Here is a 49,195-nt window from a genome sequence, read left to right as displayed (position 1 = left end):
CGGGCGCTGACGCCGCAGTCGGTCAACCTGATCCTGAAAAGTCGCTGCAAACAGGCCGGCCTCGATCCGGCACTATTTTCCGCCCATGGACTTCGGTCCGGCTATCTGACCGAGGCGGCCAACCGCGGTGTTTCCCTGCCGGAAGCGATGCAGCAGTCACTGCACAAATCGGTCACCCAAGCGGCGAGCTACTACAACAACGCGGAACGAAAGAATGGACGAGCGGCCCGGCTAATCGTCTAACCGTGACGACGTACCGAAGAGTGCATCGGCTCGCCTCTCAAACGGCTGCCATTCTTCCGGTTCCGCTTCCGCCTCCGATCTATCGTGCCGGTCAGCACCCGATGCTGCCCTGCCCCAGGCTTCAGCACGCTGCATCAGCGACGCCATCTCTCCCCTCAAGCGATGCGAGCGTTGCAGGTCGGCGGCGTGCTCGGCGTTCTGGCGGGGATCGTAGAATACGGCGATCGCCTCGCCGACTGCCTGTCGTGCCGCCTCCAATTGTCCTTTCAGGCTCTCCAGCTCGGCTTTGGCCGCAAAATACTGTTTCATCACCGCGACAAGTTCGCGGTCACTGGCGCTGATTTCCACGATCCCTCCTCCTTGGTTCCTCTTTGCGGGAACTGATCGATAAGAATGGCAAAATCGCGATAAAGTTCCTGCGGAAACGACAAAAGCAAAGTCGGTCACGCAGGCGGCGAGCTACTACAAGACGCACTGCGCAGTTACGGTCCGAAGAGGCGACGATCCCAGTAAACCGGCTGATAAAGGCTGATCCGAATTTCAGGGAACTCCGAATGAGCTGGATTTATCAAAATATTGCGGTCGAGCCGGGCGACAACACTGGGGACCAACAAGATTACGCTCGTCCTTTCGAGACACCATTGCTCGCCAAACCCCTTGCTCACTGTCGGCGGCATCGCGTCCCAGCCTGGGAGGCCCGGCGGCGAAAAGACCTCATAGGTCAAGCCGCGCGGCATTGTGATTTCCACGTAGTGCTGGGTTGGCGGCAATCGACCGCTGCCATGCACCAGCTTTTCGAGCACCGCCGTTGAGTAGTGCTCGCTGCTGTAAATGATCGGGCTTGCCGGCGTGTTCCAGCGCCCCGGGGCTATGGTTGAGCCGGTTGCGTCGAATATGGGATAGGTCCCTTTCGCGTCGCCTATTCGCCGTGCCGACAGCGTGCAATCAGGAATCTGGGCGCTCACGCAGCGCTGCCGTATTTCAGGCTTGCGAGGGTTTCCAGGACGAGTTTGGCGCCGATCTCGCTCTGAATGACCACAGCAATCGGACGTTTGTTCTCGAGCATGGGGTGGGGCCGAAACAGGAATTTACGGGCTTCCTCATCGCTTTGCCAAACATCCAGTGACAGATTCCACACCCTGGCGACACGCGCGACACGCATCCCTTCGTCCGGTGAGAGCCGAAGCGTCGCCTTTCGGCGTTCATAATAGGTCGCCTTCGGCGCCAAGTGATACTTGAAGTGGCTGTCATTTGGAGCCAGAAGGTGGACCACGCGCTCCAATGCCGCGACAGGCAACCCGCCCTCTCCGGAGATCGAATCGGCGGGAAGAAAAGCTTTAGTATGCCGTCCCGGCCGGACCGCTGCTATAACGAGCAGCGATCCGAAAGCTTTGGTGGCTGTAGCGCAATCGCGCTGTTTCTTCGTTGGATGGTGTGCTGTTTGGTCTCGCCTGACGCAGTTATGCTGTAATTCGGACAGGCCGGCAACCGGCCGCCGGACGGCTCAGTTGACGCCGCTTGTTTGCGCCAAGTCGGCCAAACGCTCCTTGCAGATCGCCTCCACCAGATGGTGAAGCCGTTCGGCTCGCTCAATGAGCCATGCAAGAGCTTCCTCGGTGATCTCGAAATGCTTGGAGTAACGCGCCTTCACATAAGCTTCGTTGAGTATGTTGTACCAGGCGGTGAAGCGATGCTGGTCACGCGGCCAGGCTTCGACGAGCTCGCGTTCCTTGTCCTCCGCCAATCCGCGAAGGAATTTCAAATTATGCGATGGTGGACTGTAATTGGTGAGAGTGAGAAGGAGCGTCGAATAAGCCGTTTCAATGGATTGATGCAGCTGGAACGCCGCTAATCGAAGATTTCCTTTTTCGACTAGGAATCTTGCCGTGTCCATAAAATCCTTTGCGTCGGAAAATCGCCTTTCAAAATGCTCTGTTCCGACCCGCAGGGCGTCGGCGGAGGTCAGCGGCTTCGGCTCGGCCAATGGCCGGTCGTCGAGCTCATAGAGCACAATGCCTTCGCGTAGGATGTCGACGAAGAAATACTGCCCGTCGGCCAGGAAGTTGTTCACCTCGCGGGCGCCATGGACGATCAGTCCAACCGGCGTCGAAACTGCCTTGTCCCACATCAGCCGGTCGGTCGCCTTGTCCCAGTATTGCGGTTCGGCAAGCTTCTTCGAATTGACAATCACGAGGATATCGTAGTCGGAGCGATAGCCTTTCATAGTATGCGGCTCGTCGACAAAGGTGCCGCGGGCATAGGAGCCGAACAGGATGATCTTCAGGATCCGACCGCGCTTCTTGAAGCCCGCTGAACTTCCTTCGAGCGCATCGGCGAACTCCTCGTGAATGATCTCCACGACCCGGGCAAGCTCGCGCTGTTTTTTCTCCGGCAGATGTTCGAGGCTCGTTCTCATGTCCAACCGATAGGACAAAGATGACTCGCCGTCTACTGCGGGAATTATGAGTGGCGGCCGCGCCGCGGGCGTCGCCGCGGAGCTCATTTTCTTGCTGAATGCGCGACCTTCCCTCCCGCCACCGGCGCACATGAACAGCGATGGAAGCATTCCTCCGCCGGACGCAAGCAGAATCCGGCCCGCTTCCGGTCGCCGATCACGAGCCACTGGTCAAACCGGGACGTGATCGCCAATCGCTACCGCGACGTGCGTATCGATACGGACGGGCTCGTTATCGACGAAGGTGATATCGTTACCGCGGCGGCATGATAACCTGGATCAATCTCGGCCTGAAGCTGGTCGGCCGGTCGCTCGGCACCGCTGTCATGCTTGCGAAAGCGCGCTTCATGCTGGTCGACCCCCGGCGCGCGCGAACAGAGCTACTACAGCGTCCTGGCCCCCCAAGCCCGACCACGTGGACCCGGGTCATTCTGAAGATCCGGCACCCGCAGCAGCACAAAGGCCGTCACGCTGCAGACGATGCCCGGTCGCGCCGGCCCTGGAGGAGAACACATATTCCTGCGGCGCTTCCCGGAGGCGACGGGGCTCAATCCAACGGAATATCGCCAAAGGTTGAGGATCGGAAGTCGCGAGAGCGTCTCGCCCAGGTATATCGCCTGCGCCTTCCGGTGGTCGACCGAACCCGCCACGCGGGGACGTGATCCTCATTCGGAAGACTCGGCGGCGCCGCAAAACGCATCTGGCGGTTATCCGGCGGTGTATTCGATGTGCGACCGCGCGTTAATACGGAAATTGCGAAGAGATGAGATAATGTAGAATTATACGAAAATATATTATTAATATAACTCCTCGTTCATCCGATAAACTGAAGAAGCCCCGATAAAAGATCGGAGCCTCTTCAGTTCAACGGAGATCATGGAGGCGACGCAATAAAGCACCGGCACCGCAATACGTCTTCAGAACATCGCCAAGGCAGGGGAACTACAAGGAAATGCTTGAAGGTGTGCCCGCGCAATTAGGAGATTACACAATTGCTCAGACAAGGCAATCAAAAATAAGCGATGACTAATAAGTCATACTAAAGTCGAATCCAAAGAGCGCCCGCCTGCCATTCACCATCGTCGGCACAGGACCGCATCATGCCGGCTGCCGCATGTTCACGGACAAGGCGACCTTTGATAGATTGACGCCGGCGGAGATGGTAACGCCCGGTTTGAATGCGCCCCGCCAGCCGTCGACACACCGAGGAGACGTGATAATTCGGCTTTCCATTGCCTGCGGCCTGATCGCGATAACAGTCGCCATCCAGGCATTATTCATGTCCGCCGGACTGCATGCCTTGCGCCGGATCGACGAGAGGCGGAAATTCTTTGCGTATCGCCACCCGACCGTGGTGACGGTTGCCTGGGTAATATACTTGATATTTCCCATTATAATCGATGTCTGCCTGTGGGCGGCGTTCTATTATGTCGCGGAAGCTTTACCGAGCTTCGAAGAAGCCTTTTACTTCTCGACCGTTACGTTCACCACGGTTGGATACGGCGATATTGTTCTTGGCAGGGATTGGCGCCAGATTGCGACGTTCGAGGCGGTCAATGGCTGGATCATCTTTGGCTGGGCGACGGCGCTCATGATGGCAGTGATCCAGCGCCTTTATTTTCGGGAGCCGGAACCTGGCCGCCACCGCGACTAGAGCGCGTCGCATTCAATTGGGGCCATGCGACGCGCTTTAGGTCTTTATTTTTCATGCAGCCGTTATCCGGAAACGCTGACACTTTCGGGCGACATGCAGTAGATCGGCGCTGGACCCACGGCATCGGCCCGCGGTTCCGCCTCCCATCACGACGCCACGGGTGGCAGGAGAAACAGCGTCATTCCGAATATGGCATAGGTCGCCAACGCCATGACACCCATGTACCAAGCCGCGCGTCCGCCGTTGGAAAGAAGGGTGGCGGCCATCGTCGCGACCAGCATCATCGCGACCGCGCCCGGCCAGAACTGCAGGGACATCGGTTCGGGACCGACGAAGTAGCTGACGAGCACCAGTACAGGGGCAACAAAAAGCGCGATCTGCGCGGCGCTGCCGAGCGCAATGCCAACGCTGAGATCGAGGCGATTGGCACGCGCCGCGGAGAAGGCCGTCGTCATCTCTGCGGCGCCGCCCACCAGGGCGACGATGATGAAGCCGACGAAGGCAGGCGTCATCCCCAGATGCTCTGCGGCGATCTGCACCGAATCGACGAAGATCTCGCTGACGAGAGCGACCAATAGCGTAACAGCAACCAGGACGACGATCGCTACGGAAAGCGGCCATGGTTTCTGCTCTTCGTCCTCATGACCGACGCTCGCAAAGAGCTCCCGGTGTGTCCTCAGCGAAAACAGCATGCCCATGCCGTAAACGGCGATCAGAAGTATCGCCAGTCCGAGGCTCAGCTTCTGGGAGAAGGCGGCGGCCGGAGCTCGATCCACTTCGCTGATCACAGAGGGAACCAGAATGGCAATCGTCGCCAGGAACAGCAGACAAGCCTGGAAGCGCGCGTTCACCCTGTTGAATTCCTGCAGGTGATGCTTGAAGCCGCCGAGGAGGAAGGCGCCGCCCAACATGAAGAGCGTGTTGGTGACGATCGCGCCAGCAAGGGAAGCCTTGACCAGCAGATATTGACCCGCCTGCAGGGCCGCGAGCGAAATCACGAGCTCGGTCAGGTTCCGAGAGTGGCGTTAAGCAGGCCTCCCACCGTATCGCCGGTTTTTCGCCGCCACCGCTTCGGTCGCGCGGCTCAACAGCGCGGCGAGTGGTATGATCGCTGCGACCGACAGGAAAAACAGCCACGTGTGCGCCTGTGGCGCCGTCTGCTCTAAAAAGATGACGACAGGCACGAACACGATGAGCGCCAGCAGAGGCGTTCGCCGAAGCTCCGCCAAGGCGGCCTTGCCGATTGCAGCGCCTGGCAGGCCCCCAGAGCTTCCGCCTTTCAAATTGCTCATCACATCGCCCTCCGGAGTCCGGGTGTGTCAGCCGCCGTTCGTCGCTTCGCACTACAGCGCTGCGCGGCCAAACGGACGCGCAAAGATTGCCGTAGAGCTTCGAATTCTGCATGGCGTCCTGGGCGCGCTTCGCCGTTCATTGACCAGTGGGGCGCTCTAACTCTTTGAAGGCGATCCCAAAGAAGATCGTTGCGCATCCCTCCTGGAACCGCGCTAATTGGTGGCCGCTCCGGCATGCGCGCCGCTTTCGAGCGTCTCGTCCAGATGCGGCCGCTTCTTGGGCGGCAGCGCTGGCTGCTCAAGCACTTTCACAGGCGCGCTGATCGTCGCGGCCGCGACCGTGCCGACATTCTTGGCGGTACCGGCAACGACGGCAGTGATGCTGTCGCCCAAGGTGACCTCGGAATCCGTCAGCGTCTGGCCATTGACAATGCGCTGGCCGATCAGTTGCACGATTTGCGGGCTTTCAGCGAACTTGCCATGGTGCAGACTATCCTCGGATTGAACCTTGGTGAGGTCGATCGCGGTGATGCCCGCCCTTTCGAGCTGCGTGCGGTAAGGTTCGGCCGTCGGATCGATCGCGCCGAGCCGCGAGATGTCGCCCGATATGAAGCTCGATACAGCGAGCGCCCGGTCATCCTGCGACACGAAGATCGTGAACTTCGGCCGCCGCTCACCCAGTTCCACGAACTGCTTGGCGAAGACATCGAGATCGATGTCGGGCGATGCGAGGATCACGTTCTTGATCTTGGGCGCGATGCCGCCGTCGCGAATGCCCATCTGCCTGAGCGACTCCATCGTCAGCCAAGTCCCCATCGAATGGGCGAGAATGGTGACTTCGTTGACATCCGGGGCGTTCGCCAAGGAGCGCAGAGCATCCTCCAGGGCCGTTCTCGAATAGTTGGTGCTTTCCTTGTCGTAGTTGTAGTCGAACACACGGGCGCGCGACGGCCAGGTGAACAGCATCGGCGTCGCCTCAGCGCCGGAATCATGCACGATCTGCGCCAGCCGGAAGACAGAATCCTCGTAGGTATTGTTAAAACCGTGTACGAACAGGAGGATGTTCCCATCGACAGTATGCTCGCGGAACCACGCGCGCGCTTCTTCGCGCGATGGCAGTTCGCGCACACGCGTCACGGCGAAATCGGTTTCCGGATTGGGAGGCAGGCGGCGCGGCCATTGCACGGTGCCAGGCTTGCGTTTCGAATCCGGCGGGATCGACACCGCGACGTCCGTCAGGGAAAGTGCTGCGTTCCGTTCGCCGGAAAAGAGGGTCGCAGGATTCCCGGAAGGCTGTCGCGTCGTCGCGACGAGCATATCGACTTGCGATGTCTTGGCCGGCGCCGTCAGCGCGACAGGCGTCATCACGCCTTTTGGATGACCTCCGCATCCGACCAGTACGGCAACCGCCACAAGCGCGCTGCTGGCCGCGCGCCCAATCTTTCCAAGGCTGCGGCGACGCGCGCGGAGACCCCTCATTTGAGGCATCGGTATTCCCCTCTGACACCGCTACCAGACCCCGCGCCAGTTGACCGCGGCCGCGCAACGAATTGATGACGTCCCACGATATATCCGCACTTCAGCGTGTTGCGGAAGCCGGAATCGACTTTCCGCGCAGAACGAATTCTTCCTGACAAGGCGCAAATCACCCGATCGGATCGTTGGATACGGCAGAACCGCCGCCGTTTCGTTGCCGTCGCTCGCCGTTTCGCCAGCTCTTGGCTCTCTACACCACAGCAGGAAAATTCCCCACGCGCAGGCTGCTGCCGCAGCGCCGGCAGGCAGCCCGCCCGAACGATCGATATATTTTGCCGTCATAAAGTCAGTCGGCAACCACGGTCCATTTGTCGTCCGGATCGAAGCGGTCGATGAAGGGTACGATCGCTCCCGTGCTTGGGCCCAGGTCCCGCTCGTAGACGATGCCCTGCTGGTTGACGAGGAAAGTCTTGACGCCGGTCTCGGCATAGGTGACCGGCCAAGCGATCAGACCGAAGCCAGCGATCATGTTGCCGTTGATGGTGTAGTCGTATTTGCCGCCAGCGATGTTGTCGCCCTGTGACGTCAGGATGCGGAAGCGATAGCCGAAATAGCCCTCGCCGGCCTTCGCCTTTTCGAGCGCCGCTTCGCTGATCGCGTCGCCAACCGGGCTTGTCTCCTCGCCCTGATCGGCCGGCCAGTAGAGGCCGTCGGTCTGGCCCGGGCTGCTGATGAGCTTCTGGGCATATTCGAGCACGCCGTCGGCGTCGCGGTCCTGTGCGGCATAGTCCTTCTGCGCCTCGACATAGGCGCGCACCGTCTCGATCGCCTCGAGCTCGTTCTCGCCGACGCGACGGTTGACGATCTCCTCCAGCCCGACATAGGTGTCGAACGCCCATTTTCCGTCCTCGCCCTTGGTGAGCGGGAACGGCAGTGGCCAGAGGCGATCGCCGATTTCGAGAACCTTGCGTCCTTCGAGATCGCGAACGACGACATTGCGGGCCGCCCCCTCGCGAATGAGCGCGAAGGTTTCCATGATCCCTTCGCCCGTCCTGAGCTTGGCCGCATCGAGGCCCAGCAGCTTCGCCAGGCCAACGAAATCATTCGCGGCGAGCGTCGATTTGAAGGCCTCCACCGCCTTCAGCGGATCGTCGAACGCCGGCGGGTCTTCGGCCGCGGCATAGTCGTCGATGATGCCTGCCGGTTGCTGCGCCTGGTCCGGCTGCTCGGCCTGCGCGAGGGCGACGTCGATGGCCAGAATGCTGGCAAGCGAGAGCGCCGATCCGAGGAGAAGGGTGTGCAAAAGCTTGGTCATGGCCGTTCTCCTCCTTGTCAGCGCCTGCGTCCACCACCGCCGCGGCCTCCGCCGCCACGGGCCATCGGCGGCCTGCCGCCACCGCGGCTCATCTGGGGCCGTCCGCCGCCGCGCTGACCGCCGCCCATGCTGTGACCGCCACGCCGCGACGAGGCGACCTCGCGCCGGCCCGAATTGACGTTGCCGAGGCCGGGTGGCTTCTTCGGCCGGTTCTGCGCCTTCGAAGCCATCTTCTTCTTGCCGGCTGGCCGGTTGGCAGAGGGCTTGCTGCCGCCCTTCGGCCGGTTGACGCGTGGCTTGCCGCCGTCGGCTCTCGCCTTTGCCGCCGCCTGCCCGCCACCGGGCCGCGCCGCGGTATCCCGTCTCGGTTGGGCCTTCAGCCCTTCGAGCGTGCTCTTACGCACATCCGTGAGCTGGCCGCCACCGCCGCCCGGTCGCGCCTGCGGCCGGTCGCGATTGATCTCGGCGGCGCGGTTGCGCAGGTTGTTGTTGCCGTTGGCCTTGATGTTGTTCTTGAGGTTGGTGCGATCGAACTTGTTGAGCTGGTCGCGGTCGAAACTGATCTTGCTACGGTCGACATTCTTCCAGTCGATGTCGTTCCAGTTGACCTTGCCGTCGAAGTCGATGTTGTTGAAACACTTGTTGCAGTCAACGTTAATGTCGCCGTCCCAGCGGCCACCCCATACACCCCAATCGTCCCAGTCGACGATGGCGGCGAAGGCCGCGCCAGTGACGGCACCAGCAAAGAAGGCCGCCCCGGGATACCAATAGGCAGGATAGGGGTCTTCATAATAGCTGATCGGCGCCGGTGCATAATCTGGCACATAAAGCATCTCCGGCGGATACTGCGGCACGTAGATCGTTTCCGGATTTGCCGACTGGATGATGATGTTGTCACCTTCCTCGACCACCTTGACCTTGTCATCCGTCTTGATGATGTCCTTGGCCACCGCCTCATCGCGCAACTGCTGGATAGCGATCAGCACATCCTTCTGCTGATTGGCGATCGCCTCGCCGAAGGATTGCGTCCAGTCGAGGTCTTCGCTCATCATCTTGACGACCTCAGGATAGTTGAGCAGCGAGATGACGCTGCCGTCCCAGTCTTCTTTCGGCTTCAGGTCAGGTTTTTTCTCGCGGGCCTCCAGAAACCGTTCGGCCTCGACGATCTGCAAAGGATAGAGCGAAGCAGCGGAAATCAGCGCCACCAACTCGTCCGGATAGAGCGCGATGCGGGCAACCAGCACCTCAAGCTCGTCGTCCGTCAGCGGTTCGGGCACGGTCTCCGTCGGCGCTGCAGGAGCAGCCGCCGTCTGCTGGGCAAAAGCTTTCGTTGGAAGAAGGACGCCGCCGCCGATGTGCAGCAGCGAGATTGCCGCAAGAGCGGTCGCCCCCTGCAGGATTGACTTGATCATGACAACGCCTCCCAAAATCGCCCGTCGGAGAACGTGTCGCTTTCTCGACGCGAAGCGGTTGCCGTTCCAGGACGAGCCCTGTCGTACAAGTCGCAAGCGAGACTATCACTCTTGATCCTTGCATCAAAGCCATAGCAATCAATGGTTTTCAACTCTGGCCGAGCGGCGCCGATTGTGCCAGATGGACCATGGTCCAACACCCTTGGAGACTGGGAGCCGTGAAACAGCCGCGCCGATCACCGAAGAGACAGGGCGAAACGAAAGCAGAGGCCGGCAAGCGCGTGACGCTCGCGCGTGCGCTCTCCAAACTCGGCTATTGCTCCCGCACGCAGGCCGAAAAGCTGATCGCCGACGGCCGCGTCAGCGTCGGCGGTCGAACGACGACGGATCTTTCGCGCTGGGTCGATATCGACGCCGACAGGATTGCCGTCGACGGCGTCACAATCGCGGCGGAAGCAAAGACCTACCTGATGCTGAACAAGCCGCGCGGGCTTGTCACCACGCGTGACGACCCGGAGGGGCGGCCGACAGTCTATTCTTGCCTCGGTGACGCGGACGCGCGGTTTCTCTCGCCGGTCGGCCGGCTCGACAAGGCGAGCGAGGGACTGCTGCTCTTCACCAACGACACCGTGCTGGCGCAGCGCCTGCTCGATCCGGAAACGCATCTCGGCAAGGTCTACCATGTGCAGGTGAACGGCATCTTCGGCGACGACGCGCTTGCCGGGATGATTGAGGGGGTCGTGGAAGGCGGCGAACGGCTGCAGGCCACGAACGTCCAGAAGCTGAGAAGCGGCGACCGCAACAGCTGGATCGAGGTCGAGTTGCAGGAGGGACGCAACCGGCAGATCCGCCGCATGCTGGACGTGCTCGGCTTCGAGTGCCTGCGGCTCGTGCGCGTCTCAATCGGCGAGATAACGCTCGGCGACCTGGCGAAAGGTGAGGTCCGGCCTCTGACTGAGGCCGAGATCCGATACCTGCGGCAGCGCACCGGCCTTGAGGTTTGAGCAATACGATGGGTGGAAATCCACCCATCGTCCGGCCCTTTTGTTTCCAAATCCACCCATATCACGCGCATCAAGCGCGGAAATCGGCAAAGTGACCGCCAGCGGCGGTTGTCTGTGCTAAAATCCCGTCTGCAAATAGGCGATCCAGTACCGGCACGGGAGGAACCATGCCGGCTGGCCCAAAATTTCATCGGGAGGAAAAGATGAAAATTCTGCAAGCGCTTCTGGGCGCTGTCGCCGCCGTTTCCCTTTTTGCCGCTTCGGCCAGCGCCCAAAACTATCCGGAGCGTTCGATCACGATGGTCGTGCCGTTCTCGGCCGGTGGCCCGACCGACACGGTCGCCCGTCTCGTCGCCGAGTCGATGTCCAAGGATCTCGGCCAGCAGATCATCGTCGAGAACGTCGGCGGGGCGGGCGGCACGCTTGGCGCGGGCCGCGTCGCCCAGGCGGATCCCGACGGCTATACGGTGCTGCTCCACCATATCGGCATGGCGACCAGCGCCACACTCTATCGCAAGCTCGCCTACGACACGCTGAATGCCTTCGAATATGTCGGCCTCGTCACCGAAGTTCCAATGACGATCGTCGCCCGCAAGGACTTCGAACCGAGCGATCTCAAGGGGCTGATCGACTACGTCAAGGCCAACAAGGACACGGTGACGGTCGCCAATGCCGGCATCGGCGCCGCCTCGCATCTCTGCGGTATGATGTTCATGAGCGCGATCGATACCCAGCTCACGACCGTGCCGTACAAGGGCACCGGCCCGGCGATGACCGATCTGCTCGGCGGCCAGGTCGACATCATGTGCGACCAGACGACCAATACCACGAAGCAGATCCAGGGCGGCACGATCAAGGCCTACGCGGTCACTTCGCCTGCCCGTCTGAAGATCTTCCCCGATCTGCCGACGGCGCAAGAAGCCGGTCTTTCCGGTTTCCAGGTCGGCATCTGGCACGGCATCTATGCGCCGAAGGGTACGCCTGCCGAGGTGACCGAGCGCCTGTCGAAGTCGCTGCAGCTGGCGCTCAAGGATGAGAACGTCGTTGCCCGCTTTGCCGAGCTCGGCACGGAACCGTCGAGCGAGGCGGACGCGACGCCGGCAGCACTAAAGGCCAAGCTCGAAAGCGAGATCGCCCGCTGGAAGCCCGTGATCGAAGCAGCCGGTCAGTACGCCGACTGATCGCGCAATGGAACCCGCCGCCGCCATCCCCTGTCGCGAGACAGAACGGCGGCGGCAACCTGTCTTCGTTCGGTGATGGACGCATCCTTTCTCAACCCGCGTCGGCGCCGACACGGAACGTTGACAGCTGTCAACTCGTTGAAGGTCCTGCGCCCCTTGCCCTGACAACAAGACGCGAGCACATTCGTCTAGGCGCGGCGTCCTATCGGGTGCGCAAGGGACGCTGTAGCACTTTGAATTGCTGCATGTTTTTTTCCTTATATCGGCTAGGATTGAAGGAAACATGCCGAAGAAGGGAGCGCGGCTCAACGGCTCCCGAACAAAATGGGGACACGATGAAATCCATCTCCTTCGATACGACCAATGCCCTTTGCGGCGGTATCCTGACGGCCGTCGGGCTGTTCTTCGCCTGGCAGTCGCTTCGCCTCGATCTCGGCACCGCCTTCCGCATGGGTCCCGGCTACTTCCCGCTTCTTCTTGCCGGCGTATTGACGCTGCTCGGCGTCGTCATCCTCGTACAGTCGACCCGCGTGCAAGGCGAACCGATGGGGGCGATCGCCGTGCGCGGCATGTTCCTCATCCTGCCGGCACCGATCTTCTTCGGACTGACGGTGCGAGGGCTTGGCTTCGCGCCGGCAATCTTCTTCACGGCGCTCATCGCCTGCTTTGCCTCGCATCGCATGAAGCCTCATTGGGCGATCGCCATCTCGCTGGTGCTGGCCGTCTTCTCGGTCGCGGTGTTCAGTTATGGGCTCAAACTGCCCTTCGAACGCTTCGGCCCCTGGGTCCGGTTCTAGGAGGCGGTGATGGATCTTTTCAGCAATCTAGCCCTCGGCTTTACCACCGCCGCCTCGCCGGCCAACCTCCTTTTCTGCCTGATCGGCGTTATGCTCGGCACGCTGATCGGCGTGCTGCCCGGCATCGGCGCCACGGCAACGATCGCCATGCTGCTCCCGATCACCTTCCAGCTCGAGCCGGTCTCTTCGCTGATCATGCTCGCCGGCATCTACTACGGCGCGCAGTACGGCGGTTCGACCACGGCCATCCTGATCAACATGCCGGGCGAATCCTCCTCCGCGGTCACCGCGATCGACGGCTACCAGATGGCGCGCAACGGCCGCGCCGGTGCGGCGCTCGCAATTGCCGCGCTCGGCTCGTTCTTCGCCGGGACCGTTTCGACCTTTCTCGTTGCAATCTTCGCGCCGCCACTCACCGAAATCGCGCTGGAGTTTGGCGCGGCCGAATATTTCTCGCTGATGATCGTCGGCCTCGTCTCCTCGGTCGCACTGGCGCACGGCTCGATCGTCAAGGCGCTGGCAATGGTCGCGCTCGGGCTTCTGCTCGGCCTCGTCGGTACCGACATCTACACCGGCACGCCGCGCTTCACCCTCGGCATCCGCGAATATGCCGACGGGCTCAATTTCGTGGCGCTCGCCGTCGGCGTCTTCGGCATTGCCGAAATCCTGCGAAACCTCGAAAACGAGAAGACCCGCGAAGTGCTGATGGCGAAGGTCAGCGACCTGATGCCGACGCGCGACGATTTCAAGCGGATGTTCGCTCCCGTGGTGCGCGGCACCGTGATCGGCTCGGCGCTCGGCATCCTGCCGGGCGGCGGTGCGATCCTCGCGGCCTTTGCTTCCTACACGGTTGAAAAACGCATCTCGGATCGGCCCGAGGAATTCGGCCGCGGCGCCATCGCCGGTGTCGCGGGCCCGGAAAGCGCCAACAATGCCGGCGCGCAGACCTCGTTCATCCCTCTGCTCACCCTCGGCATCCCGGCAAACCCGGTGATGGCGCTGATGATCGGTGCGATGATCATCCAGGGCATCGTCCCCGGTCCGAACGTGGCGGTCGAACAGCCGGCGCTCTTCTGGGGCATCATCGCCTCGATGTGGATCGGCAACCTGATGCTGGTGGTCTTAAACCTGCCGCTGATCGGGCTCTGGGTGAAGCTCCTGAAGATCCCTTATTTCGTGCTGTTTCCGATCATCATGGCCTTCTGCTCGATCGGGGTCTACAGCGTCAATTCCAACGTCTACGATCTTTACGCGGTCGCCTTCTTCGGCCTCGTCGGCTACCTGCTCCTGAAGCTGCGCTGCGAGCCGGCGCCGCTCCTGCTCGGCTTCGTGCTCGGGCCGCTGCTCGAAGAGAACCTCAGGCGCGCCATGATCCTGTCGCGCGGCGACCCGGCGACCTTCGTCACCCGTCCGATCAGCGCCGTCCTGCTGCTGATCGCAGCGATCGTGCTCGTCGTCGTCTTCCTGCCGGCCGTCAAGGCCAAGCGCGAGGAGGTCTTCGTCGAGGAGGATTGAGCGCGCCAAATGCCGCCGTCAGCCCCTTCACGGTTGACAGCGGCGCCCAAAAGGAACCTCATTGAGGTCGGGGACCGACGAGCAATCGGCGTGTGCCCCGACTTCACCGATCCCGATCCCACTGCATGTTCCTTGGATCGGGGCCGATTTGCGGACAAGACACGCAGCAATTCAAAGTACTACAGCGACTTTTGTGCGGCTGAAAAGACGCACGGCTACAGGAGGAGGTTCCATGATCCAGCGTCTGCTGGCCGCAGGCAGCCTGCTTTTTGCCGTTGGAGCAGCGCAGGCCGACGAGACGGCGTTTCTCGGATCACTCGAAGGACAGTGGACCGGCAGCGGCATGGTGAAACTCCGGATCAACCGGTCGCCGATGAACGTGTCCTGCGTCTTCAATTCCGAGGCCAGCGGTCAGGCCCTGTCGATGAAGGGAACCTGTCGCAGCCTGATTGTCGTGTCACGCGCCGTTGGCGCCGACTTGAAGGTCAATGGGGCAAGCTACAGCGGCACCTATGTCGGGCCGAGCGGCAGACGGGCCGGCTTGACCGGAAGCCGAAGCGGCAATGCGATCAACCTCACGATCCGCTGGCCGAGGCTGGTAAACGGCGACCGCAGCGCAAACCTGACCGTGCAGAAGGTCGGACAGAACGGCATGAGACTCGTGACGACTGATGTCGACCCGAGCTCCGGCGACAGCGTCGTCACCAGCGACATCAACCTGCGCCGGCAATGAACGTCGCCGAACGCAAAGCGCTGACTCATTGCAGAATAATGCAGGCTAAAGCACGCCCCAGCCGCGATACCGTCCCCTGCCCGTCATCTCGCGCACGCCGAGTTCGCGGACCAGATTGAGGGCGCTACGCGGCGTGACACCGACATGGCGGGCGATCAGCGCCGTCGAGACGATCGGCCTCGACAGAACGAGATCGATCAACCCAGGGAGATTGCTGCTCGACCGGCGGTCCCTGACCCGCATCTCCATCTGCGTTTTTGCCAGAGAAAGGCGATCGAGTTCCTTCAAGCCGAGATCGGCCGTCACCGACATCGCCTCAAGAAATGCAAGGAGCCGCGTCAGCCTGTCCTTTGACCGGCGGCGTTCGTGGCGGATGGTCTTCAGGCCGGTGTTGAACGCCAGCACGTGCGAGGACACTTTTCCGCGAAAACGCAGGTAGGCTCCGACGAGCAGCGAGCCGAGCCAGTGCTGGCGCCTCAGCGGCTCGATGTGGTCCCAGGCGTCGAAGAGAATTGCCGCCCCGAGAGAAGCTGGCAACTGATCGGCCGTCGAAAGCACGGCACGCCAGGCATCGAGTCGCCGCTCTTCGTCCCAATCCTCTTCGAACAGCAATCCGAGCTGGCCCAAGGGTTCCGCGCTCGCCTTCGCGGCTGCCGACGCCGCCGGCTCCATATCGGCGATGCCGCTCGCGTGAATATCGAGCAAGCGTCGTGAGCGCGCCATTGCCGCATCGAGTTCGGCAAATTCGGCGGCGAGCGGATTCTCATCCATTTCGTCTTCCCTGTCCGAAAGCCCGATATCCCGATGACCTTCGACGGGGCGATCGTTGTGCTCGGTAACCCCACCCTCGCCTCTCAGCGCGTTCAGTCCGGCGCTCGTCAGCGCCCAGTCCCGATCGGCAAGATCCAGCCGGCGGCGGGCGCGCAGCACCGCATGGGCGATCGTCAACTCATGGGAGGGTGCGCGCGCATCCATATGTGCATCGTGCAGCACGAGGTCTTCGACATGCACCAGTTCACCGGCGACCCAGAGCGCCGCGGCCGCATCGAAGAACTGCCCACGCTCGCGAAACCCCTCCGAAACCGGGTGCCGACCAGCCCGCTCGTCGAGACGCGCAAGGCTGTCTTCCGCCGCAATCAGGGCCGGCAGCAGTGTTGGATGAAGCGGATCCGGGGTCTCGTATGTCATTTTAAAGACGAAGCGTTATCGACGAAACGGAAGGTAACACGCGATATCTTTCCGTCACAGGCTTCCCGGCCTTTCTCCCCTGCTAATATCCGCGTCGACCCTGGGTCGTTCGAAAAGGTGACCCCGGCGCCGGCCCACGCGCGTATTGCGCCGCAGCCTCGACTTCGACGCGCTCGGACGAGTTGACAGCTGTCAACACGCACCGCGGTCGGGCGACATTCTTTTAGTCGCGACGGCGTCGGATCGGCGGCCGCAGCCGTCAAGAAGCTGCGAGACGATCGTGCGGGCGCGCCGTTGACAGCTGTCAACTGACATCGATATGAAGTCGGCCACGATCGAAATGCCGGCTGCATTCCTCGGAGAAGACGGGCCGGAGGGTCAGGAATGACGGGTAGCTTGCGACGTCGCTGCGGTTCTCATTCGAGGCCGAGCGTCATGCAGGCATGGGTCAATCGGCGTTTCGTGACCGTGCCTTACTGAATGCGCGAGAGCGCAGCAGCAGGATGGAAAGTCGAAAGCAATTCCCCGACGTCGAAGTTACAGGCCGCACCTTTGAGACCGATGGACAGGTAGGCTGTTGCGGAAAGAGCTGTCGGCAAAGAATGGAGAGCCCATGGCAAGCGTTCTGGCGGCAAGTGGCGGCGTCAAACAGGTGATATGCATCAACTGGGGCACGAAATACGGTCCGCCCTTCATCAACCGGCTTTACGCCATGGTGGCACGCAACATCACGCCGCCTTTCACCTTCACCTGTTTCACCGATAACCGCAGCGGCCTGCGTCCCGAGATCCTTTGCGAAGATCTGCCACCGCTCGATGTCGCGATGCCGGTGAACAGCAAAGGCATCTGGCCGAAAGCGCGGCTGTGGGGTCCGAAGCTCGGCAACCTCACCGGTCCGGTCCTGTTCCTCGACCTCGATCTGGTGATCGTCGGATCGCTCGATGCCTTCTTCGAGTATGGTGGGGCGGATGATGTGATATTGGCGCGTAACCAGACGACGCCCTTTGAACGTCTCGGACAGACGTCGTTGTTCCGGTTTCCGGTCGGCAAGCTCGTTCCCTTGCAGGAAAAGTTCCGCGCCGATCCGCAGGGCGTGGCTGATGAATACAGCTTCGAACAACGCTTCGTAACCCGCAATACGCCGGGCGGCGTCAAACTCTTTCCGCGGCGCTGGGTTCTGCATTTCCGCCAGGATTGCCGCTGGCCCTTCCCGCTCAACTATTTCCTGGCACCGCGGCTGCCTGCCGATGGCCGCGTCGTGATCTTCCCCCGTAACCTCCTGCCGCAACATGCGATCGATGGGCAGTTCGGCTACAAGGGGCGTCCGGCGTCACCGCTTGGACATATCCGCGACCTGTTTTCGCGTGACCGCCGGCAGAAAGGCGTGTTCGGCTATCTGCGCCACTACATCCGTCCGACGCCATGGGTGGCGGAACACTGGCGCGAGTGAGCGGCGACTGGAGAGCCGCCTTTCATCGAAAGGGGGGAGCGTGCACCTTCGTTTGTTGAGGCGTCATGCCGCGCGCAAAGCCTTTGCGCGCATTTCATGGAGTTGTTTTCCTGCATGCTTCCTTGAACCGGGAAAGGCTTTGGCGTCTGACAGGACGGCGCGCTGCGGGGCCCTCTAAGCTTGAGCCGCGTCAGCTGATTTTCAGCCTACGGGCGCCGGGTCAGCCATCCTGTTGACAGCTGTCAACCTTGTCGGGTTCGAGGAGGCTCGCCGGCTTCGTTCTTATCCGGCTGCCGACAATGCGGAACGTCGCTGTTTCTGGATGTCCGAGGTGTCGGAAATTATGGGCGAGTTAGCTTCCGCAACGGGAAATTAAACTCTTTTCTGCCAATGCGTTACGATAGTCGCAGAATTGTTAAGAAACCACCACCAGACCCATGCCAAATGCATATCCGGGCGAATCCGTTACGTCGCCGAGTTTCCAATATTTCGCTCGGCAAGGCAATGGTTCAGCACGATGCTGGCCAACGACAGTGTCACTTGTCCCCTGCCCTACCTCGTTGCACATGGGCCGACGGGAAGGTTGCTTCCTTCCGGTGGTTCCACTTGTCCTAAAGCGCGTCGCGTTCAAGCGGACTGATGCGCGCCCTGTAGGTCATCGCTTTTGTGTATGTCGTCGTCCCAAGATCGCTGCACCCTTTTGGGCGACATGCATTAACTCGCGAGGGCAACGCCTCCACTTCTCCTTGCCCGGCTCAACGCCGCGACCATCGGGGCAAGGGAAAATTCCTGACGTTGCGCGCGCCTGGTGAGTTCACGGAGATAGCCGCCCGGCGACGTGATCTGTTCGGCTCTTTCGAGGATGCAGGCGACGACGGTCGCCGTGTTCTCGCAGCCAAGGACGGAGCAGGCCTCGTCATAAGCATCGGAGCTGACATTGAGCATCGAACGGACGACGATCGCGGCCGTCATCAGATCCTTCCAACTCGAAATCCGGCCCGAAGGCCCATAGTCGGCGATCTGCGGGCAGGCTTGCAGAACGGCCGGCAGCGGGATTTCGCGGTTCGGTCGTTGAGACACGGTAGTCGAGCGATCGATGGAAGGCGACGATGCTTTGCCGGGCGTCGGTTTCGGTGGCTGTTCTGTCAAAATCTCTGCAACGTTTGCATCGGTTGCTTTTCGCAAAACCGGTTCAGCTCCTTTTCCTAAGCCAACTTCAGATTCAGAAAGAGAGTCTGGATGTGAATTCTGTATGTGGCATCCATTCTGGTGATCATAGGTGTCCGTTTTTTGGAAATTGAGCAAGTTTTCCAATTGGTTGGCGAGATCGCAACGAAGGCGGTCCATTGAACTGAGCACGGCTTCGATTTCGGCGGTTGAGGGCTTGCGGGGAAGCTCGTTGATGAGCTCTTCAAACGTCAGCTCGTAGTCCTGCCAATCGCTTTGGGGAGCGCTTTCGTGAATGAGCTCCAGCAACTTGGCAACGTCGCGTCGGCAGAGGCTCAATCTCTCACGCATGATGCGCAGATGCTGGCGTTCGGCGGCGAGCTCGGCGGCGGCGGTTTCAAATTCGGCCGCGCGTGCGATGAGCGGCGAGAGATCGAAGCCAAAAGCTTCGCCGACGGCACCGCCGTGGCTTCGCCGGGCGTAGCGCTTGCCGTTCGGGCTGTCGCGCCGAAGGATCAAGCCTGCTTCGACGAGCGCTGCGAGGTGGCGCCGCAAGGTCGTTCCGGCCATGCCATGCGCTCGAAGCGAAAGCTGGGCATTGGACGGAAAAACGACAAGGCCGGCGTCCCTGGACAGTTCCGTGCCGGGATAAAAGCTGAGCAGCGCGTTCAGCACCGCCAGAGAGCGATCGGAGACGGCAATCACGGTTTTGGCTTCGCAGAGCCAGCGAAACAATTTCCACTTGTCGACCGATCGCTCCGGCCGGGTGCGGCCGGCAGTGATTTGGCTTGCGAGCATGCCAAGCGTCATCGGCCGCCGCCCAAAGGGCGTCGTCACACTTCCACGTTCCATTTTTCTTCACCTTATCCAAGGCAAAAGAAAACCGTTCGCCGAAACGACGTCAAAAACTCTTGACACTGATTCGCGGAAATGGGATTCTCTAGTTGCTACACGAGAGAAGGGTTTCCGCAGCGCTAGTCGTTCGGAAGCCTTTTTCTTTTGCTCTGTTTAATCTCCTGTTTCCTGTTGGTATTCGAGGTACAGAGATTGCAGCCTCTGCCTCACGAAATCGGCAAATCCCGGCGCAACCTTCCTGCTGAAGGCAAGAGTCGTTTCTGACTCCGTCTCGCGGATGCGTACGGGACGTGTGCGGTCAGGCGCGATCCAGGCTTCCGCCTTTGGGCGCTCCTTGGCGGTACTGAGGAAGCCGAACAGCTTTTCGAAGCGCTGATCGCTTGCACCGCCCGGAAACTCGGTCTCTCCGACAAATTCGAGCGCCCGCGACCGGTTTCCATCGAGATCGAGAAGATCCGCGAGTTCCATCCATCGCCGGCGTCCAAAACCGGGCGCGGCACCGACCGCCTCGATCACCTCGACCGGTAGCCGGCGCACGACCGTGATCATTTTCGAGAGCGCCGCCTTGTCGACGCCAAGCGACGACATGATGATCTCGCGCGAGAAGCCGCGGTCCTCCAGACGCGTCGCAAACAGCGCACGCTCGATGAAGGAGAGATCCATGCGGGCGTTGTTTTCCTGCCCCTGGGAGACGACGAGTTGTTCATCACTGAGATTGCGAATGACCGCCTTGACCGTCCCGCCGATTTCACGCTGCGCCGCCAGCCGCCGGTGACCATAGGCGACTTGGTAGCGCTCCTTCGCCGTCGGATGCGGCCTGACGAGGATCGGCACCTGTTGTCCGTGGTCACGGATCTGCTGCACAAGCGCGGCTTGGGCCTCGGCGGTAACGCCGAGGCGGTCGACAACGAAGGAGGCATCGATCAGCGAGGGATCGAGATCGACGATCGATTGCCCTTCGGCGAGCTGGCGCTCCAGTTCCTCGGCGCGTTCCACCTTCTGCGTGATGTTCGAGAGCGATCTGGTAATCCCGCCGACGAGGCCGCTTGGGCGGTGGCCCGCTGCAAGGCCGGCAATCGGACGCTCGACGGCTGGCCGCTCTCCGTCGAGCGGAGCCGTCGGACTGTCGGAAATGCCGATCAGGTTCTTGCGCGCCATCGATTACTTCCTTCCCCAGACCTTGCGGATCATCTCTTCGATCTCCGCATTGACGAGCGAGAGTGACTCCATCGCCCGGTCATAGGTGCCGCGAATGAATTGCGAGCGCTCCACCTCGTAGAGCGTCTGCTTGGTGACGCCGGCGTCCGAGATGGCGGTCGACTTCACCATGGCATTGTGGAGCATGCGATTGCCGAAGATCGCCCGCATGAAGCCGGTCATCTGGCTTTGCGGCCCGTCGTTCGGCTCGAAACGGGTGACCAGATAGCGCATCCAGTCGTAACTCGTGCGCCCGCCTGCCTTTTCCACCACGGTCATGAGGTCGCTCGTCATCGACAGGAACTGCGACATCGACATCACGTCGAGCATCTGCGGATGCACGGTGATGAGCACCGACGTCGCGGCGCAGAGCGCCGACATGGTCAGAAAGCCGAGCTGCGGCGGGCAGTCGATGACGACGATATCGTAGAAACCCTCGATCTCCGAAAGCGTCTCGCCAATTCGCGCGAAGAACAAGGTTTCGGCCGACCCGCCGATCATTGCCTTCGGCGTTTCGTGTTCGAACTCCATCAGTTCGAGATTGCCCGGGATCAGGTGGAGATTGGTGGTGTATGTGGAGCGGACAATGTCGGCGACGGGGCGGGGGTTCTCGTAGCGGATCGCGCCATATAGTGTTTCGGCCTCGCCGACATCGAGCTCCGGCTGATGGCCGAAGAGAGCGGAGAGCGATGCCTGCGGATCGAGATCGATCGCCAGCACGCGATAGCCGCGCAGCGCGAGATATTGGGAAAGATGCGCCGACGTTGTCGTCTTGCCCGAGCCGCCCTTGAAATTCATCACCGATATGACCTGGAGCTTTTCGCCCGGCCGGCGGTGAGGGATGTATTTTCCGGTCTTCGCGCCTTCGTCGAGCACACGACGGATGCGATCGATATCCTCGACGGCATACATGCGCCGGCCGTTTGACAGCGGCTGCGGCCCGTGGCCTTCTGACGCGATCTGGCGCAGGTAACCTTCACCGATTCCGATGAAGGCCGCGGCCTCGGCCGGAGTGAACAGCCGCATTGTTTTTTGCGCCGTCGGGGAGAAGATCTTTTTCTGATGTTCCTGCAACTGATGAGCAAGCTCCTGAGCGTCGGCAGACAGCAGGGATGGCAAATGCTCCTGCTCCTCAAGACTCTGGATTTTCTGCTGCAACATCGCCATCTCCGAAAACTGCGCAAAATTCGGCGATAGGGCCCTATCTGCGCAGTTAGACTATGCGCCGATTCGTTGCCAATTTACAAACGCTTAACAAAAGGACCGTTTATCCCGCCCGGACGCGGCGTATTGTGAATTTCTCTGCTTAACAGTTGTCCGCGGACAACTTTTATGAGTAGGCGCTCGATTCGGTTGTCCGCGGACAACCGGGCCGCTGTCGTTGCGCCTGCGACGTTGCTGCGAGTCTCCGCCGGCGACATATGCTTTTTGAAGCCAAGTAGATTGGACCGTTGCCCGCAGTACGCGGACGGTAGCGCAATGGGGTTGGCCGATGCCTTCTTTGACGCACAGCTCCTCATCGATCTCTCATTCCTGTGTTCTCAGCAGCACTGCGCCGGCGGCGCGAGAGGCCTGCTCCACGCAACGACGGCAGCGCTTTCGCACCAGGCCAATCCCGTCCCGCTGCGCCCGCCACTTCGCCGCGAGTCATTCACGGCGCGGACGCGCCGTGGCTCTCAGGCCTGCGAAGAGCACAGGGTGACGGAGCGCCGGGGTCGACCGCACAAAATGCATCAGCGGCCGAACACTTATCGGCTGGCTTGATTCACTCGAATTCGCGAGAATTCGCTCGTCAAGTTAGTTGGACGGTGAGGCAAGGGGCGCCCCATCCCTGCTCTCATCCACTTGTCAGAAACACGTGGAAGGGGCTTTTCAGCCCAAGGAATTTGGGTCGGCAGGATTCCTGTGACAAGCACGAGGGATGATGACGGAGGAGAATCCTTGCTGTACCGCGACCGATGAAGCAGCCGTACGCTGCTGTCGAGTAGCAGGGCGGTTGCCGCCGAGATAAACCTAACAGTTTGAATTTGTTCGGTTCCTTTTTGGGCATCGGCGGCAGAATGGCCGATCGGAACGGGTGACGTGAGTCCGCACGTTATTCCAGCTACCTGACCCTGGGAATCCGCCCGTGATTCGTGCGACGTCGAGCTTGTCCGCGGAGCTGCAGAAGGATGGCCCGGTGCAAGGCAACCTCGATTAGCGGCCAGCGTAGACACTTAAAACATAAATTTTGTAGACTATTGACACGCCGCTCGATTGTGGCACGATTGTGTCTGAAAACGCGAGCAGGGAAGGGCTCTGCATGTTCTATCTCGGTGGAATGACCCTTGGCTATTTCGAGCCGCCGGTGCCCAAGGCGTTCTTGCGCGACAAAAAGGTCGCTTCGACTGTCGTCCGTAATGATGTCTCGGCGGAGCATGAACGGGATCAGGAACAAGAGTGGGCGCGTGCGTTCCTGACGCCTTGGCATCTCCTCTACTGAATAGGACTGGTCCAGGAAGGGCGGGACAAGAGCGTGACGCGGCTCTCGTACGCATCTCGGCTTCCGAAGACGATGTCGAGTCTGTGCCGCCGGCTCCCATCCTGACCATGTTTGTCCACTCGGAGGGCGCCATCGTAACACTTTGATTGTGCAGCATCCGCCGTGGAAAACCGGCGGGCGTCTTCGCCGGGACTGTTGCCGCGGCAGTAAATGTTTAAGGTACGGGGTCAGCCACCAGCCGAGGATCCCGCCATTCCCAACGATCGTTCTTCCCACGGGGAAAAGCGTCCAGACCAGCCGCTCTCCCTGCACCAGCGGATTCTCAGTGACGTCGAGGGGCATATTCTGTCCGGCGACTGGCCGCCGGGACATCGTATTCCTTTCGAGCACGAGCTGACCGAGCAATATGGTTGCTCGCGCATGACCGTGAACAAGGCGCTGACCGAGCTCGTCAAGAAGGGATTGATCGAGCGGCGGCGCAAGTCCGGCAGCTATGTCACTTTTCCGCACGTCCAGTCGGCGGTCATGGAAATCCACGACGTCAAACTCGAGGTGCAGTCGCGCGGTCTCGAATACGGCTATCGTCTCGACGAGCGGCATGTCCGCAAGGCCAGTGCCGACGACACCGGACGCATAGACCTGCCGGCCTCGGCGCGGGTGCTCGCCATCACCTGCCGGCATCTGGCGAGCGGCCGCCCGTTTTGCCTCGAGGAACGGCTCATCAATCTTTCTGCGGTGCCCGCGGCGGAGGCCGAAGCGTTCGATACTGTCTCACCCGGTTCCTGGCTGCTTGGCAAGGTGCCGTGGAGCACCGCCGAGCATCGCATCCGGGCCGTGGCAGCGAGCCGTCAGGCCGCGCAAGCCCTCGGGGTCGCGGTCGGATCGCCCTGCCTGGTCATCGAACGACGGACCTGGAGCGGCGGTGCGCCGGTGACCAGTGTTCGGCTGACCTATCCGGGCGATCGCCACGAACTGGTGGCGCAATTTGCGCCGAGCGCCATTGGGTAGATAGCGCAACAAGGGTGAATGCGGCCGCAGCGGTGCTTGGCGCGGCTTTTCGTTGTTCGGGTCCGCGACCTTTTCCCAAGATCGTCAATCTCAGCCTTGCGCACTGAAGGGAGCGGGTGCACCCTTGGTCAAGCCTCGACCTCGCGGGGGAGGGCGCGCGCCCGGAGGGAGCCATCGATCTCCCGGCACTGTGCCTGAGCGCGGTACCTTGGCCCGCTGCATGTTTCCTTAAGTCGCAGTCGAATTAAGGAGACCCACGGCGCTTTAGATCACGAGCGGGATGCGGGCGGAAAACCGCGCATACCTTCCTCATCCCGCAATAGAAAGGTGTCATCGTGGTAGGAGGATCGCAGATGCGCTGCTTCACGGTACTTGGGCCTTCGCAGACCGGAAAATCCACGCTCGTGGAAAAGCTTAGTCTGCTCGAAGGCCAGCCAAGAAAATCCGCCTCTCCCTACGGCTTGAGCCTGACGGAGTTCGAATTCGGGAACGAAGAGTGGTGTGCGCTGGATACACCCGGAACCAACGAGGCGCTGGCGCATGCGCAGGATGCATTGCTCGCCAGCGATGCCTGTGTGCTCTGCGTTTCGCCGGTTCCAGAGGAGGCCGTGCTCGCGGCGCCCTACCTCAAAGCGATCGAGGCGTCTGGAACGCCCTGCATCCTTTTCGTCAACCGCATGGATGAGCCGAGGGGACGCCTGAGAGACGTCGTCGCCGCCCTCCAGGACTATTCCAACCACCCTTTCGTCCTCAGGCAGATCCCGATTCGCGACGGTGAGAAGATCATCGGCAGTTGCGACCTGATTTCCGAGCGCGCCTGGCGCTACCGGGAAGGCCAGACGTCAGCGCTTTTCGAACTGCCCGAAAGCGTCGTCGAGAGCGAACACGAGGCGCGCGCCGAACTCTTAGAGCATCTTTCCGAATTCGATGACTGGCTGCTGGAAGAACTCATCGAGGACCGCGAGCCGGCGAGCGACGCAATCTATGCCATCTCGAAGCGCGTCTTGAGCGAAAACAAGATCATCCCGGTGCTGGTCGGTGCGGCAAGCCACAGCAACGGCATTCTGCGCCTGATGAAGGCGCTTCGTCACGACGCGCCGCGGGTCGAGGCGCTCAGAAAACGCCTTGCCGCGGACGGCGGCATCGCCGATGCGACGCTTTCCGCCGTCAGTTTTCACGCCCATCATCGCCCGAGCGTCGGCAAGACAGTCTTTGTTCGCGCGCTCGACAGTGGCGTGAAGCAGGGGACCATGCTCGGCGGCGCCGGGCTCGGGGCCTTGCAGGATCCGGCGAACGGCCGCCCCCTGGCATCGGCGACACCGGCGCCCGGTCAGGTCTTCGCCGCCGTGAAGTCCGATCACCTCGTCGTGCCGTCGCTTTTGACAGCCAATGCCACCGTCGCGCCGCCGGAATGGACGACTCCGCCGACGCCGATGATGGAGCGGATCCTGGTGCCGGAAAGCGAGCGCGACGAGACCAAGCTTTCCGAAACGCTTGCCAAGCTTTCCGAAACCGATCGCGGCCTGAAGGTCATGCAGGAGGAGGGGACCGGCGCGCAACTGGTCTGCGCCCAGGGGCCGGTGCACCTGCGCGACCTGTGCCGCACGCTTTCCGACGTCTTTCATGTCGCGGTCAGCGAGCAACCGCCGAGCCCGATCTATCGCGAAACGATCTCGAAGTCGTCGGACGTGCATTATCGTCACCGCAAGCAGACCGGCGGCGCCGGCCAGTTTGCGGACGTGAAGCTCAGCGTTCACCCCAATGAGCGCGGCGGCGGATTCACCTTTGCCGAAACCGTCAAGGGCGGTGCCGTTCCGAGAAACTTCATACCGGCGGTCGAAGCAGGCGCGCGGGAGGCGATGGACAAGGGCCCGCTCGGCTTCAAGGTCATCGACGTCGGCGTGATGCTGACCGATGGCCAGCACCACTCGGTCGACAGTTCGGAATACGCGTTTCGCACGGCGGGAAAGATGGGCGTTCGCCAGGCTCTCTCACAGGCCTCGGCCGTGCTGATGCAGCCGATCTTCCGCGTGGAGATCCATATCCCCTCGATCTATTCGGGAAGCCTCGTGCCGGTCGTTTCGACGCTCAAAGGGCAGGTCCTCGGTTTCGACCGGGACGAGGCGGCGAAGGGATGGGATATCTTCCGTGCCCTCATTCCAGGCGCAGCGCTCGATGACCTCGCGCGCTCGCTCAGATCCGCCACACAGGGGATCGGCTATTTTTCCAAGGGTTTTGATCATTTCGAGGAGCTTTACGGCAAGGAAGCCCAAAGCGTGATCACCGCGCATGGAGCGCATGCGAATGAGCATTGAGTGGACCCCTTGGGGCCGGGCCGCCCCGCGCGCTGCGCCTCAGACGACAAAATCAAACCGGCCGAATTTGCCGTCGGCAGTGTTGCGGATATCGAGCAGCAGTGCGTCCGAATAGAGCCCGTCGCTGGCATTGGCCGGTTCGTTCGGAAAGAAAAGCTGCGTCGTGAGGAGCGTGCCGCCGCGGCGCTGCACGCGCAGATGATAGTGCCGAGTCCTGCCAGTGTAACGCGCGGGCACGATCGTGCCGAACCACCAGCGGCCGTTTGCATCAGTGAACTGGTGCGCGCGCAGTCGGAAGCCGCTCGTGTCATAGGCGCCGGTTTCGTCGGCATGCCAGATCTCGACGAGGCTGTTGGCGAGCGGCCGGCAGTTGGCGTCGAGGACGTAGCCGGCGAGCGTGATTCGCTCGCCATCGGGGGAGTCGGCAAAAAGCTCGTGACGCATGGGCGCGTCGGGTTTGTAGAAGGGACCCGCTGTGCGCGCAAGCGTCAGGTCGCTCTCATTGCCGCAGGCGGGCGTCGGCGGCAGCGGGCGCCGTTGCGCGGCGGCCTGGCGGAGGCTGACGATCGGCAAGGCGGGGATCGCCAGAAAGGCGGTCAGAAGTGAACGTCGCGTCGGAAGCATGGCAGGCCTTTCACGCCTCTACAGCGCCGCGCGTCTTATCAGATGCGCAAAGGGCACCGTAGCAGTTTGCTTTGCTGCATGTTTGTGTCCTTAAATCAGCTACCATTTAAGGAAACATGCAGTGTCCGGCGCGCCCCTGAGCCAGGATGTCCTTGGTATTGCGCCGCACCCGTCGATCGACGTTAGCACGTAATCGACGGGAGCAGCTTCACAAAGCGGTCATCGGCCTGTCGCTGGCCGACCTGCCCGCGCATCCTTTCGGACGCGGGGGAATTGTCTATTCCGCAGCAACGACCCGACGGCGACGGCCGATCGTTGCCTGGGTAACGAGGAAGGCGCCGAGGGCGCAGAGCGCGATGCCGGCCACCATCGGCAGGGCGGTGCCGTCGAAGAAGATGCTGGTGATGACCATCGCCACGGCGGAGGTAACGAAATGCAGCGTTCCCATCAGCGCCGAAGCGGTGCCGGCGATCTCGCCATGGTCCTCGAGCGCCAGCACCGACGACGTCGGGATGACGAGCCCGAGGACGCCGTAGCCGACGAAGAGGAAGGCCGCCATGACCGGCAGCTGATTGATGCCGAAGCTCATGACGGCGAACATGCTGACCATGGTCAACGCGAACATCGTCACCGCCATCCGCATCAGACGGGCGAGGCCGAAACGTTCGCCGAGCCAGCCGGTCGCCTGGGAGACGGCGAAGAACGAGACTGCGTTGATCGAGAAGGCGAAGCTGTATTGCGTCGGCGTCAGGCCGTAGTGGTCGATCAGGACGAAGGGCGAGTTCGCGAGATAGACGAGGAAGCTAGAGATGCCGAGGCCGCCGATGAAGGTCAGCGTCAGGAAGTTGCGGTCGCCAAGAAGCAGGCGGTAGGCGGCGATCGCGCTGCCGATGGTGCTGTCCGAGCGGTGCTCCTTCGGCCGCGTCTCCGTGAGCTGCGTCGAAAGCAGCACGAGCCCGATCACGGCGGCAATCATCACCGCATAAAAGACGCCGCGCCAGCCGAAGAATTCGATCACGGCGCTGCCCGTCAGCGGTGCAAGGATCGGCGAAATACTGAAGACGAGCATGAGCAGCGACATCAGCCGTGCCGCATGGACGCCGGTGTGCATGTCGCGCACGACCGCGCGCGGAATGACCATGCCGGCGGCACCGCCGATGCCCTGAAGGAAGCGGAACGCAATCAGCGTCTCGATGTCGCTTGCGACCGCGCAACCGATGCTCGCGAGCGCGAAAAGCCCGATGCCGAGATAGAGCGGCGCCTTACGGCCCCAGATGTCCGAAAGCGGCCCGTAGATGAGCTGGAACAACGCGAAGGAGATGAAGAAGGAGAGCAGGCTCAGTTGCACGACGTTGGTTTCAGCGCCGAGATCCTTGCCGATCGAGGGCAGGGCCGGGAGGTACATGTCAATCGCAAACGGCCCGATGGCCGATAAAAGTCCGAGAATAATCGCAGTGCGTAGAAATGAGGCCGTCATGATGATGCTCTTTCAGAAACCGCGAAGGCAGAGCCGGATGCACCTGCCGGCCCATCGCTGTCGCTAAAGGTTGAAACGGAAAAGCGGCCGCCGGACAGGCAGGATGCGGCTTGGGAGGATCGCATCTGCCCGCGGCTGCTCGTGTCTAACAAATTGGACACGCGTGTAAAGTTAGACACCGTTGTCTAATTCGTCAACACGTCCTATTTTCAGGGCATGAAAAAACTTAAAGCGCCGCAACCGAAGCCGGGCGGCCCCACTCAGAAAGGCCAATGCGCCAAACGCGTCTCGATTTTGGACGCCGCTGCCGAAGTATTTTGCCGCGAAGGTTTTGCCGGCGCCAGCATTGACGAAATCGCGATGGAAGCCTGTGTCTCGCGGCAGACCGTCTATAACCACTACCGCGAAAAAGAGACGCTGTTCATGGCGGTCGTTCAGGACATTCTGGACCGCGCCAACGCCGCGTTGTTTTCGATTCTGGCGACCTTTCCCGACAACGGCGACAATCTCGAAGACGATCTGACCGCCTTTGCCGTTCGCCTCAACAAGAACTGCGTTTGCAATCACGACGGAAAGTTCATCCGCAAGCTGGTGCAGACGGAGGGCGAGCGTTATCCGCACCTCTTCGAGATCTGGCGCCAGCAAGGTCCGGGCAAGATCGGAACCGCCCTGGCGGCGCTCTTTGCCCGGCTTTCTCATGTCACGCGGCTGGATATCGACGACTTCGATCTCGCCGCCAAGCAGTTCCTTGCTCTGGTCAATGCCGATCTGCAGATGATCAGCTCCCTCGGCGGAGCGCCGACCGACGAGGAGCTCGAAAAGTCTGCGCGCGCAGCCGTGCGCACCTTCTTGCGCGCCTATGGCAGACGGCCGGCTCGAGAGGCTGGCGGCGTCGAAGAACTCCGCCCGGAGACTGCCTGAACGAAGTCTGTTATAACCGCAGCCAGGCCTCGATCCCGCGCCGCGGCGCGGCCCATGGCAAGGCAGGCAGTCAGCAGATAACCGCCGGTCGGCGCTTCCCAGTCGAGCATTTCGCCGGCGACGAACACGCCCGGTAGCGCCTTCAGCATATAGTCGTCATTGATGCTCTCGAAGCTGACGCCGCCTGCCGAGGATATCGCCTCTGCGATCGGCCGGGTTCTTAGAACCGGAATCGGCAAGGCCTTGATCAGGCTTGCGAGTTCATGCGGATCGGCCTGAAGGGCTGCAGGCGCCAGCTCCCGCACCAAGGCGGCCTTGACGCCTGAAAGGCGTGCGGCTTTGCGAAGACGGTTGGAGAAACTCGCCTTGCCTTGCTGCCGCTCAAAGTCGCGGGCAAGGCGTTCCACTGTTCGTCCGGGCACGAGGTCTAGCACGAGTGTGGCCTCGCTGTCGTGCTCGAGTCGGTCGCGCAGACCCGACGCATGGGCATAGACGAGGCTGCCCTCGACGCCGTGCCGCGTCACCACGAACTCGCCCGGAAAGACGCCGGCATCGGACGAAGCCGTCACCGATTTCAGCGGTTCGCCGGCGAAACGGTCGCGAAAGGTTTCGCTCCAGGCGACGTCGAAGCCGCAATTGGCGGGCCGAAAATCACTGATCGCAACGCCTTGGTCGCGCAGCAAGGCCAGCCAGCTAGCATCGGAGCCGAGCCGCGGCCAGCTTGCCCCGCCAAGCGCCAGCAGGGCCGCGTCGCAATGGACGACCGTTTGTCCCTCCGGCGTCTCGAAGGCGTAGCCCCCGTCCTCGAAACCCGACCAGCGATGACGGGTGCGAAGTTTGGTACCTTGCGCTTCCAGCCTGCGCAGCCAGGCGCGCAAGAGCGGGGACGCCTTCATGACCTTCGGAAAGACGCGGCCCGAGGAGCCGACGAAGGTTTCCGTGCCGAGCCCGGCTGCCCAGTCCCGCACGTCGTCCGGCGTGAAGGCGTCGAGGGCAGGGCGCAGCCGGTCCGACCCGGCGCCGAAACGCGTCCTGAAAAGGTTATAGTCCTCGGCGTGCGTGATGTTGAGGCCGGATTTGCCGGCGAGCAGGAACTTGCGCCCGACCGTCGGCATGCTGTCGTAGATCGTCACCGAATGGCCGAGGCCGGACAAAACCTCCGCCGCCATGAGGCCTGCCGGCCCACCGCCGATGATCGCGATCTCACTTGTCTTCATCTCTGCCTGTCTGACTTCGAATCTTTGCGCGCAGTCTTGGCCTGCCAAAGGGCAGGGCGCAAGGGCGTGTCGGCCGGCGCGATCGACGTTACCGGCGGATGGTCAGCCTGTTCTGTCCGGAATTGCGTTTGAGTGCGGCACCGGGCCGGTGGACTCGCGCAGGATGAGTTCGACCGGCCAGAGCTCGTGAATTTCGCTCGCGGGCCTCCCGCCCAGGAGTTGCAGCACGAGGTCTGCCGCTCGAGCCCCGGCGGCGCGGATGGAGGAGCGGGTCGCCGACAGCGACGGAACCATGTTATCGGCCGTCAGATAAGGGAAGACGTCGTCATGGGCGATGACGGAAATGTCGCGTCCGACGACGAGCCCGCGGGACCGCACCGCCCGATAGACCCCGAGCGCCGTCATCATCGAGCCCGCGACGAAGGCGGTGGGGCGCGGCGATTGCTCGAGCAAAGACCGCGCAAAGCGGAAACCGAGCTCATCCGTAAAGTGGCCGTGGACGACAAGGCGAGGGTCGAAGGCAATCCCGCGTTGTTCCAGCGCGTCGCGGTAACCCTTGTCGCGATGAAGCGAGAAGGTGAAGCCGGCGCCGCCATTGATCATCGCGATCTGCCTGTGGCCAAGGTCGAGGAGATGCGATGTTGCCCTGCGAATGGCGCCCTCGTTGTCGATGTCAAGCCAGGCATGCGGGACGTCAGTCTCCGACCTGCCGTGGACCAGGAACGGAACGCCGAGCTTGTGAAGGAGACCGATGCGCTCGTCATCGGGCTTCGGCGAATGGACGATGATGGCATCGACGCGGCCGCTGGTCACGAGCCGGCTATAGATCTGGATCTCGTCGCGCGTTTCCTGCTCGGCCACGGGGCTGACGAGGATGTCGATGTCCTCCCCGTCCAGCCGTTCGGCCATGCCGCTCATGAATTCGGAAAACTGGAACTCACCTTTGCGTCCCATGACGACGCCGATGGCCCCTGCCCGGCCGGTGACAAGTCGCACGGCATTGATGTTCGGGCGATAGCCGAGGCGGACGGCCTCTTCCGCCACGCGTTGGCGGGTCTTCTCGCTCACCTCCGGATAGCCGCTGAGCGCGCGGCTGACCGTCGTCGGCGAAAGGCCCAGTTGGCGGGCGAACTCCTTCAGTTTCATCTGGGCTCTTATTCCCTTAAACCCCGTTGCTTCCCTTAAACCCCGTTGCCCGATCAGGAATATACGCCTTCGTCGCCAGGGACAACCGATCGCGGATCGTCGGCTATGAGGCAGAATAAGGTCTTCGGGCCGGGCGACATCTAGCCAAAGCGTTTTAAATAAGTTTAAAAAGAGGTGATTTCCCGTGCGATTCTCTGAAGCTCTAACAAGAGTTGTAAACAGCATAACAATTTGAATCTAAACACATTGTTCAGGGATAATCAAATTTGCAGTGGGTGACGCATCCTGCATATTGACAAGTTTTACGCCTTCTGACAGCTTTTATCAGCCAAACCGTTTTCGAATTTGCTGAGGAGGCATCGAGCGGTTGGAGATCTGGAGGAGCGATCGACCATGACACTGCTGCTGAGGACCTTGACTGTTTTCGCCACACTCGGCGCTGCCGATCTGGCCGCTGCCGCGGAGCTCTCGCTTGCGGCCAATACCACCGGCAAGAATGTGAATTTCATGCGCGAACAGCTCGACCTGTTCGAGAAGCAGACGGGCCATAAGGTCAATCTCGTCACCATGCCGCCGTCGAGCAGCGAACAGTTCAGCCAGTATCGTTTGTGGCTCGCCGCCGGAAACAAGGATGTCGACGTCTACCAGACGGACGTCATTTGGGCGCCGCAGCTGGCGGACCAGTTCATCGACCTGACGGCAGCGACGAAGGACGTCGTCGGCGACCATTTCCCTTCGATCATTCAGTCGCAGACAGTCAATGGCAAGCTCGTCGCGCTGCCGATCTTCACCGACGCGCCGGCGCTCTACTACCGCAAGGACCTGCTCGAAAAATATGGCAGGACACCGCCGAAGACCTGGGATGAGCTGGCGGCAACCGCCAAGGAGATCCAGGAGAAGGAGCGCGCTGCGGGCCAGGCGGATATCTGGGGCTTTGTCTTCCAGGCGAACGCCTACGAGGGGCTTACCTGCAATGCGCTCGAATGGATCAAGTCCTCCAGCGGCGGCCAAATCGTCGAGCCGGACGGCACGATTTCCGTCAACAACGAAATGGCGGCCGCCGCCATAGATCGGGCCAAGGAATGGATCGGCACGATCGCACCGGAGGGCGTGCTCGCCTATCAGGAGGAGGAATCGCGCGGCGTCTGGCAGACGGGCAATGCCGTGTTCATGCGCAACTGGCCCTATGCCTATGCGCTTGGAAACGGCGATGACAGCGCCGTCAAGGGCAAGTTCGAGGTCATGCCGCTGCCGACCGCGAGCGACGGCGAGGAGCCTTCCTCCACACTCGGCGGCTGGAATCTCGCGGTTTCGAAATATACCGACGAGCAGGAGGCGGCGATCCAGCTGGTGAAGTTCCTTTCGTCGAAGACGGTACAGAAGGCGCGCGCCCTGCAGCTCTCGCAACTGCCGACGATTGCTTCGCTCTATGACGATCCGGACGTCGCGGCCGCGCAGCCCTTCATGCCGAACTGGAAACCGATCTTCGAGAGTGCTGTGCCGAGGCCGTCGGCCGTCACCAAGGTCAAATACAACGAGGTTTCCTCGAAGTTCTGGAGCGCCGTGCACAATACGCTCTCCGGCAACGGAACCGCCGCCGAGAATCTCGAACTACTCGAAATCGACCTGACCGAGCTCAAGGGCGACAGCTGGTAAGCCTCCCCGAGGCAGGCAAGCGCCGATAATTCGCATTCGCTTCCTTGCCTTGCAGCCGTCGCCGGGGGATGGCGGTCGGATCGGCCGCCATCCCCCTCGAAACCAGCGGCGAAAGCCGAACGCAGGGGAGCCTCAGTCATGACCGATCTTACCGTCGCGGATCCGCCGGCCGCACTCGCGAGCCGCCTGCACGTCCATTCAGACTTGAGAGCACAGCGCGTCCGCTCCGCGTGGGTCTTCCTGACGCCGACGCTTCTCGTGCTGGCGCTCGTCGCCGGATGGCCGCTCGTCAGGACGATCTATTTCAGCTTCACCACTGCATCGTTGACCAATCTCGCGGGCGCCGAGTTCATCGGCTTCGATAATTATCTCACCTGGATCACGCTGAAGAGCGGCCGCACCATCTATCGCGGGTTGCTCGCCGATCCCGTCTGGTGGAACGCCGTCTGGAACACGCTGAAGTTCACCTTGATTTCCGTCAGCATCGAGACGGTGCTCGGGCTCGTGGTGGCCTTGGTGCTGAACGCGCAATTTCCGGGGCGCGGACTGGTGCGGGCCGCCATACTCATCCCTTGGGCGATCCCGACGATAGTGTCGGCGAAGATGTGGGCCTGGATGCTCAACGACCAGTTCGGCATCCTGAACGACATACTGCTCGGCCTCGGGCTGATCAGCCAGAAGGTCGCCTGGACCGCCAATCCGGACACGGCAATGATCGCCGTTCTGATCGTCGACATCTGGAAGACGACGCCTTTCATGGCACTCCTCGTCCTCGCTGGCCTGCAGATGGTGCCGGGCGATATCTACGAGGCCGCGAAGATCGATGGTGTTCATCCGGTGAAGGTATTCTGGCGATTGACGCTGCCGCTCATTCGCCCGGCGCTGATGGTCGCGGTCATTTTCCGCATGCTCGACGCGCTGCGCATCTTCGACCTGATCTACGTGCTGACGCCGAACAATACGCAGACGAAGACGATGTCGGTGCTGGCGCGCGAGAACCTTTTCGATTTCGACAAGTTCGCCTACGGCGCCGCCGCCTCGACCATGCTCTTTCTCATCATTGCCGCGATCACCGTCCTTTACATGTGGTTCGGGCGGGTCAATTTTGAAGGAGAACGCTGATGGCCGTCATTGTCGCAAAGCGTGCCGCCTTTTACGCCCTGGTCGTCGTTATCATCGCGATCGCCGTCTTTCCCTTCTATTATGCGGTGCTGACGAGCCTCAAATCCGGGACTGCACTCTTCCGCGTCGATTATTGGCCGACGGAACTCTCCCTTGCCAATTACAAAAGCGTCGTCTCGCATGGCAGTTTTCTGCGCAATCTCGGGAATTCGCTGCTGGTCGCGACCTCGGTCGTCGCCATCTCCCTGCTGTTTGCCGTGACCGCCGCCTATGCGCTCGGGCGGGTGCGGTTTCGCGGACGGGCCCTGCTGCTACTCACCATCCTGTCGGTGTCGATGTTTCCGCAGATCGCGGTGCTTGCTGGCCTGTTTGAGCTCGTCCGCTCCGTCGGCATCTTCAACACGCCGCTGGCGCTGATCTTCTCCTACATGATCTTCACGCTTCCGTTCACCGTCTGGGTCCTCACTACCTTCATGCGCGACCTGCCGGTCGAGATCGAGGAAGCGGCGATCGTCGACGGCGCCTCGCCCTGGGTGATCATCACCCGCGTCTTCATGCCGCTGATGTGGCCGGCGCTGGTGACGACGGGACTGCTCGCCTTCATCGCCGCCTGGAACGAGTTCCTTTTTGCGCTGACATTCACCTCGTCGGACACGCAGCGCACCGTGCCGGTCGCCATTGCGTTGCTCTCGGGCAGCAGCAACTTCGAAATCCCCTGGGGCAACATCATGGCCGCGTCTGTGATCGTCACGGTGCCGCTGGTCGTCCTGGTGCTGATCTTTCAGCGGCGGATCATATCCGGCCTCACGGCCGGTGGCGTCAAAGGCTAGGGCGGACGAGGAAAACTGTGGGCGGCTTCCCACTCGCATCCCGCTTGATTTAGGAGAAGGAAATGGCAGAGCTACAGTTGCGGGACATTCGCAAGTCCTTTGGTTCCTTCGAGGTCATCAAGGGCGTCAGCATGGATATCCGGACGGGCGAGTTCATGGTTTTCGTCGGGCCGTCCGGCTGCGGCAAGTCGACTTTGCTCCGGCTGATTTCGGGCCTCGAGGAAATCACCTCGGGAACGCTTGCCTTCGACGGTGAGGTCGTCAATCAACTTGCTCCGTCCCGCCGCGGTATTGCCATGGTGTTTCAGTCTTATGCGCTTTATCCGCACATGAACGTTTTCGACAATATGGCCTTCGGCATGCAGCTCGCCGGCAAGGACAAGGAACATTGCAGGAAAAGGGTCGAGGCGGCGGCCGAAATGCTGCAGCTTACCCCCTATCTCAAGCGCCTGCCCCGCCAGCTCTCCGGCGGGCAGCGGCAGCGCGTGGCGATCGGCCGCGCGATCGTGCGCGACCCCACGGTCTTCCTGTTCGACGAACCGCTTTCCAATCTCGATGCGGCGCTGCGTGTGGCGACCCGCATCGAGATCGCAAAACTCCACCGCAGCATGCACAACACGACGATGATCTACGTGACGCACGACCAGGTGGAGGCGATGACGCTTGCCGACCGGATCTGCGTCCTGAGGGACGGGCTTGTCGAGCAGATCGGCACGCCGCTCGAACTCTATGAAAGCCCGAACTCGATCTTTGTCGCCGGCTTCATAGGCTCGCCGAAAATGAACTTTCTGGAGGGCGCCTTCGCGGAGCCCTATAAGGCGCAGACGATCGGCGTCAGGGCGGAGCATCTGGAAATCGTCGAGAACGCCGGGCAGTGGAGCGGCACGGTCGTCCACGCCGAGATGCTCGGTTCCGACAGCTATGTTTATATTGACATCGGCGCCGGCGAGCCGTTGATCGTCCGGGAAAGAGGGATCTCCAGGCATCATCCCGGACAAACCGTGGAGATTTCCCCGGCCGCCGGCCACATTCATCGCTTCGATGCGGCAGGACGCGCGATCGGCCGCACGGAATTACGCGGCGCGGCATAATCCCGCCACAAGTTAGCCACCAGACAAATGCATCCGGCAGCGGATGCCGAAACCACGAGGAGAATGACCTTGGCTATCAACACCATCGTGTGGGGTGAGAACATCCACGAGCAGACGAATGCGGTGGTTCGGGAGATTTACCCGAACGGCATGCACAACACGATCGCGGCGGCGCTGAACGAGGACGTGGCGATTGCCGCGACGACGGCGACGTTGCAGGAGCCGGAGCACGGCTTGAGCGACGAACGGCTGGCTTCGACCGACGTGCTCGTCTGGTGGGGCCACAAGGACCACGGCGCCGTCGACGATCGCGTCGTCGAGCGCGTGGCCAAGCGCGTGTGGGAAGGCATGGGGCTGATCGTGCTCCATTCCGGCCATTTCTCCAAGGTGTTCAAGCGGCTGATGGGCACGCCCTGCGCGCTCAAATGGCGCGAGGCGGGCGAGCGCGAGCGCGTCTGGGTCGTCAACCCGCGCCACCCGATCGCCGCCGGTCTCGGCGAGAATTTCGTGCTGGAAAACGAGGAGATGTATGGCGAACAATTCTCCGTGCCGGAGCCGCTGGAGACGGTGTTCATCTCCTGGTTTGCCGGCGGCGAGGTGTTTCGCTCGGGGCTGACCTGGCGGCGCGGTGCCGGCAACATCTTCTATTTCCGTCCCGGTCACGAAACCTATCCCACCTATCACGATGCGACGGTGCAGACGGTGCTGCGCAACGCGGTAAAATGGGCGCACAATCCGCAGGGCACGTACAAGGCGATCCACGAGGCGCCGAACGTGCCGGTGGAGAAGGCGCTGGAGCCGATCGTCGAGCGGGGGCCGAAGCTCCACCAGGCCGGCGAAGCAGGATATCGATGAGGTCCATCATGCGTTTGCTTATTCTCGGAACCGGCGGCATGGCCAACAGCCATGCGCTAGCATTTGCCAAGATCGAGGGCGTCGAGCTTGTCGCCGCCGTCGATGTCGACCCGTCGCGGGCGCGCGCCTTCGCCGAAATGCACGGCATCGACCGTGTCTTCACGTCGCTCGAGGACGCGATCGCCTGGGGCGAATTCGACGCGGCGACCAACGTCACGCCGGACAAGGCCCATCATCCGACGACGCTGGCCCTGATCGCCGCCGGCAAGCACGTGCTGTGCGAAAAGCCGCTGGCGGAAAACTACGAGAAGGCCGCCGAAATGGCCGCAGCGGCGGAGCGCGCCGGTGTCGTCAACATGGTGAACCTCACCTACCGCAATGTGGCGCCGCTTCAGCGGGCACGCGAGCTGGTGCTTGCGGGCGAGATCGGCGGGGTGCGCCATCTCGAAGCCTCCTACTTGCAGAGCTGGCTGGTGTCGAAGGCCTGGGGCGACTGGGCGAGCGAATCGAAATGGCTGTGGCGGCTGTCGACCAAGCACGGCTCAAACGGCGTGCTCGGCGATGTCGGGATCCATATCCTCGATTTTGCCGGCTATGGCGCCGGCAGTGCGGTCGAGCGGGTCTTTGCCCGGCTGAAGGCGTTCGACAAGGCGCCCGACAACCGCATCGGCGAATACGACCTCGATGCGAATGACAGCTTCGCGATGACGGCGGAGTTCGAAAACGGCGCGATGGGCGTGATCCATGCCAGCCGCTGGGCGACGGGTCATCTTAACGAGCTGAGGCTGAGGCTGCACGGCGACAAGGGCGCGCTGGAGGTGATCCATACGCCGGACGGCTCGCGCCTCAAGGCCTGTCTGGGCCCCGATGTCGAAAAGGCGATCTGGCGCGAGCTCGACGCCGGGACGGTGCCGACCAATTACCAGCGCTTTGCCGCGGCGGTCGCCGAACGCCAGGCGGTCGATCCCGACTTCCGCCACGCCGCAAATCTCCAGAAGGTGCTCGATGTCGCCATCGAGACCGAAAAGGAACGGCGCGAACTGGATGTCGAGGACACGCCTTCGGTCGAGGAACAGCGCGCTGTAGGTTGATGGGCAGGTCGAACAGGAGAGGCAACGGCGATCGCACGGGGGCCTTTGCCCCGTGCGGTCGCGAGATCGTTAGTGGTTGTGCCGCGGCGGCGTCCTGGAGATCTGGCGGAACGCGTCCGCATCCCTGATCGTTGCGCCGTCGGCGAGCTCAGTCACGGTCTGGCGGTAGATCATCTGCCAGGGTGTGGCGTCACCCGGTACCTTCGGAATGCCCTCGGCCTTGCGGCGCTCGATCTCGGCGTCGTCCACCAGCATGTCGCAGAGGCCTTTGTTGAAGTCGATGCGGATGGTGTCGCCGGTGCGTACCCAGGCAAGGCCGCCGCCGGCGGCGCTTTCGGGCGAGGCGTTGAGGATCGACGGGCTGTCTGCCGTACCCGACTGGCGGCCGTCGCCGATCGTCGGAAGGCTCATGATGCCGCGCTTCAGCAGATGATCCGGCGGCTGCATGTTGACCACTTCGGCCGAGCCTGGCCAACCCTTGGGACCGGCGCCGCGGATCACCAGGATGCAGTTCTCGTCGATATCGAGCGAGGGATCGTTGATCCGCTTGTGATAGTCCTCGGATCCGTCGAAGACGATGGCGCGACCCTCGAACACGCCCTCGCGTCCCGGCTCCTGCAGATAGCGCTGGCGGAAGCTGTCGGAAACCACGCTCATCTTCATGATGGCGAAGTCGAAGAGATTGCCCTTGAGGACGAGGAAGCCCGCGCGTTCGCGCAGCGGCTCGGCAAAAGGCCGGATCACTTCGCGGTCGTCGGATTCTCGGCCTTCAAGGTTTTCTGCCATGGTCTTGCCGGTGACCGTCGGACAGCCGCCGTCGATCTTGCCGGCCTTGAGCAACTCCCACATGATCGCGGGCACACCGCCGGCACGATGGAAACGTTCGCCGAGATAGGCACCCGCCGGCTGGACATTGGCGAGCAGGGGTATGTCGTAGCCATGGACCTGCCAATCGTCCGGGTTGAGCGTTACGCCCGCATGCTTGGCCATCGCCATCAGGTGCGGCTGGGCATTGGTCGAGCCGCCGATGGCAGAATTGACCTTGATCGCGTTCAGGAATGCCTCGCGCGTCAGGATGTCGGACGGCTTGATGTCTTCCAGCACGAGCTCGACGGCGCGCCGGCCGGTGCGATAGGCCATCTGGCCGCGTTCGCGGTAGGCTGCCGGGATCGCCGCACAGCCGGTCAGCGACATGCCGAGCGCTTCGGCCATGGCGTTCATCGTGGAAGCCGTGCCCATGGTGTTGCAATGGCCAACCGAGGGCGCGGAATCGAGGGCCGCTTCGAGGAACTGCTTGCGGGTTATTTCGCCGGCGGCATATTTGCGGCGCGAACGCCAGATCACGGTGCCGGAGCCGACGAGATCGCCGTCGTTCCAGCCGTCGAGCATCGGTCCGCCGGAAAAGACGATGGCCGGAATGTCGACGGTTGAGGCGGCCATCAGCGCCGAGGGCGTGGTCTTGTCACAGCCGGTCGTCAGGATCACGCCGTCGAGCGGATAGCCGTAAAGGATCTCGACCAGTCCGAGATAGGCGAGGTTGCGGTCGAGCGCCGCCGTCGGCCGCTTGCAGTTCTCGAACAGCGGATGGGTCGGGAACTCGATCGGAATGCCGCCGGCATCGCGGATGCCGTCGCGCAGGCGCTTCGCCAGCTCCAGATGGTGGCGGTTGCAGGGGTTGAGGTCGCTGCCCGACTGGGCAATGCCGATGATCGGTTTGCCGGACCTCAGCTCTTCCGGTGTGGTGCCGTAGTTCATGAAGCGCTCCAGGTAGAGCGCAGTCAGGTCCAGGTGCTCTGGATTATCGAACCAGTCCTGCGAGCGCAGCCGTCGGGTGGCCTTCTTGTCGTCGGTCATTGATTGTCCTTCCGTTCGCTGCCGTTGACCTTCTCCAGATGCAATAGAAGCGCGCTGTGATCCTTTTCGCCGCCGCCGTCGGCGACGAAGTCACGGAATTCGCTGCGCACCATGGCCGTCAACGGCAATTCCAGATTGAGGAGATCGGCCATGGCGGCAACCGCGTCCAGGTCCTTCAACTGCAGCCGAGAGGGGCCGCCGGGAGCGAAGGTGCGGTTCACCATGCGGGCGCCGTGCAGGTCAAGAATCCGGCTTTCGGCGAAGCCGCCGCGAATGGCGTCGCGGAACCTGCCGCGATCCGCGCCGCCGGCTTCCACGAGGATCATCGCCTCGGCAACCGCGCCGATCGTGATGGCGACGATCTGCTGGTTGGCCAGCTTGCAGATCTGGCCGGCGCCGGCGGGGCCGACATGCGTGACGCGGCCAAGCGCGGCAAAGACGTCCGTAAGGCCGGCGATAACCTCGGCCTCGCCGCCGGCCATGATGGCGAGCGTCCCGGCTTCGGCGCCGACGACGCCGCCGGAGACCGGGGCGTCGACGTGGGCGACGTTGACCCCAGCGAGGCGGGCGGCGTGATCGCGGGCGATCGGCGGGGCGATCGACGAGGAATCGACGACGATCGCGCCGGCCTTCAGCACATCGGCGACGCCGGCTTCGAACAGAACCTGGCCGACCGCGTTCCCATCACTCAGCATGGTGAAGACGATGTCGGCATCACGTGCAGCGTCGGCGGCCGTCGCGGCTATGTTTGCGCCATCGGCCGCCAAGGCTTCGGCCTTGGAGGCGTCACGGTTCCAGACGGTGACGGGAAAACCTGCCTTCAGCAGGCGGCGCGCCATCGGCGCGCCCATGAGCCCGGTGCCGAGAAAGGCAATGCGCCGGGACGCGGTCGCTTTCTCCGCGGTCATCAGAGCTTGCCTCCCAATTCGTCCTCGATGTGGACCTTGATGATCTCGTCGAAGGACTTTTCAGCGGTGAAACCGAGTTCGATGGCGCGCTTGGCTTCGAAACCGGGCGCCCAGCCGGCGCACATGCGCATGATCATCTCGTCGGGTTCGCGACGGATCAGCGACACGGCCTTCTCGCCAGCTACGCGGCGCAGAGCCTCGATCTGTTCGCCGACGGTGGCGCTGAGGCCCGGCATCGAAAGATTGCGGCGCGGGCCGACCTTTTCGACGTCGATGGTCGCGCCGTGAATCAGGAAGCCGACGGCCGAGCGCGGCGAGGCGTGCCAGTGGCGGACGTCCTCGGAGACCGGAAGTACGGCTTCCAGGCCGACCAGCGGCTCACGCAGGATGTTGGAGAAGAAGCCGGAGGCAGCCTTGTTCGGCTTCCCCGGACGGATGCAGATGGTCGGAAGGCGGATGCCGATGCCGTCGAAGAAGCCGCGACGCGAATAGTCCGACAGCAAGAGTTCGCAGATCGCCTTCTGGGTGCCGTAGCTGGTCAGCGGCGTGGTGTGGAACTCGTCCGGGATCGGGTAGGGCAGGGGAGCGCCGAAGACGGCGATCGACGAGGTGAAGACGACACGCGGCTTGTAGCCGTCCTGGCCGTGGGCGATGCGGATCGCGTCCAACAGGTAACGGGTGCCGTCGAGGTTGATGCGGTAGCCCTTGTCGAAGTCGAGTTCGGCTTCGCCCGACACGATGGCGGCGAGGTGGAAGATCACATCCGGCCGTCCGGCAACGAGGCGCTCGGCTTCGCCGGCAGACGAAAGGTCAACGGTTTCAAGGATCGTCTTGCCGGTGAAACCCGCCGGCGCTTCCGGGGTGACGACGTCGACCAGCGTCATCGCTTCGATGGCGCGGCCGTCCAGGTTTCCGTCCTTTGCAAGACGTGCCGTGAGCTTGCGACCCACCATGCCGGCGGCGCCGATGATCAGAATGTGCATGTGATTACTCCTCCATGCTTTCGTTCGCACCTTCCGACGAAGGTGCGCACCACTCAACCGAAAAAAGCCATTGTAAGGTTGTCTGATAACCTTATATGATGCGTTTGAAAACAGAATAATTGGTGTCCCGCACAGGTCGTCGGCGCCGGGGCGGGAGGGGCATGTGAGCGTGAGCATCCAGTCGTATCAGCAGAAATTCGTGGACGCCCTCGGGGCAGACCTGGTCCTCCTCGGGAAAGAGATGGAGCGCTATTGTCGAGACTGGCACGGCGACGTGACCACCGGAGCGATCGCCGTCCTTCGTCCGCGCTCCACCGAGGATGTCTCGAAGGCGGTGCGCGTCTGCGCAGAACTCGGCGTCGCGATCGTGCCGCAGGGCGGCAACACCGGCCTTGTGCTGGGTGCGACGCCGGATGCGCCGGAAAACCAGGTCGTGCTCAGCCTCGAGCGCATGAGTACCATCCGCCGGATTGACGCCGACGATTTTTCGGCGGTCGTCGAGGCGGGCACTATCCTTTCCGAATTCAAGGACAAGGTCGAGGAAGCCGGAATGTTCTTTCCGCTCGCGCTCGGTGCGCAGGGGTCCTGCCGAATCGGCGGCAATGTCTCCACCAATGCCGGCGGCATCAATGTCCTGCGCTACGGCATGACGCGCGAACTGGTGCTGGGGCTGGAAGTCGTCCTGCCCGACGGTTCGGTTTTCGAAGGCTTGTCGACGCTGCGCAAGGACAATCGCGGCATCGATCTGAAGCAACTGTTCATCGGAGCCGAAGGTACGCTCGGGATCATTACGGCGGTCGCGGTGAAGCTGATGCCGATGCCGGATCAGGTGGTCACCGCCCTTCTGGGATTGAATTCGCTCGACGACGTGATCGCGCTCTACCGCCGTGCCCGCCGCGACTGCTGCGACCTCCTGTCGGCTTTCGAGTTCATGCCGCCGCTCGCCTTCACGCTGGCGCGCGAGGCGATGCCGGACCTCGCCATGCCGATGTCGGGCGACCACCCGGCCTATGCGCTGCTCGAAATCTCGGGCTCGGGGCTGGTCGATGTGTCGGATCTGATGGAGCGCTTCCTTGAAGGTGTCATGGGCGACGGTCTCGTGGTCGACGGGGTGGTCGCCACGTCCAAGGCGCAGGCACGCAATCTCTGGCTTTTCCGCGAGGGCATGAACGAAGGGCAAGCCAAGCGCGGTCCGCACTTGCGCACCGACGTTTCCGTTCCGCTGTCGCGGCTCGCCGACTTCGTGCGTGATGCCGAGAAGGCCGTTTACGACGCACTTCCGGAATGCGTCTGCGTCTCCTACGGCCATGTCGGCGACGGCAACGTGCATCTGAACGTGCTGCCGCCGGGTGACCTGCCGCGCAGTGAGATCGATGCGCGGATCTACAGGGCGAAGAAGATCATCAACGACGTGCTCGACGGCCATCACGGCTCGATCAGTGCCGAGCATGGCATCGGTCGCTTGAAGAAATCCGACTTCGACACGCGTCTCACCGAGGTTCGGCGCAAGCTGCTGACCGCGGCGAAGACGGCGATCGATCCGGATCTTCGGATGAACCCCGGTTGCCAATTGAGTTTCGCGAGGGATTGATGGAAAACCCTCACGTGACGCGGAGGAGGCGGGACGTAAAAGACGATGGAATTCGGACATATCAGGCGAAATGAACATCTGCCGGCGCGCATTGCCGGTCAGATTGCGCGCGACATCACCGAGGGCCGGATGCGTCCGGGCGAAAAGCTGCCGACCGAACACTTTCTGGCGAAGGCGTTGGGCGTGAGCCGGTCCGTGGTACGTGAGGCGATTGCGCAGCTGCGCAATGAAGGACTGGTGGAGACGCGCCAGGGTGTCGGTGCCTTCGTCACCGAGCCTCACGCACGACCGATCCGCATCGAGCAGGATGAGCTCGCCGACCGCGAAAGTTTCCGTGATCTCTTTCAGTTGCGTGTGCCGCTGGAGATCGAGGCCGCGGGCCTGGCCGCGCTGCACCATACGGCCGACGACCTTCAGCGTATCGACGAAGCGCTCGCCGGCATGAGCGGCGCGGAAAAATGGACGGCGGAAGGCATCCTCGCCGACCTTGCGTTTCACCGCGCGGTGGCCGCCGCGACCGGAAACGAATACTTCTCGGTCTTCATCGGGTTCATCGCGGAGCGCATCAGTGTGGCGATCAATGCCGCGCGGGCGGCCGCGGTTCTGGAGGAGATCGTCGAGGTGACGATCGAGGAGCACGTCGCCTTGCGCGATGCCATTGCCAGCCGGGATCCGAAGCGGGCGAGGGAGGCGATGAAGGCGCACCTGTTGGGGGCGGCGAGGCGGCTCGACCTGACGCTCGAGGCCTATTGAGCTCGCATTTGATCAAGCCAATCGTCGAGAGTCTGTGGAAATTGTGAGGACAGTCTCAAGCGTGGCGGCTTTTTGAGCAAGTCGTGATTTTGAACGCTGGACAGTGCGGCGGAGTCCGACTAAAACGATTCAGGAGCGTTGTCAGACATCCTGACAATAAGGCAAGGCAGCAGGAGGCCGCTGCCTGGGAGACATTCAAGGGAGGATGGACTTGGTTTCCAAGCATTCACTATCCGCGGCCGGAATTTTGCCGGAAGACGCAGCGCAGGCCGTTCTGGTCGGGCGTGTGTGGTCGAAGGCCGTCGATGGCCCATGTCCGGTCCTGCTGCGCGACGGACGTTTGCTTGACCTGACGACCGTCGCCGCCACCGTTTCCTTCCTGTTCGAGCAGGACGGGCTGGTCGACCGGCTGAAATCCGCGACCGGTCTCGCCGATCTCGGCTCCCTCGACGATTTCCTCTCCGGCAAGGCGGGCGAACTTCTGGCACCGATCGACCTTCAGTCGATCAAGGCGGCTGGCGTCACCTTCGCTGACAGCATGCTCGAGCGCGTGATCGAGGAGCAGGCCAAGGGCGATTCCTCCCGGGCACGCGAAATCCGCGACCGGCTGGCGCCGGTGCTCGGCGACAGCTTGCGCGGTCTCGTGGCCGGTTCGGAGCAGGCGGCAAAGGTCAAGGCGCTGCTGCAGGACATGAATCTCTGGTCGCAGTACCTCGAGGTCGGAATCGGCCCCGACGCCGAGATCTTCACCAAGTCGCAGCCCATGTCGTCCGTCGGCTGTGGCGACACGGTTGGCATTCATCCGATCTCGCAGTGGAACAATCCCGAGCCAGAAGTCGTGCTCGCAGTTCGTTCCGACGGCACGATCCTCGGCGCCACGCTCGGCAACGACGTGAACCTGCGTGATGTCGAAGGCCGTTCCGCCTTGCTGCTCGGCAAGGCGAAGGACAACAATGCGTCCTGCTCGATCGGTCCGTTCATTCGCCTGTTCGATGAGAACTTCACGATCGACGACCTGCGCAAGGTTCGCGTCTCGCTGCTGGTCAAGGGCGAGGACGGTTTCGAGATGGCCGGTGAAAGCCCGATGGAAGCGATCAGCCGCAGCCCGGAAAACCTGGTGTCGCAACTGCGCAACCGCAATCACCAGTATCCGGACGGTGCGGTGCTGTTCCTCGGCACCATGTTCGCGCCGGTGAAGGATCGCCGTGGCGTCGGACAAGGCTTCACGCACGAAGTGGGCGACCGGGTGGAAATATCGACGCCGAAGCTCGGGCGTCTGGTGAACTGGGTTGATCGCTGCGATGCCTGCCCGGAGTGGACCTTCGGGGTCGGCGCCCTCATGCGAAACCTCGCCAAGCGCGGCCTCTTGTAATTTTCGAACGGGGGAGGACCGAGTGCAAAAGCCAATCGATCTATTCTACAAAGCTCTCGAAATCCTGCTGATCATCCTTCTTTCGGGGATGGCCGTCATGGTTTTCGTCAACGTCGTCATGCGCTACTCCATGAATTCCGGCCTGACAGTGTCGGATGAACTGGCGCGCTACTTCTTCGTCTGGGTAACCTTCATCGGCGCCGTCGTGACCTTCCGCGAACACGGACACCTGGGCGTCGAATCGCTGGTCGCGACTCTCGGCCGCAAGGGGCGCATCGTCTGCATGATCCTCAGCAATCTGGTGATCATCGCCTGTTCGGCGATCTTCTTCTGGGGCACCTGGAAGCAGCTTCCGATCAACTGGAGCATGAAGGCGCCTGTGACCGGCCTGTCGATGGGCTTCGTCTACGGCATCGGCTTCTTTACCGGCGCCGGCTGCGTGATCATCGCGCTTGAACGTCTTGTTCGTCTCCTTACCGGTCGCGTGACCCAGGAAGAAATCGAGGCTTTCGCTGGCGAAAACCTCACTCTCGAACAGATGGCGGAGCGTAGCTGATGACCCTTTTCGTTTTTGTTGGTTCCCTGCTGGGAGCCATGGCGATCGGGGTGCCGGTTGCATTTTCGCTGATGTTCTGCGGCGTCGTGCTCATGTGGTACATGGGGATGTTCAACACCCAGATCATCGCCCAGAACATGATCGCCGGGGCTGACACCTTCACTCTGCTCGCCATTCCCTTCTTCATTCTGGCGGGCGAGCTGATGAATGCCGGCGGCCTTTCGCGCCGGATCATCGATTTCGCCATCGCCTGCGTGGGACACATTCGTGGCGGTCTCGGCATCGTGGCGATCGTCGCCGCGCTGATCATGGCCAGCATTTCCGGCTCCGCGGCCGCGGACACCGCCGCGCTCGCCGCCATCCTCATCCCGATGATGGCCAAGGCAGGCTACAATGTCCCGCGTTCGGCCGGTCTCATCGCCGCTGGCGGCATCATCGCACCGGTCATTCCGCCGTCCATGGCCTTCATCGTCTTCGGCGTCGCCGCCAACGTTTCGATCACGCAGCTCTTCATGGCCGGCATCGTTCCCGGCCTCATGATGGGCATTGCGTTGATCGGCACCTGGCTGATCGTCGTGCGCAAGGACAAGGTCGAGGCACTTCCGCGCGCGTCGATGAAGGAACGCCTCCAAGTGACCGGTCGGGCACTCTGGGCGCTCGGCATGCCGGTCATCATTCTCGGCGGCATCAAGGCGGGCATGGTCACCCCCACGGAAGCGGCCGTCGTCGCCGCGGCCTACGCCCTCTTCGTCGGCCTGTTCATTTACCGTGAGCTGACGTGGAAAGAGCTTCCGCGCGTGATCCTGCAGGCGGCAAAGACGACGTCCGTGATCATGTTCCTGGTCTGCGCCGCGCTCGTTTCCGCCTGGTTGATCACCGCCGCGAACATTCCGGCCGAGATCACCGGCTACATCGAACCGTTGATCGACCGTCCGATCCTGCTGATGTTCGTTGTCATGATCCTGGTACTGATCGTCGGCACCGCTCTGGACCTGACGCCGACGATTCTGATCCTGACGCCGGTACTCATGCCGATCATCAAGCAGGCAGGCATCGACCCGGTCTACTTCGGCGTCCTGTTCATCATGAACAACTGCATCGGTCTTCTGACCCCGCCGGTCGGCGTCGTTCTCAACGTCGTCAGCGGCGTCGGTCGTATCCCGCTCGGAAAGGTCACGGCGGGTGTGTGGCCGTTCCTCGCTGCGCAGACGATCGTGCTCTTTCTCCTGGTCCTGTTCCCGGACCTGGTCATCGTACCGGCGCGCTGGCTGCACTGACAGCCAGCACGACCAACCTTCTCACTCAGCCATCCATTGGGAGGATAATTATGAGAAAACTTCTACTTGCCACGACTGCTATCGCGTTCGCCTGCACGGCTTCGGCTCCGGCATTCGCCGAATTCAACGACCGCAACATCCGTGTGTCGAACGGCATCAACGCCGACCACCCGGTCGGCAATGGTATCGAGGCCATGCAGAAGTGCCTCGACGAAAAGTCCGGCGGCAAGCTCAAGCTGACGGCCTTCTGGGGCGGTGCGCTCGGCGGCGACCTGCAGGCCACCCAAGCGCTCCGTTCGGGCGTTCAGGAAGCCGTCGTGACCTCGTCGTCGCCGCTCGTCGGCATCGAGCCGGCTCTCGGCGTCTTCGACCTGCCCTTCCTCTTCGCCAATGCCCAGGAAGCCTACAAGGTTCTCGACGGCAAGTTCGGCAAGATGATGGACGAGAAGCTCGCAGCCGTCGGTCTCGTCAACCTCGCTTACTGGGAAAACGGCTTCCGTAACCTGTCGAACTCCGTCCGTCCGGTCACGAAGTGGGAAGACTTCTCGGGCCTGAAGGTCCGCGTCATGCAGAACAACATCTTCCTCGACACCTTCCAGAACCTCGGCGCCAACGCCACGCCGATGGCCTTCGGCGAAGTGTTCTCGGCTCTCGAAACCAAAACGATCGATGCCCAGGAAAACCCCTATGTGACGATCGACACCTCGAAGTTCTTCGAAGTGCAGAAGTACATCACCGAGACCAACCACGCCTACACGCCGTTCCTCTTCCTGTTCTCGAAGGCCATCTTCGACACTTACACCCCGGAAGAGCAGGCGGCCCTTCGTGAATGTGCCGTTGTCGGCCGCGACGTCGAGCGTCAGGTCATCGGCGACCTGAACAAGAAGTCGCTGGAGAAGATCAAGGCCGCGGGCCTCGAAGTGAACGTCCTGTCTCCCGAAGAACAGACCCGCATCCGCGAGAAGTCGATGGTCGTTTACCAAAAGCACATGGACGAGATCGGTGCTGACGTCGTGGACGCAGTCCTTGCCGAACTTTCCGAGATCCGCAAGTAATCTCCCTGCTGCATGTTTCCTTAAATCCTAGCCGATTTAAGGATAAAAACATGCAGCAATTCAAAGTGCTACAGCGT

At 62.0% G+C, this 49,195-nt stretch carries 41 protein-coding genes and 2 pseudogenes; 24 read left to right on the top strand and 19 right to left on the bottom strand.

Annotated elements, in window-relative coordinates:
• On the top strand, positions 1 to 243 hold a 243-nt coding region (locus GHK62_RS32270), incomplete at its 5' end, for a tyrosine-type recombinase/integrase (RefSeq protein ID WP_153442980.1).
• On the opposite strand, the gene GHK62_RS32265 is transcribed toward GHK62_RS32270, so the two are convergent.
• The 4 genes from GHK62_RS32265 to GHK62_RS32250 form a co-directional block, all read right to left on the bottom strand.
• Positions 232 to 591: a hypothetical protein gene (locus tag GHK62_RS32265; RefSeq protein WP_184108487.1), complete on the bottom strand. Its 360-nt coding sequence runs from the start codon at positions 589 to 591 to the stop codon at positions 232 to 234. The two genes, GHK62_RS32270 and GHK62_RS32265, sit on opposite strands and share 12 nt — an antisense overlap.
• 134 nt (positions 592 to 725) lie before the next feature.
• Positions 726 to 1,208, bottom strand: coding sequence for an RES family NAD+ phosphorylase (locus GHK62_RS32260; RefSeq protein ID WP_184108486.1), 483 nt, complete (start codon positions 1,206 to 1,208; stop codon positions 726 to 728).
• Complete coding sequence (locus GHK62_RS32255) at positions 1,205 to 1,612, bottom strand: antitoxin Xre/MbcA/ParS toxin-binding domain-containing protein (RefSeq protein WP_380787174.1); 408 nt, start codon at positions 1,610 to 1,612, stop codon at positions 1,205 to 1,207. Before GHK62_RS32255 ends, GHK62_RS32260 begins: the two co-directional genes overlap by 4 nt.
• A gap of 135 nt (positions 1,613 to 1,747) precedes the next feature.
• Entirely contained in the window at positions 1,748 to 2,659 is a 912-nt protein-coding gene (locus GHK62_RS32250) for a nucleotidyltransferase and HEPN domain-containing protein (protein WP_153443090.1), read from the bottom strand.
• Between the two features lie 1,198 nt (positions 2,660 to 3,857).
• On the opposite strand from GHK62_RS32250, the gene GHK62_RS32245 reads away from it, so the two are divergent.
• The gene (locus GHK62_RS32245) at positions 3,858 to 4,352 is read left to right on the top strand and encodes a potassium channel family protein (RefSeq protein WP_153443098.1); all 495 of its coding nucleotides are present in this window, start codon (positions 3,858 to 3,860) and stop codon (positions 4,350 to 4,352) included.
• A gap of 146 nt (positions 4,353 to 4,498) precedes the next feature.
• On the opposite strand, the pseudogene cax reads toward GHK62_RS32245, so the two are convergent.
• The 4 genes and pseudogenes from cax to GHK62_RS32225 form a co-directional block, all read right to left on the bottom strand.
• Positions 4,499 to 5,644, bottom strand: a pseudogene (cax, locus tag GHK62_RS32240) (calcium/proton exchanger).
• Positions 5,645 to 5,857: 213 nt separating this feature from the next.
• Positions 5,858 to 7,123 carry an alpha/beta hydrolase gene (locus tag GHK62_RS32235; RefSeq protein WP_153443096.1) on the bottom strand — a complete coding sequence of 422 codons (1,266 nt, stop codon included), beginning with the start codon at positions 7,121 to 7,123 and terminating at the stop codon, positions 5,858 to 5,860.
• Positions 7,124 to 7,466: 343 nt separating this feature from the next.
• The gene (locus tag GHK62_RS32230) at positions 7,467 to 8,435 is read right to left on the bottom strand and encodes a DUF2950 domain-containing protein (RefSeq protein ID WP_153443088.1); all 969 of its coding nucleotides are present in this window, start codon (positions 8,433 to 8,435) and stop codon (positions 7,467 to 7,469) included.
• A 17-nt stretch (positions 8,436 to 8,452) separates the two neighbouring features.
• The gene (locus GHK62_RS32225) at positions 8,453 to 9,847 is read right to left on the bottom strand and encodes a DUF3300 domain-containing protein (protein WP_153443086.1); all 1,395 of its coding nucleotides are present in this window, start codon (positions 9,845 to 9,847) and stop codon (positions 8,453 to 8,455) included.
• A gap of 218 nt (positions 9,848 to 10,065) precedes the next feature.
• Here GHK62_RS32225 and GHK62_RS32220 point away from each other — a divergent pair, with 218 nt between their 5' ends.
• The 5 genes from GHK62_RS32220 (at position 10,066) to GHK62_RS32195 (ending at position 15,077) form a co-directional block, all read left to right on the top strand.
• Positions 10,066 to 10,851 carry a pseudouridine synthase gene (locus GHK62_RS32220; protein ID WP_327791005.1) on the top strand — a complete coding sequence of 262 codons (786 nt, stop codon included), beginning with the start codon at positions 10,066 to 10,068 and terminating at the stop codon, positions 10,849 to 10,851.
• A 203-nt stretch (positions 10,852 to 11,054) separates the two neighbouring features.
• Positions 11,055 to 12,032 carry a tripartite tricarboxylate transporter substrate-binding protein gene (locus GHK62_RS32215; protein ID WP_153443082.1) on the top strand — a complete coding sequence of 326 codons (978 nt, stop codon included), beginning with the start codon at positions 11,055 to 11,057 and terminating at the stop codon, positions 12,030 to 12,032.
• Positions 12,033 to 12,367: 335 nt separating this feature from the next.
• Complete coding sequence (locus tag GHK62_RS32205) at positions 12,368 to 12,829, top strand: tripartite tricarboxylate transporter TctB family protein (protein ID WP_153443078.1); 462 nt, start codon at positions 12,368 to 12,370, stop codon at positions 12,827 to 12,829.
• A 9-nt stretch (positions 12,830 to 12,838) separates the two neighbouring features.
• Positions 12,839 to 14,344 (top strand): tripartite tricarboxylate transporter permease, encoded by a 1,506-nt coding sequence (locus GHK62_RS32200; RefSeq protein ID WP_153443076.1) that lies wholly within the window; start codon positions 12,839 to 12,841, stop codon positions 14,342 to 14,344.
• Positions 14,345 to 14,576: 232 nt separating this feature from the next.
• Positions 14,577 to 15,077, top strand: coding sequence for a hypothetical protein (locus GHK62_RS32195; RefSeq protein ID WP_153443074.1), 501 nt, complete (start codon positions 14,577 to 14,579; stop codon positions 15,075 to 15,077).
• Positions 15,078 to 15,122: 45 nt separating this feature from the next.
• Here GHK62_RS32195 and GHK62_RS32190 read toward each other — a convergent pair whose 3' ends face one another.
• Positions 15,123 to 16,265 (bottom strand): RHE_PE00001 family protein, encoded by a 1,143-nt coding sequence (locus GHK62_RS32190; RefSeq protein WP_153443071.1) that lies wholly within the window; start codon positions 16,263 to 16,265, stop codon positions 15,123 to 15,125.
• Positions 16,266 to 16,878: 613 nt separating this feature from the next.
• On the opposite strand from GHK62_RS32190, the gene GHK62_RS32185 reads away from it, so the two are divergent.
• Positions 16,879 to 17,715 (top strand): glycosyl transferase, encoded by an 837-nt coding sequence (locus tag GHK62_RS32185; protein WP_153443069.1) that lies wholly within the window; start codon positions 16,879 to 16,881, stop codon positions 17,713 to 17,715.
• 714 nt (positions 17,716 to 18,429) lie between these two features.
• Here GHK62_RS32185 and repC read toward each other — a convergent pair.
• From repC to repA, 3 genes are all read right to left on the bottom strand, one after another.
• Positions 18,430 to 19,734: a plasmid replication protein RepC gene (gene repC / locus GHK62_RS32180; RefSeq protein ID WP_153443067.1), complete on the bottom strand. Its 1,305-nt coding sequence runs from the start codon at positions 19,732 to 19,734 to the stop codon at positions 18,430 to 18,432.
• A 156-nt stretch (positions 19,735 to 19,890) separates the two neighbouring features.
• Complete coding sequence (repB, locus tag GHK62_RS32175) at positions 19,891 to 20,895, bottom strand: plasmid partitioning protein RepB (RefSeq protein WP_153443065.1); 1,005 nt, start codon at positions 20,893 to 20,895, stop codon at positions 19,891 to 19,893.
• A gap of 3 nt (positions 20,896 to 20,898) precedes the next feature.
• Entirely contained in the window at positions 20,899 to 22,092 is a 1,194-nt protein-coding gene (gene repA / locus GHK62_RS32170; RefSeq protein ID WP_380787171.1) for a plasmid partitioning protein RepA, read from the bottom strand.
• 1,144 nt (positions 22,093 to 23,236) lie between these two features.
• Between repA and GHK62_RS32165 the strand changes: the two genes are divergently transcribed.
• From GHK62_RS32165 to GHK62_RS32155, 3 genes are all read left to right on the top strand, one after another.
• Positions 23,237 to 23,416, top strand: a complete 180-nt coding sequence (locus GHK62_RS32165) for a hypothetical protein (protein ID WP_153443061.1) — start codon at positions 23,237 to 23,239, stop codon at positions 23,414 to 23,416.
• 306 nt (positions 23,417 to 23,722) lie between these two features.
• A complete protein-coding gene (gene hutC, locus GHK62_RS32160) occupies positions 23,723 to 24,424 on the top strand; it encodes a histidine utilization repressor (RefSeq protein WP_380787169.1) in 702 nt (233 codons plus the stop codon).
• Positions 24,425 to 24,777: 353 nt separating this feature from the next.
• Positions 24,778 to 26,739 (top strand): elongation factor G, encoded by a 1,962-nt coding sequence (locus GHK62_RS32155; RefSeq protein WP_153443057.1) that lies wholly within the window; start codon positions 24,778 to 24,780, stop codon positions 26,737 to 26,739.
• Positions 26,740 to 26,778: 39 nt separating this feature from the next.
• On the opposite strand, the gene GHK62_RS32150 is transcribed toward GHK62_RS32155, so the two are convergent.
• Positions 26,779 to 27,363, bottom strand: a complete 585-nt coding sequence (locus GHK62_RS32150) for a dioxygenase family protein (RefSeq protein WP_153443055.1) — start codon at positions 27,361 to 27,363, stop codon at positions 26,779 to 26,781.
• 277 nt (positions 27,364 to 27,640) lie between these two features.
• A complete protein-coding gene (locus GHK62_RS32145; RefSeq protein WP_153443053.1) occupies positions 27,641 to 28,840 on the bottom strand; it encodes a multidrug effflux MFS transporter in 1,200 nt (399 codons plus the stop codon).
• Between the two features lie 216 nt (positions 28,841 to 29,056).
• On the opposite strand from GHK62_RS32145, the gene GHK62_RS32140 reads away from it, so the two are divergent.
• Entirely contained in the window at positions 29,057 to 29,761 is a 705-nt protein-coding gene (locus tag GHK62_RS32140; protein ID WP_153443052.1) for a TetR/AcrR family transcriptional regulator, read from the top strand.
• A 10-nt stretch (positions 29,762 to 29,771) separates the two neighbouring features.
• Here the strand turns inward: GHK62_RS32140 and GHK62_RS32135 are convergent.
• Positions 29,772 to 30,978 (bottom strand): annotated as a pseudogene (locus GHK62_RS32135) (BaiN/RdsA family NAD(P)/FAD-dependent oxidoreductase).
• 102 nt (positions 30,979 to 31,080) lie between these two features.
• On the bottom strand, positions 31,081 to 32,124 hold the full coding sequence (locus GHK62_RS32130; protein ID WP_153443048.1) for a substrate-binding domain-containing protein: 1,044 nt from the start codon (positions 32,122 to 32,124) through the stop codon (positions 31,081 to 31,083).
• A gap of 393 nt (positions 32,125 to 32,517) precedes the next feature.
• On the opposite strand from GHK62_RS32130, the gene GHK62_RS32125 reads away from it, so the two are divergent.
• The 6 genes from GHK62_RS32125 (at position 32,518) to GHK62_RS32100 (ending at position 38,769) form a co-directional block, all read left to right on the top strand.
• Complete coding sequence (locus GHK62_RS32125; RefSeq protein WP_153443046.1) at positions 32,518 to 33,780, top strand: ABC transporter substrate-binding protein; 1,263 nt, start codon at positions 32,518 to 32,520, stop codon at positions 33,778 to 33,780.
• Between the two features lie 138 nt (positions 33,781 to 33,918).
• Entirely contained in the window at positions 33,919 to 34,902 is a 984-nt protein-coding gene (locus GHK62_RS32120; RefSeq protein ID WP_153443044.1) for a carbohydrate ABC transporter permease, read from the top strand.
• Positions 34,902 to 35,732 carry a carbohydrate ABC transporter permease gene (locus GHK62_RS32115; protein ID WP_153443042.1) on the top strand — a complete coding sequence of 277 codons (831 nt, stop codon included), beginning with the start codon at positions 34,902 to 34,904 and terminating at the stop codon, positions 35,730 to 35,732. Before GHK62_RS32120 ends, GHK62_RS32115 begins: the two co-directional genes overlap by 1 nt.
• Before the next feature lie 62 nt (positions 35,733 to 35,794).
• Positions 35,795 to 36,823 carry an ABC transporter ATP-binding protein gene (locus tag GHK62_RS32110; protein ID WP_153443040.1) on the top strand — a complete coding sequence of 343 codons (1,029 nt, stop codon included), beginning with the start codon at positions 35,795 to 35,797 and terminating at the stop codon, positions 36,821 to 36,823.
• A 69-nt stretch (positions 36,824 to 36,892) separates the two neighbouring features.
• Complete coding sequence (locus GHK62_RS32105) at positions 36,893 to 37,678, top strand: ThuA domain-containing protein (RefSeq protein ID WP_153443038.1); 786 nt, start codon at positions 36,893 to 36,895, stop codon at positions 37,676 to 37,678.
• Between the two features lie 8 nt (positions 37,679 to 37,686).
• Entirely contained in the window at positions 37,687 to 38,769 is a 1,083-nt protein-coding gene (locus GHK62_RS32100) for a Gfo/Idh/MocA family protein (RefSeq protein ID WP_153443037.1), read from the top strand.
• 69 nt (positions 38,770 to 38,838) lie between these two features.
• Here GHK62_RS32100 and GHK62_RS32095 read toward each other — a convergent pair whose 3' ends face one another.
• From GHK62_RS32095 to denD, 3 genes are read right to left on the bottom strand one after another with little or no spacing between them, the layout of a single operon-like run.
• Positions 38,839 to 40,623, bottom strand: coding sequence for an IlvD/Edd family dehydratase (locus tag GHK62_RS32095; protein WP_153443035.1), 1,785 nt, complete (start codon positions 40,621 to 40,623; stop codon positions 38,839 to 38,841).
• Positions 40,620 to 41,531 carry an NAD(P)-dependent oxidoreductase gene (locus tag GHK62_RS32090; RefSeq protein ID WP_153443033.1) on the bottom strand — a complete coding sequence of 304 codons (912 nt, stop codon included), beginning with the start codon at positions 41,529 to 41,531 and terminating at the stop codon, positions 40,620 to 40,622. The genes GHK62_RS32095 and GHK62_RS32090 overlap by 4 nt, the downstream gene beginning before the upstream one ends.
• Positions 41,531 to 42,514, bottom strand: a complete 984-nt coding sequence (denD, locus tag GHK62_RS32085) for a D-erythronate dehydrogenase (RefSeq protein WP_153443031.1) — start codon at positions 42,512 to 42,514, stop codon at positions 41,531 to 41,533. The genes GHK62_RS32090 and denD overlap by 1 nt, the downstream gene beginning before the upstream one ends.
• Positions 42,515 to 42,713: 199 nt before the next feature.
• Between denD and GHK62_RS32080 the strand changes: the two genes are divergently transcribed.
• From GHK62_RS32080 to GHK62_RS32055, 6 genes are all read left to right on the top strand, one after another.
• Complete coding sequence (locus GHK62_RS32080) at positions 42,714 to 44,105, top strand: FAD-binding oxidoreductase (protein ID WP_380787167.1); 1,392 nt, start codon at positions 42,714 to 42,716, stop codon at positions 44,103 to 44,105.
• A 45-nt stretch (positions 44,106 to 44,150) separates the two neighbouring features.
• Positions 44,151 to 44,858 carry a FadR/GntR family transcriptional regulator gene (locus tag GHK62_RS32075; protein ID WP_153443029.1) on the top strand — a complete coding sequence of 236 codons (708 nt, stop codon included), beginning with the start codon at positions 44,151 to 44,153 and terminating at the stop codon, positions 44,856 to 44,858.
• 205 nt (positions 44,859 to 45,063) lie between these two features.
• Positions 45,064 to 46,230 (top strand): fumarylacetoacetate hydrolase family protein, encoded by a 1,167-nt coding sequence (locus tag GHK62_RS32070; RefSeq protein WP_153443028.1) that lies wholly within the window; start codon positions 45,064 to 45,066, stop codon positions 46,228 to 46,230.
• A gap of 22 nt (positions 46,231 to 46,252) precedes the next feature.
• Positions 46,253 to 46,786 carry a TRAP transporter small permease gene (locus GHK62_RS32065; RefSeq protein ID WP_184108485.1) on the top strand — a complete coding sequence of 178 codons (534 nt, stop codon included), beginning with the start codon at positions 46,253 to 46,255 and terminating at the stop codon, positions 46,784 to 46,786.
• Positions 46,786 to 48,063, top strand: coding sequence for a TRAP transporter large permease (locus tag GHK62_RS32060; RefSeq protein ID WP_153443024.1), 1,278 nt, complete (start codon positions 46,786 to 46,788; stop codon positions 48,061 to 48,063). The genes GHK62_RS32065 and GHK62_RS32060 overlap by 1 nt, the downstream gene beginning before the upstream one ends.
• Before the next feature lie 50 nt (positions 48,064 to 48,113).
• Positions 48,114 to 49,118: a TRAP transporter substrate-binding protein gene (locus GHK62_RS32055; protein ID WP_153443022.1), complete on the top strand. Its 1,005-nt coding sequence runs from the start codon at positions 48,114 to 48,116 to the stop codon at positions 49,116 to 49,118.
• Positions 49,119 to 49,195: the final 77 nt, after the last annotated feature.

Source organism: Sinorhizobium terangae, from assembly GCF_009601505.1.
GTDB lineage: Bacteria > Pseudomonadota > Alphaproteobacteria > Rhizobiales > Rhizobiaceae > Sinorhizobium > Sinorhizobium terangae.
Note: the sequence above shows the minus strand (reverse complement) of the source record. Positions and strands in the feature narration are given on the sequence as shown.

Excerpts from the sequence above, each read along its gene's own strand:
- GHK62_RS32250 (WP_153443090.1), bottom strand. The coding sequence starts at position 2,659 with ATGAGAACGAGCCTCGAACATCTGCCGGAGAAAAAACAGCGCGAGCTT.
- GHK62_RS32245 (WP_153443098.1), top strand. The coding sequence starts at position 3,858 with ATGGTAACGCCCGGTTTGAATGCGCCCCGCCAGCCGTCGACACACCGA.
- GHK62_RS32235 (WP_153443096.1), bottom strand. The coding sequence starts at position 7,123 with ATGAGGGGTCTCCGCGCGCGTCGCCGCAGCCTTGGAAAGATTGGGCGC.
- GHK62_RS32230 (WP_153443088.1), bottom strand. The coding sequence starts at position 8,435 with ATGACCAAGCTTTTGCACACCCTTCTCCTCGGATCGGCGCTCTCGCTT.
- GHK62_RS32225 (WP_153443086.1), bottom strand. The coding sequence starts at position 9,847 with ATGATCAAGTCAATCCTGCAGGGGGCGACCGCTCTTGCGGCAATCTCG.
- GHK62_RS32215 (WP_153443082.1), top strand. The coding sequence starts at position 11,055 with ATGAAAATTCTGCAAGCGCTTCTGGGCGCTGTCGCCGCCGTTTCCCTT.
- GHK62_RS32205 (WP_153443078.1), top strand. The coding sequence starts at position 12,368 with ATGAAATCCATCTCCTTCGATACGACCAATGCCCTTTGCGGCGGTATC.
- GHK62_RS32200 (WP_153443076.1), top strand. The coding sequence starts at position 12,839 with ATGGATCTTTTCAGCAATCTAGCCCTCGGCTTTACCACCGCCGCCTCG.
- GHK62_RS32195 (WP_153443074.1), top strand. The coding sequence starts at position 14,577 with ATGATCCAGCGTCTGCTGGCCGCAGGCAGCCTGCTTTTTGCCGTTGGA.
- GHK62_RS32190 (WP_153443071.1), bottom strand. The coding sequence starts at position 16,265 with ATGACATACGAGACCCCGGATCCGCTTCATCCAACACTGCTGCCGGCC.
- GHK62_RS32185 (WP_153443069.1), top strand. The coding sequence starts at position 16,879 with ATGGCAAGCGTTCTGGCGGCAAGTGGCGGCGTCAAACAGGTGATATGC.
- repC (WP_153443067.1), bottom strand. The coding sequence starts at position 19,734 with ATGGAACGTGGAAGTGTGACGACGCCCTTTGGGCGGCGGCCGATGACG.
- repB (WP_153443065.1), bottom strand. The coding sequence starts at position 20,895 with ATGGCGCGCAAGAACCTGATCGGCATTTCCGACAGTCCGACGGCTCCG.
- GHK62_RS32165 (WP_153443061.1), top strand. The coding sequence starts at position 23,237 with ATGTTCTATCTCGGTGGAATGACCCTTGGCTATTTCGAGCCGCCGGTG.
- GHK62_RS32155 (WP_153443057.1), top strand. The coding sequence starts at position 24,778 with ATGCGCTGCTTCACGGTACTTGGGCCTTCGCAGACCGGAAAATCCACG.
- GHK62_RS32150 (WP_153443055.1), bottom strand. The coding sequence starts at position 27,363 with ATGCTTCCGACGCGACGTTCACTTCTGACCGCCTTTCTGGCGATCCCC.
- GHK62_RS32145 (WP_153443053.1), bottom strand. The coding sequence starts at position 28,840 with ATGACGGCCTCATTTCTACGCACTGCGATTATTCTCGGACTTTTATCG.
- GHK62_RS32140 (WP_153443052.1), top strand. The coding sequence starts at position 29,057 with ATGAAAAAACTTAAAGCGCCGCAACCGAAGCCGGGCGGCCCCACTCAG.
- GHK62_RS32130 (WP_153443048.1), bottom strand. The coding sequence starts at position 32,124 with ATGAAACTGAAGGAGTTCGCCCGCCAACTGGGCCTTTCGCCGACGACG.
- GHK62_RS32125 (WP_153443046.1), top strand. The coding sequence starts at position 32,518 with ATGACACTGCTGCTGAGGACCTTGACTGTTTTCGCCACACTCGGCGCT.
- GHK62_RS32120 (WP_153443044.1), top strand. The coding sequence starts at position 33,919 with ATGACCGATCTTACCGTCGCGGATCCGCCGGCCGCACTCGCGAGCCGC.
- GHK62_RS32115 (WP_153443042.1), top strand. The coding sequence starts at position 34,902 with ATGGCCGTCATTGTCGCAAAGCGTGCCGCCTTTTACGCCCTGGTCGTC.
- GHK62_RS32110 (WP_153443040.1), top strand. The coding sequence starts at position 35,795 with ATGGCAGAGCTACAGTTGCGGGACATTCGCAAGTCCTTTGGTTCCTTC.
- GHK62_RS32100 (WP_153443037.1), top strand. The coding sequence starts at position 37,687 with ATGCGTTTGCTTATTCTCGGAACCGGCGGCATGGCCAACAGCCATGCG.
- GHK62_RS32095 (WP_153443035.1), bottom strand. The coding sequence starts at position 40,623 with ATGACCGACGACAAGAAGGCCACCCGACGGCTGCGCTCGCAGGACTGG.
- GHK62_RS32090 (WP_153443033.1), bottom strand. The coding sequence starts at position 41,531 with ATGACCGCGGAGAAAGCGACCGCGTCCCGGCGCATTGCCTTTCTCGGC.
- denD (WP_153443031.1), bottom strand. The coding sequence starts at position 42,514 with ATGCACATTCTGATCATCGGCGCCGCCGGCATGGTGGGTCGCAAGCTC.
- GHK62_RS32075 (WP_153443029.1), top strand. The coding sequence starts at position 44,151 with ATGGAATTCGGACATATCAGGCGAAATGAACATCTGCCGGCGCGCATT.
- GHK62_RS32070 (WP_153443028.1), top strand. The coding sequence starts at position 45,064 with ATGGACTTGGTTTCCAAGCATTCACTATCCGCGGCCGGAATTTTGCCG.
- GHK62_RS32060 (WP_153443024.1), top strand. The coding sequence starts at position 46,786 with ATGACCCTTTTCGTTTTTGTTGGTTCCCTGCTGGGAGCCATGGCGATC.
- GHK62_RS32055 (WP_153443022.1), top strand. The coding sequence starts at position 48,114 with ATGAGAAAACTTCTACTTGCCACGACTGCTATCGCGTTCGCCTGCACG.